Below are 55,473 nucleotides of genomic sequence, written 5' to 3'. Positions count from 1 at the left end.
AGCGCGGCGGCACCGGCGCGGCCGCGAACTTCTTCGACGGCGTCGCGCCCGTTCCCTTCACCAGCAGCAGCGGCAAGGACGCGCGCACGCACGTGAGCGCGTATGCGCAGGCGGCCGGCGCGAAGATCGGCGCGGGCTGGATCGGGCGGCGCGTGTCGACCGGTTCGCCGGCTGCGGCGGGTGCGCATTCGGATTTGTTCTTCGTCGGCGCATCGTATGCGGTGAAGCCGGATTTCGTCGTCGACGGCGAAGGCTACCGGATCGTCAACAGCGCGCACGACACACGCGCGACGATGGCCACGCTGCGCGCGACCTATCTGCTGACCAAGCGCACGGCCGTTTACGCGCAATCGTCGTATCTGTGGAACAGCGCGCATGCGCGCTACTCGGTCAGCGGCGGCGGGCCCGGCACGACGCCCGGCGCGGGGATGGGGCAGCTCGGCGCGATGGTCGGCGTGCGGCACATGTTCTGATTCACCGGCGTGACGAACCGAACGGGAGTTATCTTGAACAGGAAATCTGCATTCCTCTGTATTGCGCCGCTGTCCGCCGCCGCGATGCTCGCCGGTTGCGGCGGCGACGATTCGATCAGCGCCGCGCCCACGCACCTGAGCGCCGCGACACCGGCCGCGATGGCGCAGACCTGCGACGCGCTCGCCGCGAAGCTCGCGTATGCGAACACGTCGTTCACGTCGGTGACGACCGCGGCCGCCGGCGCGCTCACGGTGGCGGGCAAACCGATCGCCGAGCACTGCGTGATCGCAGGGAAGATGAACGAGCGCGTGAGCACGGTCGACGGCAAGACCTATGCGATCGGCTTCGAAATGCGCTTGCCGAAGGCGTGGAACGGCCGCTTCTTCTACCAGGCGAACGGCGGCCTCGACGGCAACGTCGTGACCGCGACCGGCGAGATCGGCGGCGGCGGGCCGCTGACCGACGCGCTGAACCAGGGCTTCGCGGTGATCAGCTCGGATTCCGGGCACAGCGCCGCGCAGAACCCGCTGTTCGGCCTCGATCCGCAGGCGCGCATCGACTACGGCTACGGCGCGGTCGACGCGCTCACGCCGATGGCGAAGCAGGTGATCCGGCTCGCATACGGCAAGGCGCCTGATCGCAGCTATTTCGGCGGCTGCTCGAACGGCGGCCGTCACGCGATGGTCACGGCGGTGCGCAACCCGGCCGACTACGACGGCATCATCGCGGGCGATCCGGGCTTTCATCTGCCGAAAGCGGCGATCGGCGAGATGTACGGCGCGCAGCAGTTCGCGAAGATCGCATCGGCGACCGGCTCGAACGGGCTGCCGGATATCCGCAGCGGCTTCAATGACGCGGAGCGGCAGTTCGTCGGCGCGAAGATCCTCGAGAAATGCGATGCGCTCGACGGCGCGGCCGACGGGATGGTGCAGGACGTCGCCGCTTGCCAGACGCACTTCAGCGTCGATGCGGACATCCCGACCTGCGCGAACGGCACGCGCACGGGCGCGTGCCTGACGACCGCGCAGAAGACCGCGCTCGGGAACGTGTTCACGGGCGCACGCAACAGCGCGGGCCAGGCGCTCTATGCTGGCTTTCCGTACGATCCGGGCATCGCGGGCGGCGGCTGGGCCGCGTGGAAGCAGTCGAATTCGATCACGCTCGACCCGGCCGCGATGGCGTTCACGTTCATGTCGCCGCCAAAAACCGCCGCGGCGCTCGCGAACCTGCCCGGTTTCGCGCTCGGCTTCGACATGGACAACGACGCGCCGGCGATCTTCGCGACCAGCGGCGTGTACACGCAATCCGCGTGGACGTTCATGACGCCGCCCGACGAAACCAACCTGTCCGCGCTGAAGGCGCGCGGGGCGAAGCTGCTCGTCTATCACGGCACCGGCGACCCGGTGTTCTCGTTCGACGACACGCGCGACTGGTACGCACGGGTCGCGCAGGCGAACGGCGGCGATGCGTCGGATTTCGCGCGCTTCTATCCGGTGCCGGGGATGAACCACTGCTCGGGCGGGCCGGCGGCCGACCAGTTCGACCTGCTGACGCCGCTCGTGGCGTGGGTCGAGCAGGGGCAGGCGCCCAATGCGGTGGTGGCCGCCGCGCGCGATGCGACGAACGTGGCGCCGAATGCGGATGTGCCGGCGTCATGGGGCGCGGGACGTACGCGGCCGTTGTGCCCGTATCCGCAGGTGGCGCGCTACAACGGATCGGGCGACGTGAATTCGGCGGCGAGCTTCAGTTGCCGCTGACGTAGCCGTCGATGGGAGGCGGCTGGTGCGCTATCGCGCGCCGGTCGCCTCATGTGTGCAACCGCTCACTTACTCGCCCGGCTCGACCGGCACCTCGAGCCCGACCTTCACGCGGCTCATGCTCACCAGCGTCTTGAACCGCTTCACGTTGTTGTTCGCGAAGAACAGCTCGCGCGTGAGCGCGTTGTACTGATCCATGTTGCGTACGGCCAGGATCAGCACGAAATCCCATTCCCCCGTCACGTAGTAGCACTGCTGGATCTGCGGGCAGCGCTCGAAGGTGCGCTTCATCGCGTCGAGCTGGTCGATCTGCTCGCTTTCGACCTCGACGTTGACGACGATCGTCAGCGGATGATCGACCTTGTCCGGCGCGACGACAGCGGTGTAGCGCTCGATCACGCCTTCGTCCGCGAGCCGTTTCAGGCGCCGGTTCACGGCCGCGGTCGACAGGTTGACGCGCGCGCCGAGCTCGCTTTGCGGCGTCTGCGCGTCGCGCTGGATTTCCATCAGCAGCTTGCGATCGAACGCATCGAGTGGAGTGGTCATGATGGCGCGTGAAACCTCGAAAGAATGAGAAATTTTTGCGTGGCAGTCGCTAATTTGGCGATTTTATTGACCCGCATGCGCAATATTATTTTTCGAACCGGCGGCGCGTGCAACCCGTGCGCGCCCGACCCGAACCGACTCACGGAGTGCTGCCCGCGATGCTGATCGCCAACCCCCGCGCCTCGCGCGCCGCCTATCCCCACGCGCTGCGCCGCGTGATGAACATCGCATCGGCCGACGAAAGCGGCGCGTGGCTGTCGCACTGGCCGCTCGTCGGCAACGCGCGCACGCCGCTGCGCGCGCTGCCGGATCTCGCCGCGCGGCTCGGCGTCGCGAGCGTCAGCGTGAAGGACGAGTCGTGCCGCTCGCCGCTCGGCAGTTTCAAGGCGCTTGGTGCGCCGATCGCGCTGGTGCGGCTCGTGAAGCGCCTGCGACGCACGCAGGATCTCGATCCGCAAGGGCTCGTCACCGGCCGCTACGCAGCGGAACTGGCCGACCTGACGGTGATCAGCGCGACCGACGGCAATCACGGCCGCGCGCTCGCCGCCGCCGCGCGTGCGATCGGCTGCGGGTGCGTGATCGTGCTGCACGCGAACGTCGACGCCGAGCGCGAACGCGCGATCTCCGCGTACGGCGCGCGGATCGTGCGCATCGAGGGGAACTACGACGAGTCGGTCGTCTGCGCGGCGCAGCTTGCGCAGGCGAACGGCTGGTATGTCGTGTCCGATACGTCGTACGACGGCTACGAAGCGATTCCGCGCGACGTGATGCAAGGCTATGGCGTGATCGCCGCCGAGGCCGCCGCACAGGCGGCGCACGACGACGGGCGCCCGTTCACGCATGTGCTGCTGCAGGGTGGCGTGGGCGGCCTCGCCGCGGGCGTCGCGAGTTACCTGTGGGAGCGCGACGGCGTGCAGCGGCCGCGTTTCATCGTCGTCGAGCCGCGCCAGGCCGACTGCCTGTACCAGAGTGCGCTCGCTGGGCGCGCGTCCAGGGCGACCGGCAGCGTCGATTCCGTGATGGCGGGGCTCGCGTGCGGCGAGGCGTCGCCGCTGGCGTGGGACTTCCTCGAGATGTGCATCGACTACTTCATGCTGATCGACGACGAGGACGCGGTGCAGGCGATGCGCGGCCTCGCGGCCGGCAGTGAACGCGACGTGCCGCTCGTGGCGGGCGAATCGGGCGCGGCCGGCGTCGCGGGGCTCGAGGTGCTGATGCGCGACCCTGCGCTCGCACGGCAGGTGGGGCTCGATGCGCACTCGCGCGTGCTGGCGATCAATACGGAAGGCGCGACGGCGCCGTCCGTGTACCGGAACTGCGTCGGCGAAACGGCCGATGCCGTGCTCGCGCGGCAACGCGCCTGGCGGGACCGCGCGGCAGTGGCGGCCTGAACGACATCCCGACCGATCCCGACCGACCACGACCGACGAGGCCAACGCGATGGACGCAACCGAAGAAAGCACGCTGCAGGGGCAACTGAAGACCTGGCGCCGCCACTTGCACCAGCATCCGGAGACGGGTTTCGAAGAGGTGAACACGTCGGACTACGTCGCGCGCATCCTGACGACGCTCGGGCTCGACGTGCATCGCGGGATCGGCGGCACGGGGCTCGTCGCGAACCTGACGGCCGGCACCGGCATGCGCGCGATCGGCATCCGCGCGGACATGGACGCGCTGAACATCGCCGAGCACGCGCCGGGCCGCGAACACGCGTCGCGCACGCCCGGCAAGATGCATGCGTGCGGGCACGACGGCCACATGTCGATGGTGCTCGGCGCCGCGCAGCTGCTGGCCGAGCGCAAGGATTTCGACGGCACCGTGCGTTTCATTTTCCAGCCGGCCGAGGAGCACGGCCGCGGCGCGAAGGCGATGATGGCCGACGGGCTGTTCGAGCGCTTTCCGGTCGACGCGATCTTCGGCGCGCACAACATGCCGGGCATGCGCGCGGGCACGTTCTCGACGCGTGCGGGCGGCATCATGGCGAGCGAGGACAATTTCGTGATCCGGATCGACGGGCGCGGCACGCATGCGGCGCGCCCGCACATGGGCATCGATCCGATCGTGATCGGCGCGCAGGTCGTGCTCGCGCTGCAGACGATCGTGTCGCGCAATCTCGATCCTGGCCAGCAGGCCGTGATCTCGTGCACGGAGTTCATCACCGACGGGCTGCGCAACGTGCTGCCGTCGACGGTGACGATCAAGGGCGACACGCGCAGCTATTCGCGCGACGTGCAGGCGCTGCTGGCCACGCGGATGCGCGAGATCAGCGAAGGGATCTGCCGCACGCACGGCGCGACCTGCACGTTCGAGTACACGCACGAGTTCGCGCCGACGGTGAATTCGCCGGAGTGGGTCGACACGGCCGTGCGGGCCGCGGCGCAGGTGGCGGGCGCGGAGAACGTGGACGCGAACGTCCAGCCGATGATGATCTCGGAAGACTTCGGCGCGTTCTTGCAGGCGGTGCCCGGCAACTTCGTCTTCATCGGCAACGGGGAGGCGGCAGGGCGCGGCGGCGTGCCGCTGCATAACGCGGGCTATGACTTCAACGACGAGATCCTGTCGATCGGCGCGCGGTATTTCGAGGCGGTGGCGCGGCAGGCGTTGAAGGCGGCGTAGCGCATCGCCGCATGAGGCGAATGCGACGGGAAACGGCTCGCTGTGCGGCGGTCCGTTTCACTGTCACGCGACACGAGCGACGCCGCAGCCGCAGGCAACACATCGTGGCCGCGCTCGCGCGATGTGTTGCCTGCCGCGAATGTCACGCCATCACACCAGCTCGCCGAGACACGCGTCGAACTGCGCGACGAGCCGGTCGACATCATCGGCCGTCGTCTGCGGACACACGAGCATCATGTTGTGGAATGGCGTGATCAGCACGCCGCGATTCAGCAGGTACAGGTGCACGATGTGCTCGAGTTCGCTGTCGAGTTGCGCGCCGGCGATCGTGCCGTTGCGCGGCGGCGTGGGGGCGAACTGGAACTCGGTGCGCGCGCCGATGCGCGTCACGCACCACGGCAGTTCGTGTTTCGCGATCGCCTGCTCGAGCCCGGTCGCCAGCCGCGCGGCGAGTTCGAACATGTGCGCATAGGCCGCGTCGGTCGCGACTTCGGCGAGCGTCGCACGCATCGCATGCATCGCGAGCATGTTCGCGGTGAGCGTCGTGCCGATCCCCGAGTGGCCGGGCGGCGCGTTCAGCTTCGCCTGCTTCGCGCGTTCCGCGAATTCGGCGCTGAATCCGTACACCGCGCACGGCACGCCGCCCGCGATCGGCTTGCCGACCACCAGCATGTCCGGCTCCAGATCGTGCGCGACCGCATAACCGCCCGGGCCGCTGCTGATCGTGTGGGTTTCGTCGATCACGAGCAGCGTGCCGTGGCGGCGCGTCAGTTCGCGCGCGGCCTCCCAGAAGCCCGGATCGGGCAGCACCATCCCGATGTTCGTCATCGCGGGCTCGGCGAGCACGCAGGCGACATCGCCGCCTTTCAGCGCGGCTTCGAGCGCGGCGAGGTCGTTGAATTCGACGACGCGCGTGTTCGCGAGCAGGTCGTACGACTGCCCGAGCAGGCTGTCGCGCTGCACGGGGCGGCCGTCGACGAGATCGACGAAGACGTCGTCGACCGTGCCGTGATAGCAGCCGTTGAACACGACGATCGTGTTGCGGCCGGTGGCCGCGCGCGCCCAGCGCAGCACGAAGCGGTTCGCGTCGCTCGCGCTCAGCGCGAATTGCCAGACCGGCAGCCGGAAGCGGCGCGCGAGTTCGCGCGACACCCACGCGGCATCCTCGCTCGGCAGCATCGTCGTGTAGCCGCGCGTGGCCTGCTCGACGAGTGCCCGCGCGACGGGTTCGGGCGCATGGCCGAACATCGCACCGGTGTCGCCGAGGCAGAAGTCGGCGTAGCGGTGGCCGTCGACGTCGGTGAAGGTCGCGCCGCGCGCTTCCTTCACATACAGCGAGAACGGCGTCGACCAGTCCTGCATCCAGTGCAACGGCACGCCGAACAGCAAGTGCTCGGACGCTTCCGCGGACAGGGCGCGGGAGACCGGCATGGCTTCGGTGAATGCACGGCGCTCGCGATCGAACAGCGCGCGGGCGCGGATGAGGTCGACTCCGTGGCGGGAAGGCAAAGGCAGCTCCTGGGCTGTGAGGATGACGAAGACGATAGCGCGGAGCGCGGGGGGCTGAATAGAGGCGGAATTACCGAGGCGGACGCAGGTGCTCGGACGCGGCGATTCAATGATGCGCATGTTGAAGTGCGAGCAGCACGAAGACCCGGCTCATTTTTTCCATTCGATTCAATTTGATTGGTAGATAGCATAGGTAAATAAAAAACGGAAATCGGCATAAAGGTTTCCATGTATTTGATTCCGGTTTTTCGCAACCTATCGTTGACGCATGTCGTTGCGTGAATATGTCCACATGGCTAGGTGAATACTGCCTTACGGGAGGGTGACGGCAGGGTGGGCAGGCCGGCGAAAGGGCATTGCCGGCCCCATGCGCGCGATGGCGGAAATGGCATTCCACGGGGATATTGCATTCAAATTTCGAGATACTGGAATATCGAATTTGAATGCAATGGGCGGAATGTTTTGTCCGAAGCGAACCGCTAATGGGCGGCGTTCGGATTTCACGAAACGGCCTGAATACGGAATAGAAAAATGAAGATCGGCAAATACATCATCGCGGCGGGCGCATGCATTGCATTCACCGGCATCGCCCAGGCGGGCCCGACGTCGCCGCACGCCGTCGTCAAGACGATCCGGTTGACGGCGCACATTGGCGACAGCTTGTTCGTGTCGACATCGGGCGATGCGGCCGCCCATGGCGTGGTCGAGCTGAATGCGACGGACGGCTCGCCGCAGACGTTCAGCGCAACGCTGCCGATCCGCGTCTACACGACGAATCCCGACGTCCGCGTCGCGCTGCTGCAGCCGCTGAGGCTGTCGAACGGCCGCTACGACATGACCGACGCGAAGGTCGTGCTGGCGGACAAGGCCGGCGGCGCGGACATCGCGCACGACGGCGCGCGCACGCTCACCCTGGTCAAGCCCGGCATCAATGGCTACGACGAAACCCGCAACCTGACGATCCATGCCAATGCGCCGGCTACGCGCGGGGCAGCCGGGGTCAACGGAAGCTACCGGGGCGATCTGGTGCTGATGTTCGAACCGGTCGCGTCGGCGGGGGACGATACGGTCCCGGGCGGCAGGGTGGCGGCGGTAGGCAAGTAAGGATTGGGCTGGCCGGGTTGCTGCAATAAAAGTTTTTGCGCATAAACCGACAGCGGCACGACTGGCCGCTGTCGTATTGCATGGAAAGTTAGTGTGTGCTCACAGTCGGGCTGTTGCGTTCGACGTGTGTTCGGCGCCGGTCCATGGTGTGCCGACGTCGCTGCGAATGACGGAAGCGTCGACGCGCGGTGCCGGTGAGTGGGTGCTCGCTTGGCGGTGCCTGGCGCTTCCCGTTCGCAGCAGCGGCACGCTACGCCAGCGTCTTGACCATGTGGTGCTCGTCATAGAACCGCCCGTCGACGAACATCGAGCGCGGTTCCGTCCCGAACCGCACGAACCCTTGCGACGCATACAGCCGCTCCGCGGTGGCGTTGACCTCGTTCACGCACAGCATCAGTTGCTTGCAGTCCCATTCCCGCGCCGCGTGGGCGGTCGCGCTTTCGAGCAGCGTTTGCGCGATGCCTTGCCCGCGATACGCGGGATCGACGAACACGCCCCAGATCGTCGCCTTGTGCGCGATCTTCACGCGCGCATCGCGGCGCACGCCGGTGATGCCGACGAGCGTATCGCCGTCGAACGCGCCGAACACGGCGCGTTCACGGGTCGGCGTGATGCGCGTCGCGAATTCGTCGACCGGCACCTGCGACTCTTCGTCGAGCGTCGGCAGGAAGGAGGTGGGGGCGGTGTCGACCGCACGCAGGCGAACGGTCTGGAAACGGGCGGCGTCGGCCGCTTCGAGCAGGCGGGTGGTGATCGTCATCGGGGGTGTTCCGGTTGAAGGTCGTGCATGCCGGCGCGAGCCGCTGGGGCCGCGGGATGCATCGTCCTTATCGTAATAGGAATCCCGGTGTTGCGCGGCGACGTTCGGCACCGCCGCGTGATCGCATTCAGATCGTCAGATCGTCAGATCGCGTCGCGCGGCCGCCTGGCATCGCCGTCGACGCAGCACGCGAGCACCTCGGCATCGGTGTCGCCGAGGCTCAGGTACACGTGCCCGACCGCGCTGTCGAAATACAGGCTGTCGCCGGCGCCGAGCCGGTACGCATGGCCGTTCTCGAAGCGCAGCTCCAGCTCGCCGCTCAGCACGAACACGAACTCCTCGCCGCTGTGCCGGATGTAGTCGGCGAAGTCCGACAGCTTGCGCGCATGGATGCGCCCGCGCACGGGCACCATCCGCTTGCCGGTCAGGTCGTTCGCGAGCATCCCGTACGCGTAGTTCGGCGTGTCATAGACCATCTGCTGGCCGGCCGGCGTGAACGACGGCGTCATCGCGCCGGCGGGCGCCGGGCGGCCGAACATCGTGTCGAAGTCGAGCGCGAGCGCATGCGTGAGCGCCGCGAACTTGTCGTAGGTGAGCGCGATGTCGCCGCGCTCGGCCTTCGAAATCGTCGACACCGCGATGCCGGAGCGCTCGGACAGTTGCGCGAGCGTCAGGCCGCGCGACTTGCGCGCGTCGCGCAGCCGCGCGCCGACCGTCTGGTGGTCGAGCTGCGGCGCGGCGTCGGTGGGCGGCGGAACGGGGACGGTGGCTTTGGGCATGCGGATACGGGGCGCGGCGTACGTGACGTGAATACGGGTTTTGTCGTATACGAGAATAAATTTTCTCGTATATGATAATTTTCGTCGAAATCGCCGACGGTGGGCGTGACGGCCACTCTAGCATCGGACGGCGCGAAACTCGCGGGACTGGTGCGGCCGGCGTGAACGACACGTGTGCGTATCGGCACAGCTCGCCCGTGCGGCGGTTGCCCGACGATTCCGCACACGGCAGCGGCTTTCCCAGCCATTTATTTTCCCGGCCGGTCGCGGCCGGCCTTGCGAAGGTGCAAACCATCATGTCCAGTGAAATCCAACGTCTGCAGACGAGCGCACGCATGAGCCAGGTCGTGATCGCGAATGGCTTCGTCCACCTGGCCGGCCAGGTGCCCGATACGGCCGGTGCGCCGATCGCCGTGCAGGCGACCGAAATCCTCACGCGCATCGATGCGTTGCTCGCCTCGGCCGGCGTCGACAAGACGCGCGTGCTGACGGCCAACATATGGCTCAGCGATGCCGCGCACTTCGACGCATTCAATGCGGTGTGGGACGCCTGGGTGCCGGCCGGCCACGCGCCGACCCGCGCCTGCGTGCAGGCGTTGCTGATGAAACCCGGTCTCGACGTCGAGATCGCCGTGACCGCGCTCGCCTGACGCCGGCACCGCCCGCCCCGAGGAACTCCCGATGACATTCGACACGCTCGTCCTGGGCGGCGGCATGATCGGCGTGTCCGTTGCCGTGCATCTGCAACAACGCGGCCTGTCGGTCGCGCTCGTCGACCGCAAGGCGCCCGGCAACGAGACATCGCTCGGCAATGCCGGGCTGATCCAGCGCGAAGGCGTGTATCCGTATGCGTTTCCGCGCGGCTTCGGCACGCTGCTGAAATACGCGTGCAACCGCTCGCCCGACGTCCGCTATCACGTCGGCGCGCTGCCGAAACTGATTCCGTTCCTGTACCGCTACTGGCGCAACTCGCATCCGGCGCGCCATGCGGAGATCGCACGCGCGTATGCGCCGCTGATCGAACATTGCGTGACCGAGCATCGTGCGCTGATCGAAGCGTCCGGCGCCGGCGCATTGCTGCGCGAAGGCGGCTGGCTGAAGGTGTTCCGCACGGCCGCGACGCGCGATACGGAAACGCGCGCCGCCGAGCGCTGGCGCGCCGAATACGGCGTGACCTTCGACGCGCTCGATGCGGCCGCGCTGCGCGTCGCCGAGCCGAACCTGAGCCGCGCGTTGGTGGGCGCGCTGCGCTACACGGGCTCCGATTCGATCAGCGATCCGAATGCACTCGTGAGCGCGTATGCGCGCCACTTCGAGCAGCTCGGCGGTCGCATCCTGACCGGCGACGCGCTGACGCTGTCGGCCGCGAACGGCTGGCGCGTCGACACCGCGCAAGGCCCGGTCGATGCGCGCGCGGCGGTCGTCGCGCTCGGGCCGTGGTCGGACCTGCTGTGCGAACGGCTCGGCTACACGCTGCCGCTCGCGGTCAAGCGCGGCTATCACATGCACTACGCGGCGCAGCCGGGCGCGCGGCTGAACGGGCCCGTGCTCGATGCCGACAGCGGCTTCCTGATCACGCCGATGACGCGCGGCATCCGCCTGACGACCGGCGTCGAGCTCGGGCTTTGCGATACGCCGCCGACGCCCGTCCAGCTCGTCGCCGTCGAACCGGTCGCGCGCGAGCTGTTTCCGCTCGGCGCGCGCGTCGACGGCGCGCCGTGGCTCGGCCGCCGGCCGTGCACGCCCGACATGCTGCCCGTGATCGGTGCGGCGCCGCGCCACCGCGATCTGTGGTTCGCGTTCGGGCATGCGCATCACGGCTTCACGCTCGGCCCCGTGACCGGCCGGCTGGTCGCCGACCTGATGACCGGCACGCAGCCGTTCGTCGACCCGACGCCGTTTCGCGTCGAACGCTTTCTGCACGGCCGCTGAACCGGCGACCGTGCGCTGCAGCAGGGCGGCCGGCACACGACGCCGGCCGCTCCATCCAGCGGCCGGCCGACCCGGCTCGCCGCGACGATCAACGACTGGAGACAACATGCAACAGCACACGATGCGGCGCGAACTCGGCGCGCGCCAGATTTCGTTCATGGCCCTCGGCATGGCCATCGGCGTCGGCCTGTTCCTCGGCTCGGCGTCCGCGATCAAGGCGGCCGGGCCCGGCGCGCTCGTCGCCTACCTGATCGGCGGCGCGATGATTTTCCTGATCATGCGCGCGCTCGGCGAGATGGCCGTGCACCGGCCGGTGTCCGGCTCGTTCGGTGCGTATGCGTTCGAATACGTCGGGCCGTTCGCCGGCTACGTGGTCGGCTGGAGCTACTGGCTGCTGATGGTCGGCGTCGGTGTCGCGGAGACGACCGCCATCGGCATCTACATGGGCTTCTGGTTTCCGGACGTGCCGCAGTGGTTGTGGGTCGTGTCGGCGATCGCCGCGATCTCGGCGTTCAACCTGCTCAACGTGAAGGTGTACGGCGAACTGGAGTTCTGGTTCGCGATCGTGAAGGTCGTGACGATCGTGCTGATGATCGCGGGCGGCGCGCTGATCGTGTTCACCGGGATCGGCCATGGCGGCGAGCCCGTCGGCCTGTCGAACCTGTGGCGCCACGGCGGCGTGTTTCCGCATGGCGTGCTCGGGGTCGTGAGCGCGCTGCCGATCGTCGCGTATTCGTTCGCGGGCGTCGAGATGATCGGCCTCACCGCCGGCGAGGCGCGCGAGCCGCAGAAGATGATTCCGCGTGCGATCAACTCGGTGCTGTGGCGCATCCTGATCTTCTACGTCGGCGCGCTGTTCATCATCATGGCGCTGTATCCGTGGCACGAGCTCGGCGAGCATGGCAGCCCGTTCGTGACCACGTTCGAATCGCTCGGGCTGCGACAGGCCGCCGGCATCGTCAACTTCGTGGTCGTGACGGCCGCGTTGTCGAGCTTCAACTGCATCGTGTTCAGCGGCGCGCGCATGCTGTCGAGCATGGCCGGCAACGGCCTCGCGCCCGCGTCGTTCGCGGCGCTGAGCGCAAGCGGGTCGCCGTCGCGCGCGGTGCGGGCGACCGTGCTGTTCATGTCGGTCGGCGTGGTGCTGAACTACGTGATCCCGGCACGCGTGTTCGGCTGGCTGATGTCGTTCCTGTCGTTCGACGTGGCCGTGATCTGGGCGATGATCGTGCTGACCCACATGCGGTTCCGGCGCGCGCTGGCCGCGCGCGGCGAGACGGTGGCGTTCCGCATGCCGTACGCGTCGGTCACGTCGTGGATCTGCCTCGTGTTCGTCGCGTTCGTGTTCGTGATGCTCGGCGTCGATCCGTCGACGCGCGGGTCGCTGTACGCCGGCGCGGCGGTGATGGCGTTGATGGCGATCATTTATCGGCGTTCGCGGCACCTGCAGGCGGCTGCGCGGTCGACGCGTGTCGGGCTTGGCGTCGAGCGCGTTTGATGGTGATGCGCTGAGTCGCGGCTGTTGGTGCGGGGGAGTGGCCGTGCGATGGCACGCGTTGGAGACGGGTGCGAAGGCGCAGCGGCAGTGTCGGCGGCGCGTGATGCGCGCCGCGTCGGCACGAAGAACGAGAGCGAGGTGAAACAGGCGCGCCGTCGCGCCGAACCGGTGCCCGACGCCAAACGCGCGACGAGGCGCCCGATCAGGTCAGGCGCACCGCATCGGAATCAATAACGCGACAATTGATTGCCATTGATCTGCACGCGATCGCCCGGACGCAGGTTGCCCGGCGACTGCACGTCGAACGAGCGCATCGTTCCGTCGCTGACCTGCACGTCGATCCGGTAGCTGCTCGGGCCTTGCGCGGCGCCCATCTGCTGGCCGATCTGGTTGCCGGCCACCGCGCCGCCGAGTGCACCGATCACGGTGGCCGCATCGCGGCCGTGACCGCGGCCGAACTGGTTGCCGACCAGGCCGCCGACCAGCGCACCGACGACGGTGCCGGCGACGCCCGACGGGCCGACCGAGCCGTTGACCGGCTGGATGTTCGAGACCGTGCCGTATTGCGTGCCGTAGCCGTTGCCGTACTGCTGCTGATTGCCGTACTGGTCATACGGCTGCGATCCGTATTGCTGCGGGTTGCCGTACTGGTCGTACGGTTGCGGCGCCTGGTTCGGATACGGCTGTTGCTGCTGCACGTAACCCGGTTGCGAATACGCGGGCTGCGCGTAGCCGGGCGTCGCGTATTGCTGCTGCTGCGGATACCCCGGCTGCGCGCCGTAGTAACCCGGCGCGACGCAGGCGGTCAGCGGAAGCGCCGCGACGGCGACGAGCGAGGCGAACAGAACGGTCTTCGTGGAAGGCATGCGCATCATGATGTTTCCTGCATCGGCAACGGGTTCGCCGACGAATACCGGAACGGGTGGCGAACTCGGCGTGAGTATAAGGAATGGCCGGAGGCGCGTCCGGTGCGGCCGGGTAACAACGTGTAAAGTCTGTTGCCGCGTAAATCGTCGCGCCGGCGGGGCGTTGAAGCGAGTCCCGGCAAGGGCGCGAGACGGCCGCATTCCGGTGATGCCGACGCTGCGCGGCCTTCGGTTTTTCCGTCGCTTTCCCCGCGATCCCGCCCCATCGCCGTGCCAGGCCCGGCGGCCGCGCGCGCCGCGCATCGCGAAATCGAATGCGCGGCATCGCGACATTTAATTGGCCTCGGGCGACGGCGTCCGATATCGTGGCCGGATTCCCTGCCAACGGTCGCGCCGTGCCGGCTGCTGTGCCTTCCCCTGTCCGCGCCGGCGACGTGCCGCGACCGCCCCACATTCCGAGCCATGACCGATCGTATCTTCATCAACGCCGTCGACGCTGGCGGCCAGCCCATCCATCTCGTCGTCCGTGACGGCCGCTTTACCGCGATCGGCGCCGATTGCGCCGCCGCGCCCGGCGCGGAAACGATCGACCTCGACGGCCGCGTCGTGCTGCCCGGCTTCGTCGACGGTCACATCCACCTCGACAAGAGCTTCGTCGGCGATCGCTGGGTGCCGCACGAACCGGTCGGCACGCTGCGCGAGCGGCTCGCGGTCGAGAAGCGCCAGCTCGCGGCCGCGCCGCCGATCGTCGAACGCGCGAATGCGCTGATCGCGCAGGCCGCCGCATTCGGCACGGTCGCGATGCGCAGCCACGTCGACGTCGATGCAACCACCGGCCTGTCGAACCTGCAGGCCGTGATGGCCGCGCGCGAGCAATGGCGCGGGATCGTCGATATCGAACTGGTTGCGTTTCCGCAGGCCGGCGTCGTCACGTGCCCCGGCACCGCCGAGATCCTCGACGCGGCCGTGCGCGAAGGTGCGGACGTGGTCGGCGGGATCGACCCGACGACGCTCGACGGCGATGCGGACGGCCAGCTCGACATCGTGTTCGGCATCGCCGAGAAGCGCGGCGCGAAGATCGACATCCACCTGCACGAGCCTGGTGAAACGGGCATCGCGCAGCTGCTGCGGATCGCGGCGCGCACGCGCGCGGCGGGGCTCGGTGGCCGCGTGAACGTGAGCCATGCGTACGCGCTCGGCCAGGTGAGCGATGACGACGTGCAGCGCACGGCGGCGGCACTGGCCGACGCCGGCGTGTCGATCCTGACGAATGCGCCGGGCGACTGCGCGTTTCCGCCGGTGCAGGCGCTGCGCGACGCGGGCGTGCTCGTGTTCGCGGGCAACGACAACATCCGCGACGCCTGGTGGCCGTACGGCAACGGCGACATGCTGCAGCGCGCGATGATGGTCGGCTATCGGTCGGGCTTCTACACCGACGAAGCGCTCGGCATCGCGCTCGACATGGCGACGCACGCCGGCGCTCGCGTGATCGGCAAGGATAACTACGGAATTGCAGTCGGCTGCGATGCGACGTTCGTCGCGGTGCGTGCGCCGAATGCGGCGGCGGCCGTCGCGGGCGTGCCGGCCGAGCGCTGGGTGTACCGTCGCGGTGAAAGCGACACCGGCGCGCCGTTCGCTCCCGCGCTGCGCTTCACGCGCTGACCGACCTGACCGGCGGCACGGCATGCGCCGTGCCCGCTTCACGCTGACTGCACTGACTGCACTGACTGCACTGACTGCACTGACCGACCTTACCGGAACCGACATGACGAACCTGCTGATCCGCAACGTCCGCCCGAACGCCGACGCCGCGCTCGACATCCTGATCGAAGGCGATCGCATCGTGCGTGTCGGCCCGTCGCTCGACGCGCCCGCCGGCTGCGCGATCGAGGACGGCGCAGGCGCGCTCGCGCTGCCCGGCCTCGTCGAAGGCCACACGCACCTCGACAAGACGCACTGGGGGATGCCGTGGTATCGCAACCAGGTCGGGCCGCGCCTCGTCGACCGCATCGAGAACGAGCGCCACTATCGCGCGACGAGCGGCCATGACGCCGGCGCCGCGTCGCTCGCGCTGGCGCGCGCGTTTCTCGCGGCCGGCACGACGCGCATCCGCACGCACGTCGACATCGATACCGAAGCCGGGCTGCGGCATCTGCACGGTGTGCTCGCGACCCGCGAGACGCTGCGCGGGCAGGTCGAGATCCAGATCGTCGCGTTTCCGCAATCGGGCGTGCTCAAGCGGCCGGGCACCGATGTGCTGCTGTCCGAAGCGCTGGCCGCCGGCGCCGATCTGCTCGGCGGGCTCGATCCGTGCGCGATCGAAGGCGATCCGGTCGAAGCGGTGGACGTGCTGTTCGCAATCGCCGAGCGCCACGGCCGCGGGCTCGACCTTCATCTGCACGAGCGCGGATCGATGGGCGCGTATTCGCTCGACCTGATCCTGCAGCGCACGGCTACGCACGGCATGCAGGGCAAGGTGACGATCAGCCACGGGTTCTGTCTCGGCGATATCGCCGAACGTGAGCGCGATGCGCTGCTCGCGCGGATGGCCGAACTCGGCGTCGGGCTCGTCACGACCGCGCCCGCGGCGGTGCCTGTGCCGCCGGTAGCCGCGTGCCGTGCAGCGGGCGTGACGGTCATCGGCGGCAACGACGGCGTGCGCGATACGTGGACGCCGTATGGGTCGCCCGACATGCTCGAACGCGCGATGCTGATCGGCATGCGCAACGATTTCCGTCGCGACGATGCGCTCGAAGTCGCGCTCGACTGCGTGACGCACGGCGCGGCGCGCGGTTGCGGCTTCGACGGTTACGGGCTGCAGCCGGGCAGTCGCGCGGACGTCGTGCTCGTCGACGCGCTGACGTTCGCCGAGGCTGTCGTTGCGCGACCGGTGCGGCGGCTCGTCGTGTCGTCGGGGAAGATCGTCGCGCGCGACGGCGCGCTGGTCTGAGTGAAGCGTGAGCGCAGCGTCGCCCCGGTATGATCGGGTTTTCAGCGGGATTGCCCGGGAGACGACGATGCGACGCACGACAGCGGCACGGGCCGCACGATGGATGGCGGCGGCCCTGTTCGCCGTGAGCGCCGCGCACGCGGTGGCGGCCGGCCCAACCGACGCACAGCAGGAAGCCAACCGGCGGACGGTGCTCGCGTTCTATGAAAAAGGCCTGAACGAGAAGGACGCCGACGCCGCGCTCGCGTACGTCGGCGATCGCTACGTGCAGCACAACCCGAACGCGGCCGACGGCCGCGACGGCTTCCGCAAGTTCGTCGCGTTCCTGCGCGACAAATATCCGCAGTCGCACAGCGAGATCAAGCGTTCGTTCGTCGACGGCGACTACGTGATCCTGCACGTGCATGCGGTGCGCGAACCCGGCACGCGCGGCAGCGCGATCATGGACATCTTCAAGCTCGAGAACGGCAAGATCGTCGAGCACTGGGACGTCAATCAACCCGTGCCCGAGCAGGCCGCGAACGGGAACACGATGTTCTGACGAGGGCCGGGCGCTCGGGCATGTCGACGCGCCCGCGATCTCGTCGTATCGGCAGTGCCGCGGCGTCCTTCACGTTGCCGCCGCATCCGGCCTGCTTGCTACTCCTCCAATTCCAGCATCGTCGCGAGCGCCTTCGTCAGTTCGCTGACCATCGGGTCGGCCGTCGGCCGGTGCAGGATCGCGATGTCCATGTGCTCGATCGGCGCGAAGCCCTGCTTCGCGGTCAGCACGACGTGCTCGTCCGTCACCACGCGCGCGGGCAGCACGCTGATGCCGAGCCCGTCCGCGACGGCGGCCTGGATGCCGCTCAGGCTCGACGTCGTGAAGCTGATCCGCCAGCGGCGGCCGCGTTCCTCGATCGCCTTGATCATGTCGTCGCGATAGAGCCCGCGCGGCGGGAACACGACGATCGGCACCGGGTCGAGGTCGATCGTCGGATGCTTCGCGCTGTCGATCCAGCGCAGCTTCTCGGGCCAGCGCACCACGGCCTCGCGGCTGTCGCGACGCTGCTTGATCAGCACGAGGTCAAGCTCGCCGCGGTCGTACGCGGCGCTGATGTCGCGGCTTAGCCCGCACATCACTTCGAGCTTCACTTGCGGATGCGCGCGCTTGAACGCCGCGAGCGCGTGCGTCGTGCGGCCCGCCGCGAAATCGTCGGGCACGCCGAGCCGGATCGTCAGCGCGACCGTGGCGCCCGACAACGCTTCCAGCATCTCGTCGTTCAGCGCGATCATGCGCCGCGCATAGCTGAGCACCGTCACGCCCGCGTCGGTCGGCCGCACGTCGCGCGTGCCGCGGTCGAGCAGGCGATGCCCGGCGATTTCCTCGAGGCGGCGCACCTTCTGGCTGACCGTCGACTGCGTCGAATGCAGACGCGCGGACGCCGTCGTGAAGCTGCCGCAGTCGGCGACCATCACGAGTGCGCGCAGCAGGTCGAGGTCGAACAGGGGTCTATTCATTTATACACTTCTGTGGATTCGAACATTTCATTTCCAAATGCGTGCGACGACTTTTAACATGGCCGGACGGAGTGGGCAATCGCGGTTTCGCCGGACCCGGCGCGGCGTCGCGGGGGCTATTGAGGCGTCTGGCGCATACTCCAGTGGCGGTATAGGGCGCTTTGCTCGAGCGGTCTGAACCGCGCTTGGAAAGTGCTGCGTCAATCGCCTGTGTAGACGTCGCCGCTCGCGAATATCCGGGGAAATACGCTGTGTGTCGGATGTGCATCGCGCAGGGTAAACACGCAAAAACCACTCTTTTATCCGTAGACCAGCCACTGCACTAGCCTTCAGGTTCGCCCCCGCCTTCACCGCCTCTCTATTCCCGTTTCCCCCGCTTGCACTCAAAAATTGAGCGGTCTAGACTGCAACGCAGTTTCATCGAAGTCCCTGCCTTTCGCGCACCGCTCCCCACCGGACGCCGGCGTTCGCCCGCCGCGTCGAGACCTACAAGGACGCACCATGAACCGCACTGCAAAGCTTCTCGTTACCGCGCTCGCGTTCGCACCGCTCGCGTCGTTCGCCCAGGACACGTCGACGATCCGCTGGGGCATCGACCCCACGTATCCGCCGTTCGAGGCGAAGCAGCCCGACGGCTCGCTCGCCGGCTTCGACATCGACCTGCGCAATGCGATCTGCGAGCAACTGCATGCGAAGTGCGTGTGGGTCGAGCAGGGTTTCGACGGGATGATTCCGGCGCTGCGCGCGCGCAAGTTCGACGTGATCATGTCCGCGATGACGGCCACCGACGAGCGGCTCAAGCAGATCGACTTCTCGAACAAGCTGTACGCGTCGCCGGGTGCGCTCGTCGCGCCGGTCGGCTCGACGCTGCTGCCGACCGCCGCGTCGCTCGCGGGCAAGCGCGTCGGGATCGACCAGGGCACGACGCAGGAGGCGTACGCGAAGGCCGAATGGGCGACCAAGGGCGTGACGATCGTCTCGTACCAGAACCAGGACCAGGTGTACCAGGATCTCGTCAACGGCCGCCTCGACGCGACTTTCCAGGACAAGACGCAGGCCGGCTACTCGTTCCTGAAAACGCCGCGCGGCAAGGGCTATGCGTTCGCGGGCCCCGACGTGACCGACGTGCGGATCACCGGCTACGGCGTCGCGATGGGCGTGCGCAAGGGCGATGAAGCGATGAAGAAGCGGCTGAACGACGCGATCGTCGCGATCCGCGCGAACGGCACGTACCAGAAGATCGCCGCGAAATATTTCGACTTCGACATCTACGGCGCGAAGCAGCAACTGACTTCCGCACCGTGAATCAGTGATTGCGTGATTCCGTGATTCACTCCATCGACAGGCACACCATGACGAGTATCCAGGACCGCGTCGCGCAAGCCGTGACGCCCGAACTGATCGCCGCGTTCCGCGAGGAAGGCGCGGTCTGCATCAAGGGCATCTTCTCGCCCGACGAAGTCGCCGCGCTGCGCGCCGGCATCGACACGAATCTCGCGCAGCCGAGCGAGCGCGCGAAAGTCGCGAGCCGGCCCGACGATCCGGGCTGGTTCTTCGAGGATTTCTGCAACTGGCAGCACAACGACGCGTATCGCGACTTCATCGTGCGCTCGCCGGCGCCGTCAGTCGCCGCCGCGCTGATGGGCACCGAGCACGTGCGACTGCATCACGACCACCTGCTCGTGAAGGAGCCCGGCACGCGGCAGCGCACGCCGTGGCACCAGGACCAGCCGTACTACAACATCGAAGGCGACGACAACGTCAGCATGTGGATTCCGGTCGATCCGGTGCCGCTCGAATCGACGCTCGAATTCGTCGCGGGCTCGCATCTCGGGCCGTGGCTGATGCCGCGCACGTTCATGGACAAGGAAGCGAAGTGGTTCCCGGAAGGGAGCCTGGCTGACCTGCCCGACATCGAAGGCGACCGCGCGGCGTTTCCGATCCGCCACTGGGCGCTCGAGCCCGGCGACATGGTGTGTTTCCGGATGCTCACGCTGCACGCGTCGGGGGGGACGCAGAACCGTCGGCGTGCGTTCTCGATCCGCTTCGTCGGCGACGATATCCGTCACGCGCCGCGCCGCTGGAAGACGTCGCCCGATTTCCCGGGGCTCGCCGAGCAATTGGCCGACGGCGCGCCGCTCGATCACCCGCTGTTTCCTGTCGTGTGGTCGCGTGACGCGGGGCAGGCCCGCGCGATCTGACGCGGGCGGGTGTGCGTGACGGACGCGGCGGCCGTTTCCTGACGAAACGGCCGCCGCGCGCTTTTTACTGTGGGAACAGGATCAGGTCGGGTGGCGTCCGGCGCCCGGCTTGAAGCGCGAGCCGAGCCGGTAGCGGTTGCCCGGGTGCAGGAAGTGCACGAACGTGACGGGCTGCCCGTTCGTCCAGGTGCGGCGCGTGAGCGTGAGGCACGGCTCGTCGGCGCGCATGTCGAGCAGCCGCGCCTGTTCGCCGGTCGGTAGCGACGCATCGACCACGTGCTCGATCTCCAGTTCGTCGTGCGACACGTTGTTGAACAGGTACTCGGACGGCGGCTCGACCTGGAAATCCTGGTCGATGAAGCCGGGCGCGGCGGCCGGGTTTACGTAGCGATCCTCGAGCTGGATCGGGCGGCCGTTTTCCTCGTGCACGCACACCACATGAAACACCGGCGTGTTGACCGGCAGGCCGAATGCAGCCGCGACATCGAACGACGCGGGCTCGCTCGACTGGCTCAGCACGCGGCAGCGATATTCGTGCCCACGCGCGCGGATTTCGTCGCGGATGTGCGCGATCATCAGCAGGTTCGACTGCGGCTTCACTTCGGCGACGAACGTGCCGACGCCCGCGATGCGCTTCAGCACGCCTTCCTCGGTCAGCTCGCGCAGCGCGCGGTTGACCGTCATGCGTGCGACGCCGAACTGGGCGGCGAGATCGAGCTCGGACGGGATGCGGTCCCCCGGGCGCCAGTCGCCCGCTTCGACGTTCTGGCGAACGAGCGTCTTGATCTGCTGGAACGGTGCGGTGGCCTTCGTGACCATCGGGGATCCTTGCGCGAAAAGGTGACGATGCTAGTCGTCGTGACTGACGATGACCACGATCTCCGCCTGCGCGGTGCCGAGGCTGCGCGTGCGGTGCGGGATGAGTGCGTTGAAATAGACTGAATCGCCAGCCTTGAGTTGCACCGTCTCGTTCGGAAATTCGATTTCGACGCGACCCTTGTGCACGAACAGGAATTCCTCGCCTTCGTGCTCGCGGAACGTCGACGCGACGAATTCGTGCGGCGGATGCACGACGAACGGCAGCATCTTCTTCGGCGCGACGCCGGCCGCGATGCTTTCGAAGCGGTGGGCCTGGCTGTCGGCTGCAGCGCCCATCGCCGTGCGCTCGCCGGCGCGCGTGACCGTGATCAGCTCGCGGTTGTGGCTTTCCGAGAACAACTGCTCGACGTCGACGTTCAGTGCCTTCGACAGCTTCAGCGCGACCGCGATCGACGGCACGCTCAGGCCGCGCTCGACTTTCGACAGGTAGCTCTTGGTGAGGCCCGTCTCGTCGGCCAGCACGTCGAGCGTCCAGCCCTTCTGTTTTCTGAGCAGCTTCAGGCGAATCGTCATGGGGCGCCAGGTGTCCTTCGAAAAACCGATTGTAACGCATGACACAAAGTGTCCTATGGTGTATTGTGTGTCATGTTTTGCCGGGAAAGCGGCCGCGGACGGCGCGACCCGACCCGATCCATTCAGGAGGTGAACATGGCGGAAACACTGAATCTGACGAAGGAGGCGCTGGTCGCGCTGGCGGAGCGGCGTCTGGACAACGCGGTGGGCGACAGCGGCTGGTCCGCGCGGCAGAAGCTCGCGCTCACGTGCCGGATCCTGTTCGACGCCGGTCACGATTCGGGCCTGGCCGGGCAGATCACCTGCCGCGCGGGCGACGCCGGCACGTACTACACGCAGCGGCTCGGGCTCGGTTTCGACGAGATCTCGGCGGCGAACCTGCTGCGCGTCAACGAGGATCTCGACGTCGTCGACGGCGAGGGCATCCCGAATCCGGCCAACCGGTTCCATACGTGGATCTACCGCGAGCGCCCGGACGTGAACTGCATCATCCATACGCATCCGGCGCATGTCGCGGCGCTGTCGATGCTCGAACAGCCGCTCGTCGTATCGCACATGGATACCTGCCCGCTGTACGACGATTGCGCGTTCCTGAAGGACTGGCCCGGCGTGCCGGTCGGCAACGAGGAGGGCGAGATCATCTCGAAGGCGCTCGGCAGCAAGCGCGCGATCCTGCTGTCGCACCACGGCCAGCTCGTGGTCGGCAAGACGATCGAGGAAGCGTGCATGCTCGCGCTACTGATCGAGCGGGCCGCGAAGCTGCAGCTGCTCGCGATGGCGGCCGGTGAAATCAAGCCGGTGCCGCCGGCGCTGGCGCGCGAAGCGCACGACTGGATTTCGAAGCCGAAGCGCGATGCGGTGACGTTCGACTACTACGCACGCCGGGCATTGCGGACGCATCAGGACTGTGTCGCATGAGCGGGCGATTCGTCGTTCTCGTCTCAGATCATCATTGAGGAATACCTATCGTGTCCATTCTGCTGAAAGGCATCATTGCCTACCCGGTTACGCCGTTCTCCGCTGACGGCGGCGTCGACCTGAAAGCACTCGAAGCGCTGATCGAACGGCTGATTGCCGACGGCGTCCACGCGATCGCCCCGCTGGGCAGCACCGGCGAAAGCGCGTATCTGGCCGACGCCGAATGGGAGGCCGTCGCCACCGCGTCGATTCGTGCGGTGAAGCGGCGCGTGCCGACCGTCGTCGGCATTTCCGATCTCACCACGGCGGGCGCGGTGCGCCGCGCGCGCTTCGCGGAACAGGCCGGCGCCGATGCGGTGATGGTGCTGCCGGTGTCGTACTGGAAGCTCGCCAACGACGAGATCGTCGCGCACTATCGCGCGATCGGCGCTGCCATCGGCATCCCGATCATGCTGTACAACAACCCCGCGACGAGCGGCGTCGACATGTCGCCCGACCTGATCGCGACGATCTGCCGGACCGTCGACAACGTGACGATGGTGAAGGAGAGCACCGGCGACATCGGGCGGATGCACCGGCTCGCGCAGCTGAGCGACGGCGCGATTCCGTTCTACAACGGCAGCAATCCGATGGCGCTCGCCGCGCTCGCGGCGGGTGCAGCCGGATGGTGCACGGCCGCGCCGAACCTGAATGCGGCGTTGCCGCTGGCGCTGTTCGACGCGATGCAGGCGGGCGACCTGGCGCGTGCGAGGACGGTCTTTCATGCGCAGCTGCCGCTGCTGCAGTTCATCGTCAACGGCGGATTGCCGGTGACCGTGAAGGCCGGGTTGCGCCTGCGCGGCTTCGATGCCGGCGAACCGAGAAAGCCGCTGATGCCGCTCGGCGACGCGCGCACGCGCGAACTCGAACGCCTGCTCGCGGCGCTGCCCGACGGTGTGACGACATGAGCGATACGGCACGGCCGCTGATCTCCGCCGCCATCGACGCGGTGCGGGTCGGCAAGCGCCGGCCGCTGGCCGGCACGCCGCACGCCAGCGCGATCGACAAGCAGCCGGTCGACGCGCGTCTGTGGCTGGGCACGCTCGGCTTCGCCGGCGACGAGCAGGCCGATGCGCGGCATCACGGTGGACCTGACAAGGCGGTGCACCACTATGCGCACGATCACTATGCGTGGTGGTCGGCGCAAATCGGCGCGCGCGACGTGCTGGCGCAACCGGGCGCGTTCGGCGAAAACCTGTCGACGCTCGGCGTGACCGAGCACGGCGTATGCCTCGGCGATGTGTTCACGCTGGGCGGTGCCGTGCTTCAGGTGTCGCAGTCGCGGCAGCCGTGCTGGAAGCTGAACGCGCGCTTCGATCATCCGCGGATGGCCGCGCTCGTGCAGCAAAGCGGCCGGACCGGCTGGTACTACCGCGTGCTGCAGGAAGGCTGGGTGGAGTTGGGTGATGTGCTGACGCTGCACGAGCGCCGCTACCCGCAATGGTCGCTGGCGACGGTACTCGACGTGCTGTACCGGCGCACGCTCGACATGGCCGCGCTCGATGCGCTGTGCGCCGTGCCGATATTGCCGCCCGGCTGGCGCACGATGCTCGAAAGGCGCCGGACGGAGCGGCAGGTCGAAGACTGGACGAAGCGGCTCGAAGGACGATGATGCGCCGCGCGCCGCGTGCCTCAGTGGCTCGGCAGTTCCCGCACGTCGGCGGTGGGCACCGAGCCGAACGCGTCGCTCAGCGCATAGCCGATCAGATGTCGCGCGGCCGCCTCGGGCGTCGCGAGCGCGCCGCTCGACTTCAGCTGGTCGAATTTCTCGCGCATCGGGAAGTTGTCTTCGCTGGTTGAGCGGATCGTCGCCTGCATGCCCGTATCGACGACGCCCGGCGCGACGCTGCAGATCCGCAGCGCGCGGTTCGCGTCGAGTGCGACTGCGCGCGCATGGTGATCGAGTGCCGCCTTGGTCGCACAGTAGACGCTCCAGCCCGCGTACGCGTTGCGTGCCGCCCCGCTCGACACGTGCAGGATCCGGCATTCGGTCGTGGCCGATACCGCTTGCGTGAGCGCGGCCGACAGCATCAGCGGTGCCGCGACGTTCACGCCGACCGCGCGCGCGACGATCGCCGGGTCTTGCGCGGCGAGCGGGCCGATCGGGTCGACGATGCCGGCGTTGTTGAACAGCAGCACGATCGACGCGCCGTCGACGAAGCGGCGCAGCGTGTCGCCGGCCAGCCAGGCCGCGACGGCCGCCGTGTCCGACAGGTCGAGTTCGATTTCGGCGAAACGGTCGCCGGCTTGCGACGCGAGCGACGGATGGCGGCTGCGCGACACGCCGAGCACGGCGACGCCTTCCAGCAGCAATTGCTCGGCGAGCGACGCGCCGAGGCCGCGAGTGTGTCCGGTGACGATGGCGCGCACGTGCGGGGCGGAAGAGGATGCGGTCATGGTGGTGAACGGGTCGAAGGGGTGAACGGGATGAGCGGCGTCGACGCGCGGTGCGCATGCGTGGCGGCATGGCGTGCGGGACGGACGATGCGTGGTATTGCGTGCGATGGCGGTCGCGCGGCGCCGCAGACGTCGGGGTGACGCATATCGTAGCGCTCGCATGCGGGGCGTGCAAACGCCGCCGTGCGTGCGGACGCGGAATCCGCGGGGCTGCGCGTATCCGACGCCGCGCGGCGCGGGCTCGCCGATACGTTGGACGAAAGCCTGCTGCGGCAAGTGCGCGCGCCGGCACGCCGCGCGGCGCCGGGCCACGCGACGCGAGCTATCATATGGCTCGCCCGTGCGCGATGCCGGACGGGCCGCGACCGTTTCCCTTCACCTGCTGCACGCTGCGACCCACTCATGAACACCACGCCGGATACGCCCACGCCACGCGCCCTTCGCGAACTCACGCCCCTCGAGGCCCGCATTCTCGGTGTGCTCGTCGAAAAACAGCACACGGTGCCGGACACCTATCCGCTGTCGCTGAATGCGCTGACCGCGGGCTGCAACCAGAAAACCGCGCGCTCGCCGGTGATGAACGTCAGCGAGGATGAGGTCACGACCGCGCTCGACGGGCTGAAGCACCTGAGCATCGTGATGGAAGGCAGCAGCAGTCGCGTGCCGCGTTTCGAGCACAACATGAACCGCGTGCTCGGCATTCCGAGCCAGGCGATCGCGCTGCTGACGATCCTGCTGCTGCGCGGCCCGCAGACGGCCGCCGAACTGCGCCTGAACAGCGCGCGCCTGCACGGTTTCGCGGACATCTCGTCGGTCGAGGCGTTTCTCGACGAACTCGCGGCGCGTGCGCAGCCGCTCGTCGTCCGGCTGCCGCGTGCACCGGGCGCGCGCGAGAACCGCTGGATGCACCTGATGTGCGGCGAAGTGAATCTGGCCGATTTCGCGAGCGCGGAGGCCGGCGGCGCGGATTCCGTGCCGCCTTCCGAATTCGAAGCGCTGAAGGCCGAACAGAAGCGCCTCGCGGATGAAGTGGCGCGGTTGAATGCGCTGGTTCTGCGGATGGCCGGCGAGTTGGGCATCGACGTCGACGCGCAAGGCGACGCGGGCTAATGTAGATGGCGGCGGTGGCCCGCCACGGGATGGCCACGTCGCGGCACGGCCGGGTCGGGGCGCGATGCGGGGACTACCCGCATCGCCGCGTTACTTCAGCTTGACGCCGGGTACGAGATAGCGCGAACCGCCCGGTTTCAGGATCGGCGCGAGCGCGGCAAACGGCACATCGAGTTGCGGCCCGAGACAGGCGCCCGCCGCGTGACCGATTCCGGATACGACGAACGACAGCTTGCCGGGCGCATCGAGTTCGAACGCCAGATACTCGGGGAACACGTCGGCGCACGACAGCCACTCGCCTTCGCCGTCCGTTACTTGCCGACCGTGTGTCGCCTTGTCACGCAACCGCGTAATGAAGCTCACCAGCGCGGGGCTTGTTCCCGGATCGCCGTCCTTGCCCGCCGTAGTCGCGTCGATCACGCGATTCCAGTCGAGATACGCGCCGCGCAGCAGGTCGAACGTGACCGGATGGTAGTGATTGTTCGGATGGGCACCGCCGCAGAACGTACTGCCCGATTCCACGATGCCGAGTGCCGCAGGTGACAGCCACGTGACCGTCACCTGTTCTTCGTCGTAGCCGCCGAGCGAACCGGCCGCCGGCCCGTCTTCGGTATAGCGAGTCGAAGCACATGCGAGCGCGGCGAGATTCATCTGCCAGTGCTGCTGCTCGAACAGGCGGTTGACCCGTGCCATGACCGCCGGATCGGGATGGCGGCTCAGACGCGGATACATGAGCCTCGTGCGCGGGTCGCGCCACATCCGGTACGCGACGGTGCCGTCTCCGATCTCGGGGCCGGCCGGCTGCGCGTGCCCGGCGAGCTTCAGCGTGGCATAAGGCGCCTGCCGCATGTCGATGGCCACGCCGTTGGCGATACCGCTGTCGACGCCGCCGGCGATGCGGTCGGTGATGGCTTCGACGGAGCCGGGCGCGACCGCGTCGGGATCGTATTCAGCGATGCGTCGCAGCGTGAAGCTGCGCGTCTTGCCGGTGCGTGCGTCGGTCCATTGGCCGCGATAGCCATTCTTGTCCTGCGTGCCGCGCCAGGTTGCCGCTGGATGGTCGAAGTCGGCGCCGTCGCTGTATCGCGTCATGTCGCGCACGTCGTCCGGCAACGCGGTGCGCTCGAGCGGCTCGACGAGCTGCGCAGGGTCGCCGTGCAGCGGAATGTCGATGCCGTACTGCGTATAGAAATAGCGACCCGAGATCGTGCCGTTCGCCGCCGGGCGGCGGTCGAGTTCCATCACGATCTCGCCGGCGCCTTGCAGCAAGCCGCGATAGACGACCCGCGGCGCGGCGTCGGCCGCTCCCGCGCGCAGCGCGATCATCACCAGCACGATCCGGATCAGCGGGCGCATCACCAGCGGCACCCGGTTTGTTCGGACGCGTCGACGTCCAGTACCCTGCCGAACGTGGTCTGCTTGCCGGTGCGCGCGCTGGTATAGGTCATCGAATAGATCATCGCGCCCTGCGACATCATCTCGTAGCGCCCGTTGATCCTGCCGTCGACCATCTCGACCCAGGTTGTCGTGAACTGGCGCGGGCGGCCCTCGGCGAGCACTTCCTCGTCCACGTGCTCGACCACCAGCGGCAGCGCCGTTTTCGCTTTCGCATAGCGAACCATGCCGCCTGACCAGCCGACGGCGTCGTCGTAGTAGGTGCGCATCTCGAAGCGCACGGGCTTGTCGCCGTCCGACTTGAAGCAGTACACCTCGGTGGAGACCTTGGCGAACGCGGGCAGCGACGCGCAGAGCAGCAGGGCGGCAAGGATTTTTTTCATGATGGGCCGGTGAAGAATGAAGTGCGGCATCAACCGAGCACGATCCGCGTGGCGCCTGCATCGACGAGCCGGAACAGCAGATCCTCGACGGCCGTCTCGGGCGCGGAGCCGAGATCCGCGTTGACGCGCCACCCGTGTTCCGTGCGAACCGGTTCCGACAGGTAGTGAGCGATGCCGTGCAGGCCGTCTTCGGCCGGCGTGTTCTCGTCGTCGACGTCGAACCACGCGAAGAACCACGCCTTGAACGCCTCGACGGCCGCGCTTTCGTCGAGACCATCGGCCTCGATCGCGGCCCAGTCCCACACGAACGGGCGGATCGACACGGCCGCTGTTTCGAGGTCGAACGCCAACGGCTCGAACGCCAGCTGCGTGGCGGAATCGACCAACGCCGGCTGGCCGGCCGATTTGCCTTCGGTCGCGATGAGGTCGGCCCGGCACGGCAACGCGAGCGGCCCTTCGGTGGCGAGCGTGCCGTCGGCCCGCCGGTAGGCCGGTTCGACGATCACGGCCGGTTGCGCCGCCGCTTTCGCGAGCAGGTCGGCATACGGTTGGCGGATGGCGCGGAGCAGTTCGGAGACGGTCATCGTGGCGTATCGGTTGGGCAGGGAGCGATCGGTTACAGGCAGTCAGTATGCGGCGCGGCCGGCATCGCACGACGCGGCCTTCGGTACCGGACAGCCGTGATCGTACGGCACTTCGACAACACGCGGACAGTCGGCCGAATGACCGGAGCGACCCTGCATCGCGCGACGACCGATTTAGACGTTTACCTTCAAACAATCGAAAACGCCCATCGAGCGCGCGCTCGTTGTGCTTCAATTCATCCGGTTTGTAGTCCTACTAAAATTACAGGTTCAGAACAGGCCGGATTACTCATTCACAGGAGACAGTCGATGGCTCGGAAACGGTTTTGAAGCGGCACACGCGATGGTCTGCAACACCGCGAACTTCCTTCGATGAAAGCAGGTTATCCCAGGGGCCCCAACCATGTCCTCCAGACGTTTCATGATGGCCGCGGCAGCGATGTCCGCCGCGTTGGCCATCAACGCGCCGGCAGCCAGCGCCGCCGCGCCAGCCGTATCCGACCCGTTCTACACGTACACCGGCACCACGCCGTTGGCATCGATTCCACCGGGCACGGTGCTCAAGACGCGCAACGTCACCTACCACGTGGCCGGCATCCCCACCGCGCTGACCGCGCAGCAGTTGCTGTATCGCACCCATAACGCGCTGAACCAGCCGGTCGTCAACGTGACGTCCGTGATCCGGAGCCCGGTCAGCAACGGCCAGGCCATCTCGTACCAGTCGGCCTACGATTCGCTGAACCCGTACGACGAGCCGTCGCAGGTGATCGCCGGCGACCGTGACGTGACCAAGATCATCAACGTCGGCACGCTGCTCTACAGCGCGGAATCGATCCCGCTGTCGACGCTGCTGCTGCTCGGCTACAACGTCATCGTGCCCGATACGGAAGGCCAGACGGCCGACTTCGCCGCCGGCCCCGAATACGGGATGACGACGCTCGATTCGATCCGCGCGGCGCTCAATACGCCGTCCACGGGCCTGAATCCGTCGAGCAAGGTCGCGATGATCGGCTATTCCGGCGGCGCGATCGCGACGAACTGGGCCGCGCAGCTCGCGCCGAGCTATGCGCCCGAGATCAACAGGCAGCTCGTCGGCGCGGCGGAAGGCGGTGTGCTGGTCGATCCCGCGCACAACCTGCGCTACGTCGACGGCAGCATCGTGTGGGGCGGGGTGGCCGCGGCCGCGCTGGCCGGGCTGTCGCGCGGCTACGGCTTCGACCTGACGCCCTATCTCAGCGATACCGGCGTCGCCGTGTTCAAGGACATCCAGAGCCAGTCGCTCGCCTACATCCTGCCGAAGTACACGGGGCTGCGCTGGGGCACGCTGTTCAAGCCGCAATACGCGAACGACATCAACAGCATTCCCGTGTACGTGACGTATGCGAACAAGGTGAATGCGGGGCTGGCCGCATCGCCGACGATCCCGATGTTCATCGGCCAGGGCACGGCGGGCGCGCTCGATGGCACCTTCAGCAGCCAGGTGGGCGACGGCGTGATGATGGCGTACGACGTGCGCGCGCTGGCGCAGAAGTTCTGCGCCAGCGGCACGCCGGTCACGTACAACGAGTATCCGCTCGAACATGCGGGCGCGATCGTGCCGTGGGTGGCCGGCATGCTGCCGTGGCTCTACGACCGTTTCAACGGGAGGGCCGCGCCGAGCAATTGCTGGCTGACGTCGCTGCTGCCGAGCAATTCGCTGGCGCCCGAGACGCTGCACTAGCCGCAACGCCGCGTGCGATGCGGTGCATGGCCGGGCGACCCTTCGCGGGTCGCCTTTTTCTTTTTGCCTTTTGATCTGCGTCGCGCTGCGGCAAGGCCGCCGCGTCGGTCCCCCCGCCGCCACCCGCCACCGTCCCGCCCGGGTGCCATAATCGAGCCTGCCCATCATTCCAGACGTCCCCCGGAGAATCACCATGCAGAACCTCGACAATCCTTCCCACGATCGCGAGGTAGGCAGCGCCGACGCGACGCAGGACACCACGCGCATCGACGACGTCCGCATCGGCGCCGTGCGCCCGCTGATTTCGCCGGCGCTGCTGCTGGACGAACTGCCGGTGCCGGCCGCCACGCAGACGCTCGTCGAGGATACGCGCCGCGCGATCGGCGACATCCTGCACGGCCGCGACGACCGGCTGCTGCTCGTCGTCGGCCCGTGCTCGATCCACGATCACGACCAGGCGCTCGATTACGCGCGCCGCCTGAAGATCGCCGCCGATGCGCTGAAGGACGACCTGCTGATCACGATGCGCGTCTACTTCGAGAAGCCGCGCACGACGGTCGGCTGGAAGGGCTACATCAACGATCCGCGCCTCGACGGCAGCTTCCGCATCAACGAAGGGCTGCGCGCCGCGCGGCAACTGCTGCTCGACATCAACGCGCTCGGCCTGCCGGCATCGACCGAATTCCTCGACCTGCTGAGCCCGCAGTACATCGCCGACCTGATCGCGTGGGGCGCGATCGGCGCGCGCACGACCGAGAGCCAGAGCCATCGCCAGCTCGCGTCGGGCCTGAGCTGCCCGATCGGCTTCAAGAACGGCACCGACGGCGGCGTGCAGGTCGCGTCCGACGCGATCGTCGCCGCGGCCGCGAGCCATGCGTTCATGGGCATGACGAAGATGGGGATGGCCGCGATCTTCGAGACGCGCGGCAACGACGACGCGCACGTGATCCTGCGCGGCGGCAAGAACGGCCCGAACTACGACGCCGAGCATGTCGAGGCGAGCTGCGCGGTGCTGCGCAAGGCGGGCCTGCGCGAGCAGGTGATGGTCGACTGCTCGCACGCGAACTCGAACAAGTCGCATGAGCGGCAGATCGACGTCGCGCAGGATCTCGCGCGGCAGCTGTCGCAGGGCGAGCAGCGGATCGTCGGCGTGATGGTCGAAAGCCATCTCGAGGCCGGGCGCCAGGACCTGAAGCCGGGTGTGCCGCTGAAGTACGGCGTCTCGATCACGGATGCATGCCTGAGCTGGACGCAGACGGAGCCGGTGCTCGACGTGCTGGCGGAGGCGGTGCGGCAACGGCGCGCGCAGTCGCGCAGCGCGTGACGAGGGCGATGTACGCGATTCGCTGCGGTGTCCGTAATGTCGCCATGGCAAGAGGCGCCTGACAGCAGCTGCGTCATCACGTCCGATGCAGCGTTTCGCGAGTGGCGCTAACATGGGCCGGTGTGATGCGTCGTACAGAGGCCTTCTCGTTTCACGCGGCGCATGCACGGAGGCGGCTTGGCCGGCCGCCGACACCGACAACAATTCACCGGAGTGCATAACAGCATGGCTTTCTACAAGACCCTCATCGCAGCAACCGTCCTCGCCTCGAGCGTCAGCGCACATGCGCAGATCGCGGGTGCGCAGCCGATCAGCGTGACCGTCGAGCAATCGCAGGCGCTGCTCGAAGGCTGGAGCGTGAAGAAGAGCGTGCTCGGCAAGGCCGTCTACAACGACGAGAACCAGAAGGTCGGCACCGTGCGCGACCTGATCGTCGCGCCGGACGGCTCGGTATCGGCGGCGATCGTGTCGGCCGGCGGCTTCCTTGGCGTGGCCGCGCATGACGTCGCGGTGCCGATCGCATCGCTCGACGTGCGCAACGGCAACATCTACCTGCCGGGCGCGACGAAGGATGCGCTGAAGGCGACGCCCGCGTTCCAGTACGCGAAGGTGCCGTCGCCGCCGAAGCCGAAGAAGCTCGACGACAAGCACTGAGCGAGCACGGATTGGCAATACCCGGCGCGCAACGCGCCGGGTATTTTGTTTGCGGTCAGCCGTTCGACGGATCGTCCGGTGGCGCGAGCGCCACGACGTGGCTGATGCCTTCGTGCGCCATCTTCGTATAAGGGCTGAAGCGCTCGGTATTGCGGACGAGTTCTTCCGCCACCGTGCGCTCGACCCCCGGCAACTGCACGCGAATGTTCGCGTTCAGCATGAACAGCCCATCCACCGGATCGCGGCAGAAGTCGACCGATGCACTGACCGACGCGCCGGCGATCGACACGCCGGCCCGCGTGGCGAGCAGGCTCAGCGCCCCATGAAAGCAAGCCGCATAGCTCGCGGCAAACAGTTGCTCCGGGTTCGGGCCGTCGCCCGGCCCGCCCAGTGCGGACGGCAGGCGCAGCGCCACATCGAGGCGGCCGTCGTCGGAACGCGCGACACCCGATGCGCGGCCATGCTCCGCCGCCCCGCCCGTGACGGTCACCGTCGTCGAATAGAGCGTCTGTGGTTCCCGCCCGCGATACTTGTCGAGCAGCGAGAGCGGCGGCGGCCGTAGCGGCGTCATGGTGTGCGCGATCCTGCGGTGCGGCTCAGCGCGCGGGCTGGTTTTTTTTGAACCACGTATCGAAGGTCGTCGCAGCGAGGCGCGCGCCGGGCGCGGGGACGAGCGTGTCGTCCTGCAGTATCGCGCCGAAATAATCGGCGCCTGCGTCCCTGACCACCGTGCGCGGGTCGTGCGTGATCTTCAGGAAATGTTCGACCAGGTCGGCGATCCGCACCCGATCGGGGCCGCCGATTTCGGCGATGCCGTTGCGCGGTGCGTCGAGCGCGACATCGGTGACGGTGGCCGCGACGTCGTCGGATGCAATCGGCTGGAAGAACGCGGTGGCCTGCCGCGTGGTGTCGCCATCGGCGCTCGATTGTGCGATCGCGCCGACGAAGTCGAAAAACTGCGTCGAGCGTACGATCGTATAAGGCACGCCTGCTGCGCGGATCAGGTCTTCCTGAATGAGCTTGCCGCGGAAATACGCGCTTTGCTGCAGGCGGTCGGTGCCGACCACCGACAGCGCGACGTGATGGCGCACGCCCGCCGCGCGCTCCGCGGCGAACAGGTTGCGCCCCGACGTCTCGAAGAATGCCTTCACGGCCGCTTCCTCGAACGACGGCGAGTTCGCGAGATCGACCACGACGTCCGCGCCCGCCAGCGCGTCGCCCAGCCCCGCGCCCGTGATCGTATCGACGCCGGTCGACGGCGCTGCCGCCAGGGCGTCGTGGCCGCGCGCGATCAGGTTCCTGACGACTTTGCTGCCGATGAGGCCGGTACCACCAATCACGACGATCTTCACGATTGCTCTCCTTGAACGGGCGCGCGAGAGACGCGCCGCCTGAATCGGTCGAAGCCGGCGCGCATCGCATTCGCACGCGTGCGCCGGCACGTTGCCGAATGGCGCGCCGCGATGCCCGCACGCCGTTCGATCAACCCGCATCGTAGGCAGATGCCGCGCGATCCGGTAGAGCCCCACAGGTGCTCACGGTGTTGCTTCGAATGCATCAATCGACCGGCTCCAGCGGTGCCGTCGTCGTTACAGTGGTCACCGTGGTCATCGTCGTCAGGCACTGCAGGTCGCGTGCACGCGTCTGTTCGATCATGTAGTCGATGAATACGCGGATGCGCGTCGGCAGGTGCTTGCGGCTCAGGTAACACAGATAGTGTCCGCCGTCGTCCGGCGCGTGCTGGCCGAGGCAGCTCACCAGTTGCCCGTCGGCGAGCAGGTCGCACACCTGGTACGCGGGCAGTTGCGCGATGCCGAGCCCGTCGAGCGCCGCGCGCACGACCAGATCCATGTCGTTGAAGGTGTGATGCGCGGCGAGCTGGTGCTGCTGCGCCAGCCCGTCGACCTTGAATTCCCATTCCGTCACGCGGCCCGACGCGGTGCGCAGGTTGATGCAGCGATGCTGCGCCAGCTCGTCCACGTGACGCGGCAAGCCGTGCCGGTGCGCGTACGACGGCGACGCGCAGACGATCATCTGCATCGGAATCAACTGGCGCGCGACGATCGCGCTGTCCTCCATGCGGCCGTCGCGAAACGCGACGTCGATGCGGTCGGCGGAGAAGTCGGCCGGCCGGTCGTTCAGCAGCAGCTCGAGCGTGATGTCCGGATACTGCGCGTGGAAATCGCCCAGCAGCGGCGCGATGATCTTGCGGCCGAAGCCGGGCGTCGAGCCGATCCGCAGGTGTCCGCTCGGCGGGCCGCTGCGCAGCTCGCGCATGTCCTCGAGCGCCTGCGCGAGCTGTTCGATGCCGGGGCGGCAGTTTTCATAGAAGCGTTCGCCTTCGCGCGTCAGCGACATGCTGCGCGTCGTGCGCTGGAACAGGCGCGCGTCGAGCCGGTCCTCGAGTCGCTGCACGTGGCGGCTGACCGACGAGCGGCCGACGCCGAGGCGATCGGCGGCACGGGCGAAGCTGCCTTCGGTGACGACGGCCAGGAAGGTGACCACGCCGGCGTAGCAGGTCGAGAAGCTGCGCGCGAACGGATCGTCGGCGTCGGGGCGGCGGATGGAAGTATCTGACATGAAGGTGCTGGAATCGTGGTGTCCATACGCGACTAGACGTTTCAGCACAGCGGCCTGTGACACCGCCCGTCAATTTTTCTAAAAAAGCGACGCGGCGGCGGGCGGGCAGGATTATTGCCGGCACGAGCACGAGCACGAGCACGAGCACGAGCACGAGCACGAGCACGAGCACGAGCACGAGCACGAGCTCGAGCTTCGATGGCGCTCGAGGCGCGCACGTCAACCGGCGGTGCAGGTTGCCGCGAGCCGGGCGAGCTTGTCGGGGTTGCGCTGCACGAGAATCCGGACGATGCGTGTACCGTCGGTCTCGAACGACATCGCGGCGTCGAGCTGTCCGTCGATGAAGCGCAGCATGGCCCACTGGCCGTTGAGCACGACGGACCGCATCTCGACCCCGCTGCCGTGGCGCAGCCACGTCGCATAGAACAGTTGTGCGACACGCCGGCTGCCGACCATGGGCCTCGGGACACTCCGGACCTTGCCGCCGCCGTCGCCGATCAGGGTCGCGTCCTCCGCGAGCAGCGCCTGGATCGACGGGAAGTCGCCCTGCGCGAGCGCGTGCGAGAACGTCTGCAGCAACCGGTGGTGCGTTTCGCGCGGCACCGCGTGGCGAGGCGAGGCGTCGTCGCGCAGCCGCGCCTTGGCACGGCTGACGAGTTGCCGGCACGCGGCTTCGGACTTGCCGATCGCGTCGGCGATCCGGTCGTAGTCGATCTCGAAGATTTCATGCAGCAGGAAGGCGGCGCGCGCCTCCGGCGTCAGCCGTTCGAGCAGCAGCAGGAACGCGACCGACACGTCGTTCGCGCGCTCGGTCATTTCCTCGGGCGTGGCCGGTGATGCGTCGAGTTCCGGCTCGGGCAGCCAGATCCCCGCGTATTGCTCGCGCCGGATCTTTGCCGCGCGCAGGCGGTCGATCGACGTGCGTGTCGTGACCGCGACGAGCCACGCTTCGGTGTTCTCGATCCCGTCGCGTGCCGTGTCGTGCCAGCGCAGCCAGACGTCCTGCACGATGTCCTCGGCGTCCGCGACGGAGCCGAGCATCCGGTACGCGATCTTCTGCAGGCGCGGACGCAGTGCCTGGAACGTGTGTGCGTCGTCGGCCGTCACGGCCATACTCCGCTGAACCCAAATGTGACCGGCCCGCTCAGGAGCACACTGCCGGCGCCGTCCCAACGCACCGTCACGTCGCCGCCGTCGCACTCGACCCGCACGGTCTCGTCGAGCAACCCGCGCCGGATGCCATTGACGACCGCCCCGCACGAACACGATCCTGAACCGAGCGGCACGCCGCCGCCGCGCTCCCAGATGCGCAGGCGAATATGCGTGCGATCGATGACCTGAACGAAGTGCACGTTGGTTTTCCGCGGAAACAGCGGGTGCGTTTCGATGGCCGGGCCGAGCACCGCGACATCGATCGCGCGGAGATCGTCGACGAAGAACGTGCAGTGCGGATTGCCCATGTTGCACGCGGCCGGCGCGCCGGGCAGCGGCAGCGCGAGGGTGTCGAGGGCCTCGGCGAGCGGCACGTCGCGCCAGCCGGTGAGCGGCCGGCCCATTTCGACGGTGATCAGGCCGTTCGCCTCCGTCGAGCACACGAGATACCCGCGGGGCGTCCGCAGCACGAGCGACGACAGGCCGGTTTCCCGCATCAGTTGCCATGCGACGCCGCGCGTCGCGCTGCCGCAGGTGTCGAGCGGCGTGCCGTCCGCGTTCCAGAACGCGACGCGGGCCGCCGCGTCGTCGCAGTCCGACACGACCGCGAGCTGGTTGAAGCCGATGCCGAAACGCCGGTCGCCCATGCGCCGCACCAGATCCGGGGCGATGGGGGGCGCTTGATCCTGACCGCGCAGGTCGACGATGGCGAAGTCGTCGCCATTTGCGTTCATCTTCTGAAATCTGAGCGGCATGACAGTTCCGGAAGGGAGGCAGGCGAACACTGTACGTGGCTCGCCGTTCGCGATCAATCGCCGCACGATGCCGTGCCCGCGCGGCGCACCTACGTAATTCTACGTAGCTCCGCATACGTAGTTATCCGCTTGTAAGCCGCCCCGGTCGCGCGGAATACTACGGCCCATCGCCGCGACCTCTGCGAGGCTGCGGCACGACGCATCGACGTCACGCGGGTTCGGCCCCTCGCCGCATCCACTCAAAAACACATTGGAGACCAGGAGACGCCATGAATCGGGCTTCCAGTACCCTGCTCTGGATCGCGGTCGCGCTGCTCGGCGCGTTCGCGTTCGGCACGATCGCACTCGCTCACGGCGAGCGCGTCAGTGCCCTCTGGATCGTGATCGCCGCAGTCTGCGTGTATCTGATCGCGTATCGCTTCTACAGCCGTTTCATCGCCAGCAAGGTCATGCAGCTCGACGGGCTGCGGATGACGCCGGCCGTCAAGTACAACGACGGCCTCGACTACGTGCCGACCAACAAGTATGTGCTGTTCGGCCATCACTTCGCCGCGATCGCCGGCGCCGGCCCGCTCGTCGGGCCCGTGCTCGCCGCGCAGATGGGCTACACGCCCGGCATGCTGTGGATCCTGGCCGGCGTCGTGTTCGCCGGCGCGGTGCAGGATTTCATCGTGCTGTTCATCTCGACGCGCCGCGACGGCCGCTCGCTCGGCGATCTCGTCAAGATGGAGCTCGGCACGGTGCCCGGCGTGATCGCGCTGTTCGGCGCGTTCCTGATCATGGTGATCATCCTCGCGGTGCTCGCGCTGATCGTCGTGAAGGCGCTGACCAATTCGCCGTGGGGCACGTTCACCGTCGCCGCGACGATCCCGATCGCGCTGTTCATGGGCGTCTACACGCGCTACATCCGTCCGGGCCGCATCGGCGAAGTGTCGATCATCGGCTTCGTGCTGCTGATGGCATCGATCGCGTTCGGCCAGCACGTGCACGATTCGCCGACGCTCGCCGCGTGGTTCACGTTCACGGGCACGCAGCTCACGTGGATCCTGATCGGCTACGGCTTCGTCGCGTCGGTGCTGCCGGTGTGGCTGCTGCTCGCGCCGCGCGACTACCTGTCGACCTTCCTGAAGATCGGCACGATCCTCGGCCTCGCGATCGGCATCCTGGTCGTCGCGCCGGAACTGAAGATGCCCGCGCTGACGAAGTTCGTCGACGGCACGGGCCCGGTGTGGTCGGGCAACCTGTTCCCGTTCCTGTTCATCACGATCGCGTGCGGTGCCGTGTCGGGCTTCCACGCGCTGATCTCGTCGGGCACGACGCCGAAGCTGATCGACAACGAAACCAACGCGCGCTTCATCGGCTATGGCGCGATGCTGATGGAATCGTTCGTCGCGATCATGGCGCTGGTGGCGGCATGCGTGATCGAGCCGGGCATCTACTTCGCGATGAACGCACCGGCCGCCGTGCTCGGCTCGACGCCGGAAGCGGTGGCCAACACGGTCACGCAATGGGGCTTCGTGCTGACGCCCGACATGCTGACGCAGACCGCGAAGGCCGTCGGCGAAACGACGATCATCGCGCGCGCGGGCGGCGCGCCGACGCTGGCCGTCGGCATGGCGCACATCCTGCACCAGGTGATCGGCGGCGAAGAGATGATGGCGTTCTGGTATCACTTCGCGATCCTGTTCGAGGCGCTGTTCATCCTGACGGCCGTCGATGCCGGCACGCGCGCGGGCCGCTTCATGCTGCAGGACCTGCTCGGCACGTTCCACCCGGCGCTCAAGCGCACCGAGTCGCTGCCGGCGAACCTGGTCGCCACCGCGCTGTGCGTGGCCGCGTGGGGCTACTTCCTGTACCAGGGCGTGGTCGATCCGCTCGGCGGCATCAACACGCTGTGGCCGCTGTTCGGCATCTCGAACCAGATGCTCGCCGCGATCGCGCTGGTGCTCGGCACCGTCGTGCTGTTCAAGATGAAGCGCGAGCGCTATGCGTGGGTGACGATCGTGCCGACCGTGTGGCTGCTGATCTGCACGCTGACCGCCGGCTGGCAGAAGATTTTCGACGCGAACCCGAAGGTCAGCTTCCTCGCGCACGCCGCGAAGCTGCAGGCCGCGGTGGACGAAGGCAAGGTGCTCGCGCCGGCGAAGTCGATCGCGCAGATGAAGCGGATCATCTTCAACGACTACATCGATGCGGCGCTGGCCGGGCTGTTCATCTTCGTCGTCGTGGCGATCGCGGTGTACGGCGTGATCGCCGTGCTGCGCGCGCGCCGCGAGTCGAAGCCGACGGTGCGCGAGACGCCGTACGAAGCGATGCCGGCCGCGCAGGCGCTCGGCAGCGGACGTTAAGGGGAGGCCGCGATGTTCAGCGATCTTGGCAGCGACCTGCGCAGCGCGGGGCGTTACCTCGGGCAGGCGTTGCGGCTGATGGTCGGCCTGCCCGACTACGACACCTACGTCGCGCACATGCGCGCGACCCATCCGGACCGCGAGCCGATGACGTATGAGGAATTCTTCCGCGAGCGTCAGAACGCGCGGTACGGGTCGGGCGCGGGGAAGTGCTGTTGAACCGGGCGGTTCAGGCCGTTCGGTCATAGAAAGGGAAGCGCCGCGATGCATGTCGCGGCGCTTTTTTCTTTGGCGGGCCGGCGGCGCGCTGCGCCGTTTGCCTGAACGCAGCACGGCAAATTCCGCCGGCCGGTATCATAGGGTTTCCTCTTTTCCCGATGGACCCGCAGGAGAACACGTCGTGCATGTCGGTGAGCGTTTCAACAGCATTTCCCATCTCGTCGGCGCGGTGCTGTCGGTGGTCGGTCTCGTCGCGCTCGTGACGATGGGCGCGCTCGAAGGCGATCCATACAAGGTGGTGAGCTTCAGCGTGTATGGCGCGATGCTGATCCTGCTCTATGCGATCTCGACGCTGTATCACAGCGTGCGCAATCCGCGCCTGAAAGCGATCCTGCAGAAGTGCGACCACTCGGCGATCTACCTGCTGATCGCCGGCAGCTATACGCCGTTTACGCTGGTCACGCTGCGCGGCCCGTGGGGCTGGTCGCTGTTCGGCGTGAGCTGGGGGCTGGCCGTGTTCGGGATCGTGCAGGAGCTGACGCTCGGGCGGCGCACGCGCTTGTTGTCGATGATCCTGTACGTGGCGATGGGCTGGCTCGCGCTCGTCGCGATGCGTCCGCTGATCCACGCGCTGCCGCCGGTCGGCACCGCGTGGCTCGTGGCCGGCGGCCTGATCTACAGCGCGGGGATCTACTTCTTCATCAACGACGAGCGCATCCGTCACGGGCACGGCATCTGGCATCTGTTCGTGCTGGCCGGGAGCCTGTGCCAGTTCGTCAGTGTCGCGATGTATGTCGCGTGAGCGGCAGGCGGCGTTGAGACAATGACGGCGCGCTGCGCCGCCGCGCGCGCACCTGCGGGAGCTTGCGTTACCGGCGCGTGGCGGTTTGCAGCGGCGCGGCCGGTTCGCCGGATGCCGGTGTCGGCCTCGCCGTGACCCACCACGTCGCGGCGGCGAGCGCCGACAATCCGGTCGCGATCCCGAGCGCCACCCGCATCGCCGCCGGAAACGGCTGCAACGTCGCGATGCACGCACCGAAAATCGCCACCCCGAGCGCCGATCCGCTCTGCCGCGCCGCGTTCAGCGCTGCCGCTGCAACACCAGCGCGGCGCCGGTCGACCGTCCCGAGCGCCGGCGACGTCGCGGCCGGCGAGATGAATCCCGATGCAAAGCCGATCGCGAGCATCGGCGCGACGGCGAGCCATGCGGGTGTCGTCGCGCCGATGCCCGTCATGCCGAGCGCGCCGGCCACATAGAGCGCGAACGCCGCGCACATCGTGCCGCGCGCGCCGAAGCGCGCAACCAGCCTGCCCGAACCCAGCCCGCCGAGCGCGACCATCGCGGTCATCGGCAGGAACGCGAGCCCCGTATCGAGCGGGCTCGCGCCGCGGACCTGCCGATAGAACAGGCTGAACACGAACAGCAAGCCGTAGAACACGAACGCCGACGCCATCGACACGACCGTCGATCCGGCGAACAGCCGGTTGCGGAAGAACGCGAGCGGCAGCATCGGTTCGCGGCGCCGCGCTTCGATCGCGATGAACGCGCTCCACGCGACGACGCTCGTCACCGCGCCGCTGATGATCGGCGCCGAGCGCCAGCCGAGCGACGGGCCTTCGATCAGCGTGCCGATCAGTGCCTCGATCGCAACGATGGCCGAAGCCTGGCCGCCCCAGTCGAAATGCCGCGATGCGTCGACGACGGCGGCGCGCACGACCGAGCGGCCGAGCCAGATGCCGGCCAGCCCGAGCGGCAGGTTCACGAAGAACAGGCTGCGCCACCCGAACAGATGGATCAGCAGGCCGCCGATCAGCGGGCCCGACGCCATCGCGATGCCACCGCAGCCCATCCACCGGCTGATCGCCGACGCGCGCGCGGCCGGTGCGGGGAAGGCGCGGTTGAGCAGCGCGAGCGAGCAGGGCACCAGCATCGCGCTGCCGACGCCTTGCAGCGCGCGGGCGATCGCGAGCGCCGGGAGGGTCGGTGCGACGCCGCACAGCGCCGACGCTGCGACGAATACTGCGAGCCCGGCGAGATAGACGTCGCGATCGCCGAGCCGGTCGCCGAGCGTGCCGCCCGTCATCAGCAGGCTCGCGAACGCGAGCGTGTACGCGTTCACGATCCACTGCAGGCCGGCCACGCGGCTGCCGAATGTCTGGGCGATGTCGGTGAGCGCGACGTTGACGATGGACGCGTCGAGCAGCACGAGCGTGTAGCTCACGCAGGTCGCGGCGAGCACACGGCGGGCCGCGGCGCGATTCGGCACGGCGGCCGTCATGCGCGCTCCGGCGCCGGCGTGGCGGCGCGCAGCGCGAGAAAGCCGACCCATCCCCAGTACACGCGGTGATGCGCGATCAGCCCGTCGCGCAGGTCCATCACCTCGACGAGATCGACCTGGTCGCCGTCCGGCGTGGCGCGCGGGTATTCCCACGTGAGCTGGCGGCCGTTCGAGAAGAACAACCCGGTGCGGTACCAGCGCCCGAGCGGGTTGCCCGGATTGCGCAGGGCCGCCGCGAAGAATGCGCCGATCGCGGCCTTGCCGTGCAGCACGCCGGAGCCATGATCAGGCAGCGTGACGACGATCAGCGGCGTTTCGAGTACGGCGTCGTCGGCATACAGCGCCATCAGCGCATCGACGTCGAGCGCGACGACGGCTGCGTGCCAGCCTTCATAAATATGCCGGACATCGGCGGTGGCGTGTGACATGACGGGTTCCCGAAGCATCGATAACGGAACCCACTGTAGGGGCGCGCCGCCGCGGGACGTTTCACGTCAACCCGAAACGTGGATGTCGCCGCGCCGCAGGCGGCTGCGTGACGGCCGTTATCCGGCCAGTGCGTCGAGATTCAGCTGATACGACTTCCCGATCCACACCGCGCAATCGCGATGGTCGCGCAGTTCGTCGTTCGTATTCGGGTGCAGGAAGATATCGAGCGCGCCGTGGTTCAGCACGAGCCACGGCACGATCTCGTCGAAGCGCGCGGCGTCGAACGCGATCTGGTACGACCAGGCCGGATGCGGGCCGACGGGGCGTTCGTGAAAGCGGCCGAGTTCGATGACCGTGCCGAACCGTTCGTCGACGACCTGGCGAAACGCCCAGGCCGCGTCGCGGCTGGCCGCATCGAAATAGACGTGTGCGTGCCAACTATGGATGGCGGTGGTGTCGAGGGCAGCCATGGACGGACTCGATGAAAATGGGAATGCATGAGGTGCCGTGCGAAACGGCCGATGCGTGATTATCGCGCGTCATTGCCGTGCGCGTCGTGTCTCGATCCGGCAATCCGGAAGCGACAACTTGTCCTGAATCACGAGAACCGTTCGATTCGACGGGCCCACCGATTGAAGTGTCCGCACGCGCGATATCACGCCGGAAGCCTTGTCGGCGGGTGTGCCGGTGGTGATCGCATCGGCAACATGTCATTTCGGAAATTGAAACAGCGTGGCGTGCGCTGCTTCGGATCGTCTGAACAAAGGCGATCAGGGCATTGAATGAAATAAAGAAATTCCTGTTTGACGGGATTCGCGCATGACGCGATTTGCGCACCGGGTGTCGACACCGAAAATATCAATTGCAGAATCGGCTATTCATACGGAATGCAGCGCGTCATACGATGGTTTCAACGCATCGTCGAACATGATCGATGCGGGGACAACCACCTGGAGGCCACTATGCGATCCCTCGTTCCCGTTGCGGTACTTTCCTGCGCACTCGCTGCGCTGCCCGCTGTCAGTTTCGCTCAGTCCGTCGTCATCGACGGCACCTCGAATGCGTCGCTGTCGAGCTGGTCGGCGGCGCGTGCCGAAACCGACGCGCAACTGATGCAGATGACGCGCGCCGGTTATCGCGCAACGTCGGCCGGCAACCAGAACTATCCGCTCGCGATGCAGCGTGCGCTCGAACGGGTCCACAACCCGGTGCCGGACCGGTCGCGCGAAGAGCATGCCGCAATGGAAGCGCGCGCCGCGCGCGATGCGCAGGGCGGCCATCCGGTCAAGGCGTTCTTCGTGAAGACCGCGTACTACCTGAAGGGCGAGAACACGTTCTGATGCAGGAGGCGAGCATGGCTTGCACGATCCGATTTGCAGGCGTCGCTCGCGCGTCGGCGCCGCTCCGGCCGCCGGACGCACGAGCGACGCCACGGCGCGACGATGGGCGCGACGATGGGCACGACGATGGGCACGGCGCGCGGCGTCGTGCGAAGTATCTGCGCGATGCGCGCCGCGACGCCGCTGCGTGCCGCATCGCATGGCCGGCTTTCGACGCGAGCGATGCGCCTGCCGACGGGAGCCCATCATGAAGGGCGCCCGGAAGAACCGTCGCCACGTGCCGCTGACCCGCGAGTGGCTGCTGCCGCTGCCGCCCGTGCATGCACGCGACATCTCGCTGAAGTGCCACATGGCGCTCGTCGCGCTGCGTAGCGGGCATGGCAGCGAGGCGCTGCTGATGCGCTTGCGCACGAGCGTCTACCTGGTGTTCCTGGCGCTCGACGACGCGGTATGCGCGGATGCGGACATCGACCTGTGCGTCGATGCGGAACGGGCGCTCGATGCGGGCGTGGCGCGCGCGTCGCAAAGCGGCGCATGGACGCTGCGCGACGACGAATGCGCGGTGCTCGAGCATGTGCTCACGGCGCACGACACGTGCGTCACGACGCTCACGCGGCACCGGCTGGCCGAGCTGTGGGAGCACGTCTGCGCGTTTGCATCGAGCGGCCAGCCGGCGCTCGTTGCGGGCGCGGCGCAGAAGCTGCGCATGCATGCGGCCGAATCGCTGGCCGCGTAGCGTCGCACCGGTTTCGCAGGGAGGATGGAGGAGACAGGGCCGGACGCACCGGCGCAGCCGACACAGTCGCGTTGATTCAGCGTATGCGTGACTGTCGCGGCAATCGATACGGTGGCGGCGAAACGCGAGGCAAAATCGCGGCCCAAAACAAAAGCGCCACGGAGCGGACTCCGTGGCGCTTCATTTTTTCCCGCCGGCGCGGAGGCGTGACCTCCGCGTGGCGAACCGCGCTTACGCTGCGGCTGCCGGCTTCGCCGCCTTTTGCAGCTTGCCCTTGCCGGCGCGCTGGATTTCCTCGAGCTTGATCTCGACGTGACGCGAGAACACGTACTCGGCCGGGCGCTGCTTGTCGATCGGAATGTCCGGCGCGAACGGGCCGTCGGTCTTGATGCCCTTGCGGCTCACGGCGAACGCCTTCAGCGGATGCGCCATCGTGTCCATCACGGCGGTCGCTTCGAAGCCGCAGTGGACCATGCAGTCCGCGCACTTCTCGTAGTTGCCGACGCCGTAGTTGTCCCAGTTCGTGTCTTCCATCAGTTCCTTGAAGGTCTTCACGTAACCTTCGCCGACCAGGTAGCACGGCTTCTGCCAGCCGAACACCGTACGCGCCGGGTTGCCCCACGGCGTGCACTTGTACGTCTGGTTGCCGGCCAGGAAGTCGAGGAACAGCGACGACTGGCTGAACGACCAGCGCTTGCCGCCTTCGCCGCGCTTCAGGATTTCGCGGAACAGGTTCTTCGTCTTGTCGCGGTTCAGGAAGTGCTGCTGATCCGGCGCGCGCTCGTACGCGTAGCCCGGCGACACGGTGATGCCGTCGACGCCGATCGGCTTCAGCGTATCGAAGAACTTCGCGACGCGCTCGGGGATCGCATCGTTGAACAGCGTGCAGTTGATGTTCACGCGGAAGCCGCGGCGCTTCGCTTCCTTGATGGCCGCGACCGCCTTGTCGTACACGCCTTCCTGCGACACCGAATGGTCGTGCATCTGCGCGTCACCGTCGAGGTGGACCGACCAGACGAAGTACGGGCTCGGCTGGTAGTCGTCCATCTTCTTTTCCATCAGCAGCGCGTTCGTGCAGAGGTAGACGAACTTCTTGCGCTTCATGATGCCGCGGACGATTTCCGGCATTTCCTTGTGCAGCAGCGGCTCGCCGCCTGCGATCGACACGATCGGCGCGCCGCATTCGTCGACCGCTTCCAGGCATTCCTGGACGGACAGACGCTGGTTCAGGATGGGGTCCGGGTAATCGATCTTGCCGCAGCCGTTGCACGCGAGGTTGCAGCGGAACAGCGGCTCGAGCATCAGCGCGAGCGGATAGCGTTTGTTGCCGGACAGGTGTTGGCGCGTGATGTACGCGCCGACGCGGACTTGCTGGAGCAGCGGAATAGACAAGAGATGTCCTCCTTAAACTTCGCGGGCGACAGCTTGCGTGAGCTTCGCCGGCAGCTTGAATTCGACTTTTTCCTCACGGCCCGCCATCGTCGTGACGTCGACGGGACCCAGCGCGCGCAACGCGCCGATGACATCTTCGACCATCTCCTCGGGCGCGGACGCCCCGGCGGTCAGGCCCACGGTTTTCGCATTCGCGAACCATTCGGCCTTGACTTCCGAACCGTCGGCGACGAGGTAGCTCGGCACACCGCTTTCGGTGCCGATCTCGCGCAGGCGGTTCGAGTTCGAGCTGTTCGTCGCACCGACGACCAGCAGCACGTCAACCTGTTCGCTCAGCTCGCGCACGGCGGCCTGGCGATTTTGCGTCGCGTAGCAGATGTCGCGCGTGTCCGGGCCGACGAGGTCGGTGAACCGGCGCTGCAGCGCTTCGATGATGCCGCGCGTATCGTCCACCGACAGCGTGGTCTGCGTAATGTACGCGACCGGCGTGTCGACGGGCAGCGTCAGCGTATCGACTTCGGCTTCGCTCTGCACGAGGATCACCTCGGCCGGAATCTGGCCGATCGTCCCCTCGACTTCCGGGTGGCCCGCATGGCCGATCAGGATCAGCCGGCGGCCCGCCGCGACATACTGGCGGCCCTGCACGTGCACTTTCGTGACGAGCGGGCAGGTGGCGTCGAGCACGTCGAGCCCGCGCGTTTCCGCGTCGCGCTCGACCGTCTGGGCGACACCGTGCGCGCTGAAGATCGCGACAGCGCCGTGGGGCACCTCGTCGAGTTCCTCAACGAATCGGGCCCCTTTATTACGCAGATTTTCGACGACATGCCGGTTATGCACGATCTCATGACGCACATAGACCGGCGCACCGTGCTGTTGCAGCGCGCGATCGACGATCTCGATCGCGCGGACAACCCCCGCACAAAAGCCGCGGGGCTGGGCAAGGATGACTCGCATAAGTGAGCGAACTCCGACGACAGACGCCGGGGTTCGAGGAGCTGGCACTCGCTCGCTCGCCCCGGCTTGATGTTATGAAGGCAGGAACGAACCGGCCGGCCAGGCCCCGGAACCCCGAATTAATCGCGCATTTTAACTCTATCGGGAAGTCCTTGCTCTGGTGCTGTGTCCGGCGTGTTGCATTTGCGGGAGAACCGCGTCGGCGCTGGCGCGCGCGGAACCCAGTAAACTACGCGGTTTCGCGGGCAGCCGCTCCGGCTGCCCGGCGTCGCGCTCATTTCAAGGCCATTCGATGACCGTCGATTCTTACGCGTATTGCCCGCCCGCCCGTGCGGTTTCGGGCGTTTTGATCCAGACCCCTATTAGTTTTGCCGATGCCGGCGCCCGACAGGAGGCGCGCCGATGATGCTGGTTCTTGCATTCCTGGTGTCCGGCGTGTCGCTGATGATCTGGATCGTGCTGCTCGTCGCGCGCGGCGGCTTCTGGCGTGCGGTGCCCGCGCGGCCGCTGCCGCCCGAGGCGCGCGGCGCGGCGGCCGAGGCCGGCTGGCCGGCCGTCGTCGCGGTCGTGCCGGCGCGCAACGAGGCCGACGTGATCGCCCGGGCGGCGACTTCGCTGCTCGAGCAGGATTACCCGGGCGACTTTCATCTGATCATCGTCGATGACCACAGCGACGACGGCACCGCCGACGCGGCCCGCGCGGCCGCGCTCGCGATCAACCGCGCCGACCGGCTGACGGTGCTGGCCGCGAAGCCGCTGCCGGCCGGCTGGTCGGGCAAGGTGTGGGCGCAGTCGCAGGGGATCGCCGCGGTGCAGACGCTCGGCCTGCCGGCCGACTACCTGCTGCTGACGGATGCCGACATCGGCCATCCGCCCGACGCCGTCGCGCAGCTCGTCACGCGCGCGCAGGCCGAGAACCGCGATCTCGTGTCGCTGATGGTGCGGCTGCGCTGCGATTCGTTCTGGGAAAAGGCGCTGATCCCGGCGTTCGTGTTCTTCTTCGCGAAGCTCTACCCGTTCTCGTGGATCAACAACCCGCGCAACCGGACGGCCGGCGCCGCGGGCGGCTGCATGCTCGTCAAGCGCACGGCGCTCGAGGAAGCGGGCGGCATCGAGTCGATCCGCGGCGCGCTGATCGACGACTGCAGCCTTGCCGCGCAGATCAAGCATCGCGGCGAGGGCCGCCATCCGATCCGGCTCGACCTGGCCGACCGCAGCGTGTCGTTGCGCCCGTACGACAGCTGGCGCGACATCTGGAACATGATCGCGCGCACCGCGTTCACGCAGCTGCACTACTCGCCGCTGCTGCTGGCCGGCACGCTGCTCGGGATGACGATCATCTATCTCGTGCCGCCCGCCGCGGCGCTCGCGTACGGCGCGCGCGCCTGGCCGGCGTGGCTCGCGTGGGCGTCGATGTGCGCCGCGTATGCGCCGATGCTGCGCTACTACCGGCGCTCGCCGCTGTGGGCGCCGGCGTTGCCGCTCGTCGCGCTGTTCTACGTCGGCGCGACGTTCGCGTCCGCGTGGCGTTACTGGCGTGGCAAGGGCGGCCAGTGGAAGGCGCGCGTGCAGGCGCCGGTGGATCGCTGAGTGTTGCCCGGGAGGCGCGCCTCCCGGCAGCCGGAACGCAAAACAGCCCGATCGGTGGAAACCGGTCGGGCTGTTTCGTTTGGGACGGTGCCTGTTCGGCGCTGTGGCGTGCCGGTACTCAGCGCTGCGTCAGCATCATGTACATCTGAACCACGACGTCCGGCGAGAACGTGAACGGCACCCAGCCGTAGCCCGTGTGGCGGGCCACCAGCAGGCGGTCGCCATTCGACTGCTTCTGCACGGCCATCATCGGGTTCTTCGTCGTCACGAAGCGCCAGCCGGCCGGGATGCCGGGCGGCGGCTCCGGCTGCATCGATGCGCGCGCATGCGCGAGTTCCTCGATCAGCTGGCCCAGTTGTTCCGGATGCAGCGTGATCGATTCGCCGTTGATGGTCAGCGTGAGTTCGTTCTGCGTCGGGCGCGACACGTGCAGCGTCGCTTTGTCGGACGGGGCCGGGGTGGTGGCGACGTCGGCTTCGGCTTCGACTTCAACCGGCGTTTCGGCTTGCGCCGTCGCGACAGTGGCCGTTTCGGCGTCGGCCGTTGCATCCACCGTTTCGGCCGCCGCCGCCGCGGGCGCGATCACGGCCGGTTCCGCCGCCGGCGTACCGGCCGGTGCAGGTTCGACGACTTCGGCTGCAACGGCCGTGGCGGCGACTGCGCTCGTCGCGGCTTCCTTGACGACGGCCTCGACCAGCGCCTCGGCGTCGGCGATGGCCTTCGCGTGGTGCCGCGCGGCCGCTTCGGCTTGTGCGATCGCTTCCGCATGACGCTGCGTGACGGCCTCCGCCTGCGCGGTGGCATCGGCGTGGCGCTGCGCGGCCGCCTCGGCCTGCGCGATCGCTTCGGTATGGCGTTGCGTGACGGCTTCGGCCTCGGCGGTCGCTTCGGCATGACGCTGCGCGGCGGCCTGCGTTTCCGCGATCGCCTGCGTGTGCTGCTGCGCGAGCGCTTCGGCTTCCTTGATTGCAGCCGTATGGCGCTGCGCGGCGGCTTCGGCTTCGGCGATGGCAGCCGCGAGACGCTGCGTGGCCGCTTCGGCTTCGGCGGTCGCTTCCGCGTGCCGCTTCGCAGCGGCTTCGGCTTCGACGGTCGCGGCTGCATGGCGCTGCGCGGCCGCCTCGGCTTCGGTGGCTGCCGCGTGATGGCGTTGCGCGGCGGCCTCCGCTTCGGCGATCGCTGCCGCATGGCGCTGCGACGCCGCTTCGGCATCCGCATGACGCTGCGCGAGCGCTTCGGTCAGCGCGGTGGCTTCCGCATGGCGCTGCGACGCGGCTTCGGCTTGCGCGGTGGCATCGGTATGACGCTGGGCGGCGGCTTCGGCCGCGGCGGTCGCGCTGGCGTGGCGCTGCTGCGCCGCCTCGGCATCGGCTGCTGCTGCCGTGTGGCGTTGTGCGGCGGCCTGCGCTTCGGCTTCCGCGGCGGCGTGACGCTCGGCCGCCGCCCGGGCCTCCGCTGCCGCGGCGCGCGCGAAGGCTTCCGCGCTGCGGGCCGCCTGCTGTGCGGCGTGGTGATCGTGGAGGAGCTGATCGACGCCCACGGTGAGCGAAGCGATCTGATCGTTCAGGTTCATGCGTGTCTTCTCTGCGTAAGACCCGCGATTTTAACCGCTGCGCCGGTAGCGGGCCGCGCGCGACGTGTAACAAAGTGCGCAAAGCGGCGTGAAGCCCGCCGCTTTGTGTTACTTCAGGTAGCCCGCGGCGCCGAACCAGTCGAGCGCATCGCGCAGCCCTTCACGGTACGGGCGCGCCCGGTAGCCGAGTTCGCGCTCGGCTTTCGCGGACGTGAAATACATCTTGTTCTTCGACATCCGCAGCCCGTCCACGGTGACGAACGGCTCCTTCTTCGTGAACTTCGCGACCGCTTCCGCACCGACCGCGAGCGGGTAGAGCGGCCAGCGCGGCAGCGCGATCGTCGGCGCCTTGCGGCCCGTCATCTGCGCGATGTCGGCCAGCATCTGCTGCAGCGGCAGGTTCTCGCCGCCGAGGATGTAGCGCTCGCCGATCCGGCCGCGCTCGAGCGCGAGGAAGTGGCCGTGCGCGACGTCGTCCACATGCACGAGGTTCAGCCCCGTGTCGACGAACGCGGGAATCTTGCCGAGCGCGGCTTCGACGATGATGCGGCCGGTCGGCGTCGGCTTCACGTCGCGCGGGCCGATCGGCGTCGACGGATTGACGATCACCGCCGGCAGCCCTTCGTCGGCGATCATCCGCTCGACCGCGCGTTCCGCCAGCACCTTGCTGCGCTTGTAGACACCGATCGCCTGCTCGGCCGTGAGCGGCCGGTTTTCGTCGGAGGGATCGCCGGCGCTCGTCACCTTCAGCGTCGCGACGCTGCTCGTATAGACGATCCGCTCGACGCCTTCCGCGCGCGCCGCGCGCATCGTCGCGACGGCCCCTTCGAGGTTCGCGCGTTCGATCTCGTCGGGATCGGGCGCCCACAGCCGGTAGTCGGCTGCCACGTGCAGCAGGTAGCGCACGCCGCGCAGCGCGGCGCGCATCGACGCCTCGTCGCGCATGTCGCCGGTGACGATCTCGGCGTCGAGATCCGCCACGTTCGTGCGCGGGCTGGTCGGGCGCACGAGCACGCGCACCGCATAGCCTTTCTGCTGCGCAATGCGCGCGACGGCCGAGCCGACGAAGCCGGATGCGCCGGTGACGAGAACGAGATCGCGGGAGGTATCAGTCATGCGTTTCCTTCAGGGCCGCGCGCGGGCGGCGCGGCGGTTGAGCATCGGCGAGATTGTACGTGGTCGGCGCGGGCGGCGACGCCACGCCGTGACGGGCATGAAGCGGCTCCGGCCCGTGTGCGAAGCGGCCGACGCGACTACAATGCCGGGCTTGAATGCAACGGGAGGGCGACGCGATGAGCCGCAATGAACTGGACGAACGGATCGAGACCTACTACGTGCGGGTGCGCGGCGTCGTGCAGGGCGTCGGCTTCCGTCATGCGACGGTGCGCGAGGCGCATGCGCTGAAGCTGCGCGGCTGGGTCGCGAATCTCGAGGACGGCACCGTCGAGGCGATGATCCAGGGCCCCGGCGCGCAGATCGACCGGATGCTCGCGTGGCTGCGCCACGGCCCGCCGGCCGCGCGCGTGACCGAGGTGACGTTCGAGGAACGCAAGACCGAGAAACGCTTCGAGCGCTTCCAGCAGCAATAAGAGGCGCGGAACGATCATGACGGGGTATCCGGAGGCCGGGCGCGGCCTCGTGTTGTCGGTGATGGCGTCGACACTGTTCGCGCTGATGTCCGCTTACGCGAAACTGCTGGCGCCGCTCACGGGGCTCGACATCTTCGCGTGGCGCGTGTTGTGGACCGCGCCGGGCGCGCTCGCGCTGATCGCGCTGCGCGGCCGTTGGCCGGCGCTCGTCGACCTCCTGCGGCGCAGCGTGCGCGACTGGCGCCTGCTGATTGCGCTGCCCGTGAGCGCCGCGCTGCTCGGCGTGCAGTTGTGGCTGTTCCTGTGGGCGCCGCTGCACGGCCGCATGCTCGAAGTGTCGCTCGGCTATTTCCTGCTGCCGCTGACGATGGTGCTCGTCGGCCGTTTCTACTATCACGAACGGCTCGATCCGCTGCAATGGGCGGCGGTCGCGTGCGCGGCGCTCGGCGTCGGGCACGAAGTGTGGGCGACGCGCGCGTTCGCGTGGCCGACGCTCGTCGTCGCGCTCGGCTATCCGCCGTATTTCGTGCTGCGCCGGCGGATCAACGCCGATTCGCTCGCCGCGTTCGCGGTCGAGATCGTGCTGCTGTGCCCGATCGCGTTCGCGATGGTCGTGACGAGCACGACGCACGTGGCCGACCACCCGGTGCTGTGGGCCGCACTGCTGCCGGGCCTCGGCGTGCTCAGCACGCTCGCGCTCGCGAGCTACCTGAAGGCGAGCCGGATGCTGCCGATGGCGCTGTTCGGGATTCTCGGCTACGTCGAACCCGTGCTGCTCGTCGCGGTGTCGCTGCTGCTGCTCGGCGAGACGCTGAGCATCGCGAAGCTCGCGACGTACGGGCCGATCTGGGTCGCCGTCGCGCTCACCGCGTGGCACAGCGCGATGCTGATGCGGCGCCTGCCCGCGCGCGGATAAACGTCGATCGCGACGCGGCGGCTGCATGCGGCGTGCCGCGTCGCGCATCGCAAAACCACCACGCCGCAGCGGTCGAACCCATCGATGCTGACCGCAAGCTGGCATCGCGCTGACGCGAGTCTGGCGACGCTGCCTGCCTTGTGCGACAAGGCTCGCGCCTGTAATCGAACAGAAGATTCGGTTGCACTTTGTTACTTAGGGTCTCCCCGGATCGGCCATTAGACTGGCCTTACCGACTTCCCTTCGTATGCAGCCTTTCAATGAACGGTCATCTCCGTGCCTGGCCGGCCGGGTTGGTGCGATGCGGGCATACGCGTATCGCCGCTGATCGCGCTCGCCTTCCGCTCCTCGATCCATTCTCCGGTGCGTACCGCACCGCCGTCGTGCAGGTGTGCTCATGTCGTTGAGCCCGCCGTCTTCCGCCACGTTTCCACCGTCGCGCGGCGGCCGCCTGATCGAAGTCGATTTCTTCCGCGGCATCGTGCTGTTGATGATCGTCGTCGATCACATCGGCGCGAGCGTGCTGTCGCGCATCACGCTGCACGCGTTCGCGCTGTGCGATGCGGCCGAGGTCTTCGTCTTTCTCGGCGGCTTCGCGACCGCGAGCGCCTATGGCGCGATTGCCGAGCGACACGGCGCGCGCGCCGCGCAAAAGCGCTTCGTGCGCCGCGCGATGCAGATCTACCGCGCGTTTCTCGCGACCTCGACGCTGATGCTCGTCGTGTCGGCCGTGCTCGATCACTACGGGATCGATGCGCCGAACCTCGCGCTCGACGACGTTAGCGTGATGCTCGCGTCACCGCTCACGGGCGCAGCCGAGCTGCTGACGTTCCAGCGCCAGCCCTATCTCGCGTCGGTGCTGCCGATGTACGTGCTGTTCGCGCTCGCGTCGCCGGTGCTCGTGCCGTTCGCGCGCCGGCATCCGTGGCTGCTGGTTGCGCTCAGCGTCGCGTCGTGGCTGACGGCGGGCTGGCTCGGCCCCGAGTTGCTGGATGCCGACGGATTCCGCTGGAGTTTCAATCCGTTCGCGTGGCAACTGATGTTCGTCGCCGGCGTGCTCGCGCGCTGCCAGCCGTTCTACCGGCGCATCGCGCTCGGGCGCTGGGGGGCCGCCGCGACCGGGCTCGCGTGCGCGGTCGTGCTCGGCTGCGCGAGCTACAAGCTGTTCTCGGGGCTGCCGCTGCCGGAAGGCGTGTTCAAGCGCGATCTCGCGCTGCCGCGCGTCGTGAGCTTCGCGGCCATCGCGTGGCTGATGGCCGATTGCGTGCGCTTCGGCTGGATCGCGCGGATCGCGCAGGGTGTGCGGCCCGTCGTGGCCGTGGGCCAGCGCGGGCTCATCTGCTTCGTCGCGGGCGCGGCGATCTCGCTCGTCATCGATTCGCTGCTGCATCCGGTCGTGCGCAGCGCGGATCTGCGGCACGTCGGCGTCGGCCTCGTGGCCGACGCGTGCGCGCTCGGGCTGATGATGGCCGTGGCCGGCTCGGGATCGTGGATCGCGCGGTGGCGCGGCGCGGCCGCGTGAGCGGCGCGGGACGCAGTGCGTGCGGCACGGAGCGTGCCGCGCGGCGTCAGTGAGGTGAGTCGATACGGGAGCGGGGAACGGAGGTGGCGTCGTCGGCTTCCGCGTCGTCGCGTTCGTCGGGCGCCGGCTCGTCGCGTTCCGCGAGTACCGCGTCGGCTTCGGCCGCGGCGCGCGCGGCACGTATCGCGGTGCAGCGCTGAGCGTGCCGGATGTCCGACAGTATCCTCAAGAGCCGCGTTGCTTTGCTTTTCATCGTCTTCTCCCGCCAGTGCGCATCTCGCGAAGCGGATGCGCTTCCTGCAACCAGTGTAGGACGCGTTCGCGTGCCTGGCGGGAGAATGTGGCGTGCATGCCGCACGCCGAGGGATATTACTTACTGCGCGGTGGCGACGCCCTGCGCCTGCGGCGCATCTTCGCGGCGCGCTTCCGCACAACGCTGGTGCTGGCGCGACAGGCGGTTCATCAGCGGCAGCAGCAGCAGCGCGAGCACCATGCCGATCGCGGCGAGCCAGCCGAGCTTCTCGAACAGCGACAGGTACAGCGGCAGCGATTCGGTGGCCGGCAGTTCGTGCGACGGCATCTGCGCGAAGTTCGCGACGACGCTGCCCAGATACTGCGACACGCCCGTCGCGACGAAGTACGCACCCATCATGAAGCCGCTCATGCGCGCCGGCACGTAGCGGGCGATCATCGCGAGGCCGAGGCCGCTCACCAGCAGTTCGCCGAGCGAGTAGAGGCCGTAGCCCCACACCATGAACCACGACGACACACGGCCGTCGACCGCGTAGCGGCCGCTGATCGTGAACACCAGGTAGCCGGCGGCCACTGCGCCGAAGCCGAGCGCGTACTTCGCGGCGACCGGCAGGTCGCGGCCGCTCTTCGCGACGGCGTTGTACACCCACACGAGCACCGGGCTCAGCAGCATGATCCAGATCGGGTTCAGCGCCTGGAACTGCGCGGCGCTCCACGTGAACAGCGTCGTGTCGAACAGCATGAAGCGCGGATCGACGTTGCGCAGCGCGAACAGCGTCAGCGACGTCGACATCTGCACGTAGAAGATGAAGAACAGGATCACCTGGCCGATCAGCACGAGCGCCGCGATCAGGCCCGCGCGCTCCGAGCGCTCCGACTTCGCGATCATGTACGCGAAGATCGCGAGGATCGCGAACGCTGCCGTCCACACGCTGGCGACGGCGAGCTGCTTGTGCTGCAGCACGTACAGCGTGATCAGCGCGAGCCCGACCCCGCCCAGCGCGACCGCGCCGAGGCGCTTCCAGCGGATCGGCTGGTCGTCCGGCAGCGAGCCGACGTGCGCGAGCGTGCGATGCATCAGCATGAAGTTGAGGATCGCGAGCAGCATGCCGCCGCAGCAGACCGCGAACGCGGCGTGCCAGCCCCAGTGATCCTTGATCCACGGCGTCGCGAGCATCGACACCGTCGAGCCGATGTTGACCGCCATGTAGTAGATCGTGAACGCGCTGTCGATGCGCGCGTCGTCGCCTTCATAGATGCGTCGCACGAGGTTGGCCGCGTTGGCCTTGAACAGGCCGTTGCCGACGACGATCACGCCGAGCGACGCGTACATGTACGTCAATTGATCATTCGGGACCGACAGCATCAGGTAGCCGGCGCACAGCACGGCCGCGCCGATGATCATCGTGCGACGGGCGCCGAGCACCTTGTCGCCGATC

General features: G+C 67.9%; 55 protein-coding genes (2 of these 55 only partly in view). 29 read left to right on the top strand and 26 right to left on the bottom strand.

Features of this window, described 5'->3' with window-relative positions; genetic code table 11:
• Both CFB40_RS31700 and CFB40_RS31695 read left to right on the top strand, forming a co-directional pair.
• On the top strand, positions 1 to 473 hold the 3' end of the coding sequence (locus tag CFB40_RS31700) for a porin (protein WP_089433517.1). The gene continues 676 nt to the left of window position 1, outside the view; 473 of the gene's 1,149 nt are visible here — the last part of the coding sequence; its start codon lies off the left edge, out of view; its stop codon occupies positions 471 to 473.
• A 33-nt stretch (positions 474 to 506) separates the two neighbouring features.
• Positions 507 to 2,231: a tannase/feruloyl esterase family alpha/beta hydrolase gene (locus CFB40_RS31695; RefSeq protein WP_089433516.1), complete on the top strand. Its 1,725-nt coding sequence runs from the start codon at positions 507 to 509 to the stop codon at positions 2,229 to 2,231.
• Positions 2,232 to 2,300: 69 nt separating this feature from the next.
• Here the strand turns inward: CFB40_RS31695 and CFB40_RS31690 are convergent, their stop codons facing one another.
• Complete coding sequence (locus CFB40_RS31690; RefSeq protein WP_089428770.1) at positions 2,301 to 2,777, bottom strand: Lrp/AsnC family transcriptional regulator; 477 nt, start codon at positions 2,775 to 2,777, stop codon at positions 2,301 to 2,303.
• A 158-nt stretch (positions 2,778 to 2,935) separates the two neighbouring features.
• Here CFB40_RS31690 and CFB40_RS31685 point away from each other — a divergent pair, with 158 nt between their 5' ends.
• The gene (locus tag CFB40_RS31685) at positions 2,936 to 4,168 is read left to right on the top strand and encodes a diaminopropionate ammonia-lyase (RefSeq protein WP_089433563.1); all 1,233 of its coding nucleotides are present in this window, start codon (positions 2,936 to 2,938) and stop codon (positions 4,166 to 4,168) included.
• 49 nt (positions 4,169 to 4,217) lie between these two features.
• Positions 4,218 to 5,393, top strand: coding sequence for a M20 aminoacylase family protein (locus CFB40_RS31680; RefSeq protein ID WP_089433515.1), 1,176 nt, complete (start codon positions 4,218 to 4,220; stop codon positions 5,391 to 5,393).
• A gap of 150 nt (positions 5,394 to 5,543) precedes the next feature.
• Here the strand turns inward: CFB40_RS31680 and CFB40_RS31675 are convergent, their stop codons facing one another.
• A complete protein-coding gene (locus CFB40_RS31675; protein ID WP_089433514.1) occupies positions 5,544 to 6,902 on the bottom strand; it encodes an aspartate aminotransferase family protein in 1,359 nt (452 codons plus the stop codon).
• A gap of 531 nt (positions 6,903 to 7,433) precedes the next feature.
• On the opposite strand from CFB40_RS31675, the gene CFB40_RS31670 reads away from it, so the two are divergent.
• Entirely contained in the window at positions 7,434 to 8,006 is a 573-nt protein-coding gene (locus CFB40_RS31670; RefSeq protein WP_089433513.1) for a hypothetical protein, read from the top strand.
• Positions 8,007 to 8,256: 250 nt separating this feature from the next.
• On the opposite strand, the gene CFB40_RS31665 is transcribed toward CFB40_RS31670, so the two are convergent.
• Both CFB40_RS31665 and CFB40_RS31660 read right to left on the bottom strand, forming a co-directional pair.
• Entirely contained in the window at positions 8,257 to 8,766 is a 510-nt protein-coding gene (locus CFB40_RS31665) for a GNAT family N-acetyltransferase (RefSeq protein WP_089428774.1), read from the bottom strand.
• 143 nt (positions 8,767 to 8,909) lie between these two features.
• Positions 8,910 to 9,545 carry a helix-turn-helix domain-containing protein gene (locus CFB40_RS31660; RefSeq protein WP_089433512.1) on the bottom strand — a complete coding sequence of 212 codons (636 nt, stop codon included), beginning with the start codon at positions 9,543 to 9,545 and terminating at the stop codon, positions 8,910 to 8,912.
• 296 nt (positions 9,546 to 9,841) lie between these two features.
• On the opposite strand from CFB40_RS31660, the gene CFB40_RS31655 reads away from it, so the two are divergent.
• The 3 genes from CFB40_RS31655 (at position 9,842) to CFB40_RS31645 (ending at position 12,975) form a co-directional block, all read left to right on the top strand.
• Entirely contained in the window at positions 9,842 to 10,195 is a 354-nt protein-coding gene (locus CFB40_RS31655) for a RidA family protein (RefSeq protein WP_089429210.1), read from the top strand.
• Positions 10,196 to 10,226: 31 nt separating this feature from the next.
• Positions 10,227 to 11,477, top strand: coding sequence for an NAD(P)/FAD-dependent oxidoreductase (locus CFB40_RS31650; RefSeq protein ID WP_089433511.1), 1,251 nt, complete (start codon positions 10,227 to 10,229; stop codon positions 11,475 to 11,477).
• A gap of 106 nt (positions 11,478 to 11,583) precedes the next feature.
• Entirely contained in the window at positions 11,584 to 12,975 is a 1,392-nt protein-coding gene (locus CFB40_RS31645; RefSeq protein WP_089433510.1) for an amino acid permease, read from the top strand.
• A gap of 227 nt (positions 12,976 to 13,202) precedes the next feature.
• Here the strand turns inward: CFB40_RS31645 and CFB40_RS31640 are convergent, their stop codons facing one another.
• Positions 13,203 to 13,850, bottom strand: coding sequence for a glycine zipper 2TM domain-containing protein (locus CFB40_RS31640; protein ID WP_089428777.1), 648 nt, complete (start codon positions 13,848 to 13,850; stop codon positions 13,203 to 13,205).
• Positions 13,851 to 14,303: 453 nt separating this feature from the next.
• Here CFB40_RS31640 and CFB40_RS31635 point away from each other — a divergent pair, with 453 nt between their 5' ends.
• The 3 genes from CFB40_RS31635 (at position 14,304) to CFB40_RS31625 (ending at position 17,332) form a co-directional block, all read left to right on the top strand.
• Positions 14,304 to 15,503, top strand: coding sequence for an amidohydrolase family protein (locus tag CFB40_RS31635; protein WP_089433509.1), 1,200 nt, complete (start codon positions 14,304 to 14,306; stop codon positions 15,501 to 15,503).
• A gap of 103 nt (positions 15,504 to 15,606) precedes the next feature.
• Positions 15,607 to 16,791: an amidohydrolase family protein gene (locus tag CFB40_RS31630; protein ID WP_089429211.1), complete on the top strand. Its 1,185-nt coding sequence runs from the start codon at positions 15,607 to 15,609 to the stop codon at positions 16,789 to 16,791.
• A gap of 67 nt (positions 16,792 to 16,858) precedes the next feature.
• Entirely contained in the window at positions 16,859 to 17,332 is a 474-nt protein-coding gene (locus CFB40_RS31625; RefSeq protein WP_089428779.1) for a nuclear transport factor 2 family protein, read from the top strand.
• A 98-nt stretch (positions 17,333 to 17,430) separates the two neighbouring features.
• Here the strand turns inward: CFB40_RS31625 and CFB40_RS31620 are convergent, their stop codons facing one another.
• Positions 17,431 to 18,291, bottom strand: coding sequence for a LysR family transcriptional regulator (locus CFB40_RS31620; protein ID WP_011353685.1), 861 nt, complete (start codon positions 18,289 to 18,291; stop codon positions 17,431 to 17,433).
• A gap of 501 nt (positions 18,292 to 18,792) precedes the next feature.
• On the opposite strand from CFB40_RS31620, the gene CFB40_RS31615 reads away from it, so the two are divergent.
• Positions 18,793 to 19,596, top strand: a complete 804-nt coding sequence (locus tag CFB40_RS31615) for an ABC transporter substrate-binding protein (RefSeq protein WP_089433508.1) — start codon at positions 18,793 to 18,795, stop codon at positions 19,594 to 19,596.
• 47 nt (positions 19,597 to 19,643) lie between these two features.
• On the top strand, positions 19,644 to 20,492 hold the full coding sequence (locus tag CFB40_RS31610; RefSeq protein WP_089428787.1) for a phytanoyl-CoA dioxygenase family protein: 849 nt from the start codon (positions 19,644 to 19,646) through the stop codon (positions 20,490 to 20,492).
• Between the two features lie 81 nt (positions 20,493 to 20,573).
• Here the strand turns inward: CFB40_RS31610 and hutC are convergent, their stop codons facing one another.
• Positions 20,574 to 21,311, bottom strand: a complete 738-nt coding sequence (gene hutC / locus CFB40_RS31605) for a histidine utilization repressor (RefSeq protein ID WP_069252748.1) — start codon at positions 21,309 to 21,311, stop codon at positions 20,574 to 20,576.
• A 30-nt stretch (positions 21,312 to 21,341) separates the two neighbouring features.
• A complete protein-coding gene (locus tag CFB40_RS31600) occupies positions 21,342 to 21,884 on the bottom strand; it encodes a helix-turn-helix domain-containing protein (protein WP_089428788.1) in 543 nt (180 codons plus the stop codon).
• A gap of 135 nt (positions 21,885 to 22,019) precedes the next feature.
• Here CFB40_RS31600 and CFB40_RS31595 point away from each other — a divergent pair, with 135 nt between their 5' ends.
• The 3 genes from CFB40_RS31595 to CFB40_RS31585 are packed head-to-tail and all read left to right on the top strand — an operon-like array spanning position 22,020 to position 24,453.
• On the top strand, positions 22,020 to 22,802 hold the full coding sequence (locus tag CFB40_RS31595; protein WP_089428789.1) for an aldolase: 783 nt from the start codon (positions 22,020 to 22,022) through the stop codon (positions 22,800 to 22,802).
• A 50-nt stretch (positions 22,803 to 22,852) separates the two neighbouring features.
• Positions 22,853 to 23,749, top strand: a complete 897-nt coding sequence (locus tag CFB40_RS31590) for a dihydrodipicolinate synthase family protein (RefSeq protein WP_089433507.1) — start codon at positions 22,853 to 22,855, stop codon at positions 23,747 to 23,749.
• A complete protein-coding gene (locus tag CFB40_RS31585; protein WP_089433506.1) occupies positions 23,746 to 24,453 on the top strand; it encodes an MOSC domain-containing protein in 708 nt (235 codons plus the stop codon). The genes CFB40_RS31590 and CFB40_RS31585 overlap by 4 nt, the downstream gene beginning before the upstream one ends.
• 20 nt (positions 24,454 to 24,473) lie before the next feature.
• Here CFB40_RS31585 and CFB40_RS31580 read toward each other — a convergent pair whose 3' ends face one another.
• Positions 24,474 to 25,238 carry an SDR family oxidoreductase gene (locus tag CFB40_RS31580; protein WP_089433505.1) on the bottom strand — a complete coding sequence of 255 codons (765 nt, stop codon included), beginning with the start codon at positions 25,236 to 25,238 and terminating at the stop codon, positions 24,474 to 24,476.
• 402 nt (positions 25,239 to 25,640) lie between these two features.
• Here CFB40_RS31580 and CFB40_RS31575 point away from each other — a divergent pair, with 402 nt between their 5' ends.
• Positions 25,641 to 26,348, top strand: a complete 708-nt coding sequence (locus CFB40_RS31575) for a YceH family protein (protein ID WP_089428793.1) — start codon at positions 25,641 to 25,643, stop codon at positions 26,346 to 26,348.
• A 90-nt stretch (positions 26,349 to 26,438) separates the two neighbouring features.
• On the opposite strand, the gene CFB40_RS31570 is transcribed toward CFB40_RS31575, so the two are convergent.
• The 3 genes from CFB40_RS31570 to CFB40_RS31560 are packed head-to-tail and all read right to left on the bottom strand — an operon-like array spanning position 26,439 to position 28,710.
• Positions 26,439 to 27,704, bottom strand: a complete 1,266-nt coding sequence (locus CFB40_RS31570) for a hypothetical protein (protein ID WP_089433562.1) — start codon at positions 27,702 to 27,704, stop codon at positions 26,439 to 26,441.
• On the bottom strand, positions 27,704 to 28,156 hold the full coding sequence (locus CFB40_RS31565) for a hypothetical protein (RefSeq protein ID WP_254600221.1): 453 nt from the start codon (positions 28,154 to 28,156) through the stop codon (positions 27,704 to 27,706). The genes CFB40_RS31570 and CFB40_RS31565 overlap by 1 nt, the downstream gene beginning before the upstream one ends.
• Complete coding sequence (locus CFB40_RS31560) at positions 28,156 to 28,710, bottom strand: hypothetical protein (RefSeq protein WP_089433503.1); 555 nt, start codon at positions 28,708 to 28,710, stop codon at positions 28,156 to 28,158. Before CFB40_RS31560 ends, CFB40_RS31565 begins: the two co-directional genes overlap by 1 nt.
• A gap of 403 nt (positions 28,711 to 29,113) precedes the next feature.
• Between CFB40_RS31560 and CFB40_RS31555 the strand changes: the two genes are divergently transcribed.
• The 3 genes from CFB40_RS31555 to CFB40_RS31545 all read left to right on the top strand — a co-directional run bounded on the left by CFB40_RS31555 (position 29,114) and on the right by CFB40_RS31545 (position 32,408).
• The gene (locus CFB40_RS31555) at positions 29,114 to 30,430 is read left to right on the top strand and encodes a lipase family protein (RefSeq protein ID WP_089433502.1); all 1,317 of its coding nucleotides are present in this window, start codon (positions 29,114 to 29,116) and stop codon (positions 30,428 to 30,430) included.
• A 193-nt stretch (positions 30,431 to 30,623) separates the two neighbouring features.
• Entirely contained in the window at positions 30,624 to 31,754 is a 1,131-nt protein-coding gene (locus tag CFB40_RS31550; protein WP_089433501.1) for a 3-deoxy-7-phosphoheptulonate synthase, read from the top strand.
• Between the two features lie 225 nt (positions 31,755 to 31,979).
• The gene (locus CFB40_RS31545; protein ID WP_046548755.1) at positions 31,980 to 32,408 is read left to right on the top strand and encodes a PRC-barrel domain-containing protein; all 429 of its coding nucleotides are present in this window, start codon (positions 31,980 to 31,982) and stop codon (positions 32,406 to 32,408) included.
• 55 nt (positions 32,409 to 32,463) lie between these two features.
• Here CFB40_RS31545 and CFB40_RS31540 read toward each other — a convergent pair whose 3' ends face one another.
• The 5 genes from CFB40_RS31540 to dapF form a co-directional block, all read right to left on the bottom strand.
• A complete protein-coding gene (locus tag CFB40_RS31540) occupies positions 32,464 to 32,979 on the bottom strand; it encodes an Ohr family peroxiredoxin (RefSeq protein WP_089428798.1) in 516 nt (171 codons plus the stop codon).
• 25 nt (positions 32,980 to 33,004) lie between these two features.
• A complete protein-coding gene (locus CFB40_RS31535; protein ID WP_089433500.1) occupies positions 33,005 to 33,760 on the bottom strand; it encodes an SDR family oxidoreductase in 756 nt (251 codons plus the stop codon).
• Between the two features lie 205 nt (positions 33,761 to 33,965).
• Entirely contained in the window at positions 33,966 to 34,988 is a 1,023-nt protein-coding gene (locus CFB40_RS31525) for a LysR family transcriptional regulator (RefSeq protein WP_089433499.1), read from the bottom strand.
• Between the two features lie 219 nt (positions 34,989 to 35,207).
• Entirely contained in the window at positions 35,208 to 36,101 is an 894-nt protein-coding gene (locus CFB40_RS31520) for an RNA polymerase sigma-70 factor (RefSeq protein ID WP_089428802.1), read from the bottom strand.
• A complete protein-coding gene (gene dapF, locus CFB40_RS31515) occupies positions 36,092 to 36,895 on the bottom strand; it encodes a diaminopimelate epimerase (RefSeq protein WP_089433498.1) in 804 nt (267 codons plus the stop codon). The genes CFB40_RS31520 and dapF overlap by 10 nt, the downstream gene beginning before the upstream one ends.
• Positions 36,896 to 37,164: 269 nt before the next feature.
• Between dapF and CFB40_RS31510 the strand changes: the two genes are divergently transcribed.
• The 3 genes from CFB40_RS31510 (at position 37,165) to trhA (ending at position 40,264) form a co-directional block, all read left to right on the top strand.
• Positions 37,165 to 39,243, top strand: a complete 2,079-nt coding sequence (locus CFB40_RS31510) for a carbon starvation CstA family protein (RefSeq protein ID WP_089433497.1) — start codon at positions 37,165 to 37,167, stop codon at positions 39,241 to 39,243.
• Positions 39,244 to 39,255: 12 nt separating this feature from the next.
• Entirely contained in the window at positions 39,256 to 39,462 is a 207-nt protein-coding gene (locus tag CFB40_RS31505; protein ID WP_011353713.1) for a YbdD/YjiX family protein, read from the top strand.
• A 181-nt stretch (positions 39,463 to 39,643) separates the two neighbouring features.
• The gene (gene trhA, locus CFB40_RS31500; RefSeq protein ID WP_089433496.1) at positions 39,644 to 40,264 is read left to right on the top strand and encodes a PAQR family membrane homeostasis protein TrhA; all 621 of its coding nucleotides are present in this window, start codon (positions 39,644 to 39,646) and stop codon (positions 40,262 to 40,264) included.
• A 67-nt stretch (positions 40,265 to 40,331) separates the two neighbouring features.
• Here trhA and CFB40_RS31495 read toward each other — a convergent pair whose 3' ends face one another.
• The 3 genes from CFB40_RS31495 to CFB40_RS31485 all read right to left on the bottom strand — a co-directional run bounded on the left by CFB40_RS31495 (position 40,332) and on the right by CFB40_RS31485 (position 42,640).
• The gene (locus tag CFB40_RS31495; protein ID WP_089433495.1) at positions 40,332 to 41,741 is read right to left on the bottom strand and encodes an MFS transporter; all 1,410 of its coding nucleotides are present in this window, start codon (positions 41,739 to 41,741) and stop codon (positions 40,332 to 40,334) included.
• Positions 41,738 to 42,169, bottom strand: coding sequence for a nuclear transport factor 2 family protein (locus CFB40_RS31490; protein WP_089433494.1), 432 nt, complete (start codon positions 42,167 to 42,169; stop codon positions 41,738 to 41,740). Before CFB40_RS31490 ends, CFB40_RS31495 begins: the two co-directional genes overlap by 4 nt.
• Before the next feature lie 117 nt (positions 42,170 to 42,286).
• Entirely contained in the window at positions 42,287 to 42,640 is a 354-nt protein-coding gene (locus CFB40_RS31485; protein ID WP_089428807.1) for a DOPA 4,5-dioxygenase family protein, read from the bottom strand.
• Between the two features lie 492 nt (positions 42,641 to 43,132).
• Between CFB40_RS31485 and CFB40_RS31480 the strand changes: the two genes are divergently transcribed.
• Entirely contained in the window at positions 43,133 to 43,510 is a 378-nt protein-coding gene (locus tag CFB40_RS31480) for a hypothetical protein (protein WP_089433493.1), read from the top strand.
• Between the two features lie 247 nt (positions 43,511 to 43,757).
• Positions 43,758 to 44,246: a hypothetical protein gene (locus CFB40_RS31470; RefSeq protein WP_089428809.1), complete on the top strand. Its 489-nt coding sequence runs from the start codon at positions 43,758 to 43,760 to the stop codon at positions 44,244 to 44,246.
• A gap of 231 nt (positions 44,247 to 44,477) precedes the next feature.
• Here the strand turns inward: CFB40_RS31470 and hpnH are convergent, their stop codons facing one another.
• Positions 44,478 to 45,638, bottom strand: a complete 1,161-nt coding sequence (hpnH, locus tag CFB40_RS31465; protein WP_039349540.1) for an adenosyl-hopene transferase HpnH — start codon at positions 45,636 to 45,638, stop codon at positions 44,478 to 44,480.
• Positions 45,639 to 45,650: 12 nt separating this feature from the next.
• On the bottom strand, positions 45,651 to 46,592 hold the full coding sequence (gene ispH, locus CFB40_RS31460; protein ID WP_039349543.1) for a 4-hydroxy-3-methylbut-2-enyl diphosphate reductase: 942 nt from the start codon (positions 46,590 to 46,592) through the stop codon (positions 45,651 to 45,653).
• 402 nt (positions 46,593 to 46,994) lie between these two features.
• Here ispH and CFB40_RS31450 point away from each other — a divergent pair, with 402 nt between their 5' ends.
• On the top strand, positions 46,995 to 48,182 hold the full coding sequence (locus CFB40_RS31450; protein ID WP_089428811.1) for a glycosyltransferase: 1,188 nt from the start codon (positions 46,995 to 46,997) through the stop codon (positions 48,180 to 48,182).
• 118 nt (positions 48,183 to 48,300) lie between these two features.
• Here the strand turns inward: CFB40_RS31450 and CFB40_RS31445 are convergent, their stop codons facing one another.
• On the bottom strand, positions 48,301 to 49,755 hold the full coding sequence (locus CFB40_RS31445; protein ID WP_089433492.1) for a phage tail protein: 1,455 nt from the start codon (positions 49,753 to 49,755) through the stop codon (positions 48,301 to 48,303).
• Positions 49,756 to 49,863: 108 nt separating this feature from the next.
• Positions 49,864 to 50,871, bottom strand: coding sequence for a hopanoid-associated sugar epimerase (gene hpnA / locus CFB40_RS31440; RefSeq protein WP_059780150.1), 1,008 nt, complete (start codon positions 50,869 to 50,871; stop codon positions 49,864 to 49,866).
• 176 nt (positions 50,872 to 51,047) lie between these two features.
• Here hpnA and CFB40_RS31430 point away from each other — a divergent pair, with 176 nt between their 5' ends.
• The 3 genes from CFB40_RS31430 to CFB40_RS31420 all read left to right on the top strand — a co-directional run bounded on the left by CFB40_RS31430 (position 51,048) and on the right by CFB40_RS31420 (position 53,782).
• On the top strand, positions 51,048 to 51,344 hold the full coding sequence (locus CFB40_RS31430; RefSeq protein WP_069253069.1) for an acylphosphatase: 297 nt from the start codon (positions 51,048 to 51,050) through the stop codon (positions 51,342 to 51,344).
• A gap of 16 nt (positions 51,345 to 51,360) precedes the next feature.
• Positions 51,361 to 52,260, top strand: coding sequence for an EamA family transporter RarD (gene rarD / locus CFB40_RS31425; RefSeq protein ID WP_089433491.1), 900 nt, complete (start codon positions 51,361 to 51,363; stop codon positions 52,258 to 52,260).
• Between the two features lie 397 nt (positions 52,261 to 52,657).
• Positions 52,658 to 53,782 carry an OpgC domain-containing protein gene (locus tag CFB40_RS31420; protein WP_089433490.1) on the top strand — a complete coding sequence of 375 codons (1,125 nt, stop codon included), beginning with the start codon at positions 52,658 to 52,660 and terminating at the stop codon, positions 53,780 to 53,782.
• Between the two features lie 46 nt (positions 53,783 to 53,828).
• Here CFB40_RS31420 and CFB40_RS31415 read toward each other — a convergent pair whose 3' ends face one another.
• Positions 53,829 to 54,035 (bottom strand): hypothetical protein, encoded by a 207-nt coding sequence (locus CFB40_RS31415; protein WP_089428814.1) that lies wholly within the window; start codon positions 54,033 to 54,035, stop codon positions 53,829 to 53,831.
• Between the two features lie 120 nt (positions 54,036 to 54,155).
• Positions 54,156 to 55,473, bottom strand: partial view of a peptide MFS transporter gene (locus CFB40_RS31410; protein ID WP_089428815.1) — the 3' portion only. The gene runs 203 nt beyond the window's last position; only the last 1,318 of its 1,521 coding nucleotides appear in the window; its start codon lies off the right edge, out of view — the gene reads right to left on this strand; the stop codon is at positions 54,156 to 54,158.

The sequence above is a fragment of the Burkholderia sp. AU31652 genome, from assembly GCF_002223155.1.
In the GTDB taxonomy this organism is placed as follows: Bacteria; Pseudomonadota; Gammaproteobacteria; order Burkholderiales; family Burkholderiaceae; genus Burkholderia.
Note: the sequence above shows the minus strand (reverse complement) of the source record. Positions and strands in the feature narration are given on the sequence as shown.

Bases quoted from the DNA above. Each gene is read 5' to 3' on its own strand.
- CFB40_RS31640 (WP_089428777.1), bottom strand. From the start codon at position 13,850: ATGATGCGCATGCCTTCCACGAAGACCGTTCTGTTCGCCTCGCTCGTC.
- hpnA (WP_059780150.1), bottom strand. From the start codon at position 50,871: ATGACTGATACCTCCCGCGATCTCGTTCTCGTCACCGGCGCATCCGGC.
- CFB40_RS31540 (WP_089428798.1), bottom strand. From the start codon at position 32,979: ATGACGCCGCTACGGCCGCCGCCGCTCTCGCTGCTCGACAAGTATCGC.
- CFB40_RS31620 (WP_011353685.1), bottom strand. From the start codon at position 18,291: ATGAATAGACCCCTGTTCGACCTCGACCTGCTGCGCGCACTCGTGATG.
- CFB40_RS31685 (WP_089433563.1), top strand. From the start codon at position 2,936: ATGCTGATCGCCAACCCCCGCGCCTCGCGCGCCGCCTATCCCCACGCG.
- CFB40_RS31495 (WP_089433495.1), bottom strand. From the start codon at position 41,741: ATGACGGCCGCCGTGCCGAATCGCGCCGCGGCCCGCCGTGTGCTCGCC.
- CFB40_RS31665 (WP_089428774.1), bottom strand. From the start codon at position 8,766: ATGACGATCACCACCCGCCTGCTCGAAGCGGCCGACGCCGCCCGTTTC.
- CFB40_RS31420 (WP_089433490.1), top strand. From the start codon at position 52,658: ATGTCGTTGAGCCCGCCGTCTTCCGCCACGTTTCCACCGTCGCGCGGC.
- CFB40_RS31660 (WP_089433512.1), bottom strand. From the start codon at position 9,545: ATGCCCAAAGCCACCGTCCCCGTTCCGCCGCCCACCGACGCCGCGCCG.
- CFB40_RS31670 (WP_089433513.1), top strand. From the start codon at position 7,434: ATGAAGATCGGCAAATACATCATCGCGGCGGGCGCATGCATTGCATTC.
- CFB40_RS31480 (WP_089433493.1), top strand. From the start codon at position 43,133: ATGCGATCCCTCGTTCCCGTTGCGGTACTTTCCTGCGCACTCGCTGCG.
- CFB40_RS31655 (WP_089429210.1), top strand. From the start codon at position 9,842: ATGTCCAGTGAAATCCAACGTCTGCAGACGAGCGCACGCATGAGCCAG.
- CFB40_RS31525 (WP_089433499.1), bottom strand. From the start codon at position 34,988: ATGTCAGATACTTCCATCCGCCGCCCCGACGCCGACGATCCGTTCGCG.
- CFB40_RS31625 (WP_089428779.1), top strand. From the start codon at position 16,859: ATGCGACGCACGACAGCGGCACGGGCCGCACGATGGATGGCGGCGGCC.
- CFB40_RS31545 (WP_046548755.1), top strand. From the start codon at position 31,980: ATGGCTTTCTACAAGACCCTCATCGCAGCAACCGTCCTCGCCTCGAGC.
- CFB40_RS31570 (WP_089433562.1), bottom strand. From the start codon at position 27,704: ATGCGCCCGCTGATCCGGATCGTGCTGGTGATGATCGCGCTGCGCGCG.
- ispH (WP_039349543.1), bottom strand. From the start codon at position 46,592: ATGCGAGTCATCCTTGCCCAGCCCCGCGGCTTTTGTGCGGGGGTTGTC.
- CFB40_RS31520 (WP_089428802.1), bottom strand. From the start codon at position 36,101: ATGGCCGTGACGGCCGACGACGCACACACGTTCCAGGCACTGCGTCCG.
- CFB40_RS31415 (WP_089428814.1), bottom strand. From the start codon at position 54,035: ATGAAAAGCAAAGCAACGCGGCTCTTGAGGATACTGTCGGACATCCGG.
- CFB40_RS31680 (WP_089433515.1), top strand. From the start codon at position 4,218: ATGGACGCAACCGAAGAAAGCACGCTGCAGGGGCAACTGAAGACCTGG.
- CFB40_RS31560 (WP_089433503.1), bottom strand. From the start codon at position 28,710: ATGACCGTCTCCGAACTGCTCCGCGCCATCCGCCAACCGTATGCCGAC.
- CFB40_RS31565 (WP_254600221.1), bottom strand. From the start codon at position 28,156: ATGCCGCACTTCATTCTTCACCGGCCCATCATGAAAAAAATCCTTGCC.
- CFB40_RS31550 (WP_089433501.1), top strand. From the start codon at position 30,624: ATGCAGAACCTCGACAATCCTTCCCACGATCGCGAGGTAGGCAGCGCC.
- CFB40_RS31490 (WP_089433494.1), bottom strand. From the start codon at position 42,169: ATGTCACACGCCACCGCCGATGTCCGGCATATTTATGAAGGCTGGCAC.
- rarD (WP_089433491.1), top strand. From the start codon at position 51,361: ATGACGGGGTATCCGGAGGCCGGGCGCGGCCTCGTGTTGTCGGTGATG.
- CFB40_RS31630 (WP_089429211.1), top strand. From the start codon at position 15,607: ATGACGAACCTGCTGATCCGCAACGTCCGCCCGAACGCCGACGCCGCG.
- CFB40_RS31600 (WP_089428788.1), bottom strand. From the start codon at position 21,884: ATGACGATTCGCCTGAAGCTGCTCAGAAAACAGAAGGGCTGGACGCTC.
- CFB40_RS31470 (WP_089428809.1), top strand. From the start codon at position 43,758: ATGAAGGGCGCCCGGAAGAACCGTCGCCACGTGCCGCTGACCCGCGAG.
- CFB40_RS31690 (WP_089428770.1), bottom strand. From the start codon at position 2,777: ATGACCACTCCACTCGATGCGTTCGATCGCAAGCTGCTGATGGAAATC.
- CFB40_RS31635 (WP_089433509.1), top strand. From the start codon at position 14,304: ATGACCGATCGTATCTTCATCAACGCCGTCGACGCTGGCGGCCAGCCC.
- CFB40_RS31555 (WP_089433502.1), top strand. From the start codon at position 29,114: ATGTCCTCCAGACGTTTCATGATGGCCGCGGCAGCGATGTCCGCCGCG.
- CFB40_RS31575 (WP_089428793.1), top strand. From the start codon at position 25,641: ATGAACACCACGCCGGATACGCCCACGCCACGCGCCCTTCGCGAACTC.
- CFB40_RS31650 (WP_089433511.1), top strand. From the start codon at position 10,227: ATGACATTCGACACGCTCGTCCTGGGCGGCGGCATGATCGGCGTGTCC.
- dapF (WP_089433498.1), bottom strand. From the start codon at position 36,895: ATGCCGCTCAGATTTCAGAAGATGAACGCAAATGGCGACGACTTCGCC.
- CFB40_RS31580 (WP_089433505.1), bottom strand. From the start codon at position 25,238: ATGACCGCATCCTCTTCCGCCCCGCACGTGCGCGCCATCGTCACCGGA.
- CFB40_RS31505 (WP_011353713.1), top strand. From the start codon at position 39,256: ATGTTCAGCGATCTTGGCAGCGACCTGCGCAGCGCGGGGCGTTACCTC.
- CFB40_RS31510 (WP_089433497.1), top strand. From the start codon at position 37,165: ATGAATCGGGCTTCCAGTACCCTGCTCTGGATCGCGGTCGCGCTGCTC.
- CFB40_RS31445 (WP_089433492.1), bottom strand. From the start codon at position 49,755: ATGAACCTGAACGATCAGATCGCTTCGCTCACCGTGGGCGTCGATCAG.
- CFB40_RS31615 (WP_089433508.1), top strand. From the start codon at position 18,793: ATGAACCGCACTGCAAAGCTTCTCGTTACCGCGCTCGCGTTCGCACCG.
- CFB40_RS31610 (WP_089428787.1), top strand. From the start codon at position 19,644: ATGACGAGTATCCAGGACCGCGTCGCGCAAGCCGTGACGCCCGAACTG.
- CFB40_RS31485 (WP_089428807.1), bottom strand. From the start codon at position 42,640: ATGGCTGCCCTCGACACCACCGCCATCCATAGTTGGCACGCACACGTC.
- CFB40_RS31450 (WP_089428811.1), top strand. From the start codon at position 46,995: ATGATGCTGGTTCTTGCATTCCTGGTGTCCGGCGTGTCGCTGATGATC.
- CFB40_RS31430 (WP_069253069.1), top strand. From the start codon at position 51,048: ATGAGCCGCAATGAACTGGACGAACGGATCGAGACCTACTACGTGCGG.
- CFB40_RS31595 (WP_089428789.1), top strand. From the start codon at position 22,020: ATGGCGGAAACACTGAATCTGACGAAGGAGGCGCTGGTCGCGCTGGCG.
- hutC (WP_069252748.1), bottom strand. From the start codon at position 21,311: ATGGTCACGAAGGCCACCGCACCGTTCCAGCAGATCAAGACGCTCGTT.
- CFB40_RS31645 (WP_089433510.1), top strand. From the start codon at position 11,584: ATGCAACAGCACACGATGCGGCGCGAACTCGGCGCGCGCCAGATTTCG.
- CFB40_RS31585 (WP_089433506.1), top strand. From the start codon at position 23,746: ATGAGCGATACGGCACGGCCGCTGATCTCCGCCGCCATCGACGCGGTG.